57 protein-coding genes (2 of these 57 only partly in view) are annotated in these 56,111 nt (G+C 66.7%); 26 read left to right on the forward strand and 31 right to left on the reverse strand.

The features are described 5' to 3' along the window. Window positions 1-1,008, forward strand: partial view of an acyl-CoA dehydrogenase gene (locus BIU82_RS10820; protein WP_070349477.1) — the end only. The gene continues 1,068 nt to the left of window position 1, outside the view; 1,008 of the gene's 2,076 nt are visible here — the last part of the coding sequence; its start codon lies beyond the left edge, outside the window; the stop codon is at window positions 1,006-1,008. Window positions 1,009-1,123: 115 nt separating this feature from the next. Here the strand turns inward: BIU82_RS10820 and glgA are convergent, their stop codons facing one another. Then, the gene (glgA, locus tag BIU82_RS10825) at window positions 1,124-2,320 is read right to left on the reverse strand and encodes a glycogen synthase (protein ID WP_070349478.1); all 1,197 of its coding nucleotides are present in this window, start codon (window positions 2,318-2,320) and stop codon (window positions 1,124-1,126) included. A gap of 103 nt (window positions 2,321-2,423) precedes the next feature. Between glgA and glgC the strand changes: the two genes are divergently transcribed. Continuing rightward, window positions 2,424-3,806 carry a glucose-1-phosphate adenylyltransferase gene (gene glgC, locus BIU82_RS10830; protein ID WP_070349479.1) on the forward strand — a complete coding sequence of 461 codons (1,383 nt, stop codon included), beginning with the start codon at window positions 2,424-2,426 and terminating at the stop codon, window positions 3,804-3,806. A gap of 84 nt (window positions 3,807-3,890) precedes the next feature. Continuing rightward, window positions 3,891-5,339: an SDR family NAD(P)-dependent oxidoreductase gene (locus BIU82_RS10835; protein WP_070349480.1), complete on the forward strand. Its 1,449-nt coding sequence runs from the start codon at window positions 3,891-3,893 to the stop codon at window positions 5,337-5,339. A gap of 96 nt (window positions 5,340-5,435) precedes the next feature. Here BIU82_RS10835 and BIU82_RS10840 read toward each other — a convergent pair whose 3' ends face one another. The 3 genes from BIU82_RS10840 to BIU82_RS10850 form a co-directional block, all read right to left on the reverse strand. Then, on the reverse strand, window positions 5,436-6,287 hold the full coding sequence (locus BIU82_RS10840) for a transglutaminase family protein (RefSeq protein ID WP_070349481.1): 852 nt from the start codon (window positions 6,285-6,287) through the stop codon (window positions 5,436-5,438). Beyond that, complete coding sequence (locus BIU82_RS10845; protein WP_070349482.1) at window positions 6,284-7,210, reverse strand: alpha-E domain-containing protein; 927 nt, start codon at window positions 7,208-7,210, stop codon at window positions 6,284-6,286. Before BIU82_RS10845 ends, BIU82_RS10840 begins: the two co-directional genes overlap by 4 nt. A gap of 67 nt (window positions 7,211-7,277) precedes the next feature. Further along, window positions 7,278-8,837, reverse strand: coding sequence for a circularly permuted type 2 ATP-grasp protein (locus BIU82_RS10850; RefSeq protein ID WP_070349483.1), 1,560 nt, complete (start codon window positions 8,835-8,837; stop codon window positions 7,278-7,280). Window positions 8,838-9,046: 209 nt separating this feature from the next. Here BIU82_RS10850 and pepN point away from each other — a divergent pair, with 209 nt between their 5' ends. Both pepN and BIU82_RS10860 read left to right on the forward strand, forming a co-directional pair. Then, entirely contained in the window at window positions 9,047-11,659 is a 2,613-nt protein-coding gene (gene pepN / locus BIU82_RS10855) for an aminopeptidase N (RefSeq protein WP_070349484.1), read from the forward strand. 131 nt (window positions 11,660-11,790) lie between these two features. Then, the gene (locus BIU82_RS10860) at window positions 11,791-12,084 is read left to right on the forward strand and encodes a hypothetical protein (RefSeq protein ID WP_070349485.1); all 294 of its coding nucleotides are present in this window, start codon (window positions 11,791-11,793) and stop codon (window positions 12,082-12,084) included. A 14-nt stretch (window positions 12,085-12,098) separates the two neighbouring features. On the opposite strand, the gene BIU82_RS10865 is transcribed toward BIU82_RS10860, so the two are convergent. Both BIU82_RS10865 and BIU82_RS10870 read right to left on the reverse strand, forming a co-directional pair. Beyond that, window positions 12,099-13,190 (reverse strand): biotin/lipoate A/B protein ligase family protein, encoded by a 1,092-nt coding sequence (locus BIU82_RS10865; protein WP_139146581.1) that lies wholly within the window; start codon window positions 13,188-13,190, stop codon window positions 12,099-12,101. A gap of 107 nt (window positions 13,191-13,297) precedes the next feature. Next, the gene (locus BIU82_RS10870; protein ID WP_070349487.1) at window positions 13,298-13,555 is read right to left on the reverse strand and encodes a type B 50S ribosomal protein L31; all 258 of its coding nucleotides are present in this window, start codon (window positions 13,553-13,555) and stop codon (window positions 13,298-13,300) included. A 207-nt stretch (window positions 13,556-13,762) separates the two neighbouring features. Between BIU82_RS10870 and BIU82_RS10875 the strand changes: the two genes are divergently transcribed. Then, window positions 13,763-14,377 carry a hypothetical protein gene (locus BIU82_RS10875; RefSeq protein ID WP_070349488.1) on the forward strand — a complete coding sequence of 205 codons (615 nt, stop codon included), beginning with the start codon at window positions 13,763-13,765 and terminating at the stop codon, window positions 14,375-14,377. A 16-nt stretch (window positions 14,378-14,393) separates the two neighbouring features. On the opposite strand, the gene BIU82_RS10880 is transcribed toward BIU82_RS10875, so the two are convergent. The 3 genes from BIU82_RS10880 to BIU82_RS10890 are packed head-to-tail and all read right to left on the reverse strand — an operon-like array spanning window position 14,394 to window position 16,831. Continuing rightward, window positions 14,394-15,203, reverse strand: coding sequence for an RNA methyltransferase (locus tag BIU82_RS10880; RefSeq protein ID WP_070349489.1), 810 nt, complete (start codon window positions 15,201-15,203; stop codon window positions 14,394-14,396). Between the two features lie 25 nt (window positions 15,204-15,228). After that, a complete protein-coding gene (locus tag BIU82_RS10885; protein ID WP_070349490.1) occupies window positions 15,229-16,014 on the reverse strand; it encodes a sulfite exporter TauE/SafE family protein in 786 nt (261 codons plus the stop codon). Between the two features lie 31 nt (window positions 16,015-16,045). Beyond that, entirely contained in the window at window positions 16,046-16,831 is a 786-nt protein-coding gene (locus BIU82_RS10890) for an ABC transporter ATP-binding protein (protein WP_070349491.1), read from the reverse strand. Window positions 16,832-16,943: 112 nt separating this feature from the next. Between BIU82_RS10890 and serB the strand changes: the two genes are divergently transcribed. Beyond that, a complete protein-coding gene (gene serB, locus BIU82_RS10895) occupies window positions 16,944-17,837 on the forward strand; it encodes a phosphoserine phosphatase SerB (RefSeq protein WP_070349492.1) in 894 nt (297 codons plus the stop codon). A gap of 56 nt (window positions 17,838-17,893) precedes the next feature. Continuing rightward, complete coding sequence (locus BIU82_RS10900) at window positions 17,894-18,388, forward strand: hypothetical protein (RefSeq protein WP_070349493.1); 495 nt, start codon at window positions 17,894-17,896, stop codon at window positions 18,386-18,388. A gap of 107 nt (window positions 18,389-18,495) precedes the next feature. On the opposite strand, the gene BIU82_RS10905 is transcribed toward BIU82_RS10900, so the two are convergent. From BIU82_RS10905 to BIU82_RS10920, 4 genes are all read right to left on the reverse strand, one after another. Then, on the reverse strand, window positions 18,496-19,131 hold the full coding sequence (locus BIU82_RS10905; RefSeq protein WP_070349494.1) for a DUF305 domain-containing protein: 636 nt from the start codon (window positions 19,129-19,131) through the stop codon (window positions 18,496-18,498). An 89-nt stretch (window positions 19,132-19,220) separates the two neighbouring features. Then, window positions 19,221-19,670: a hypothetical protein gene (locus tag BIU82_RS10910; protein WP_070349495.1), complete on the reverse strand. Its 450-nt coding sequence runs from the start codon at window positions 19,668-19,670 to the stop codon at window positions 19,221-19,223. Between the two features lie 129 nt (window positions 19,671-19,799). Continuing rightward, window positions 19,800-20,549, reverse strand: coding sequence for an SDR family oxidoreductase (locus BIU82_RS10915; protein ID WP_070349496.1), 750 nt, complete (start codon window positions 20,547-20,549; stop codon window positions 19,800-19,802). A 144-nt stretch (window positions 20,550-20,693) separates the two neighbouring features. Next, window positions 20,694-21,416: a beta-ketoacyl-ACP reductase gene (locus BIU82_RS10920; RefSeq protein ID WP_070349497.1), complete on the reverse strand. Its 723-nt coding sequence runs from the start codon at window positions 21,414-21,416 to the stop codon at window positions 20,694-20,696. Between the two features lie 200 nt (window positions 21,417-21,616). Here BIU82_RS10920 and BIU82_RS10925 point away from each other — a divergent pair, with 200 nt between their 5' ends. Genes BIU82_RS10925 through BIU82_RS10940 form a run of 4 tightly spaced genes read left to right on the forward strand, consistent with a single transcriptional unit; the run spans window position 21,617 to window position 23,737 of the window. Beyond that, complete coding sequence (locus BIU82_RS10925) at window positions 21,617-22,120, forward strand: DUF3099 domain-containing protein (RefSeq protein WP_253182746.1); 504 nt, start codon at window positions 21,617-21,619, stop codon at window positions 22,118-22,120. Then, window positions 22,117-22,386: a hypothetical protein gene (locus BIU82_RS10930; RefSeq protein ID WP_070349499.1), complete on the forward strand. Its 270-nt coding sequence runs from the start codon at window positions 22,117-22,119 to the stop codon at window positions 22,384-22,386. Before BIU82_RS10925 ends, BIU82_RS10930 begins: the two co-directional genes overlap by 4 nt. Continuing rightward, window positions 22,387-23,256 carry an SURF1 family protein gene (locus BIU82_RS10935; RefSeq protein ID WP_070349500.1) on the forward strand — a complete coding sequence of 290 codons (870 nt, stop codon included), beginning with the start codon at window positions 22,387-22,389 and terminating at the stop codon, window positions 23,254-23,256. Further along, the gene (locus BIU82_RS10940; RefSeq protein ID WP_070349501.1) at window positions 23,240-23,737 is read left to right on the forward strand and encodes a YbaK/EbsC family protein; all 498 of its coding nucleotides are present in this window, start codon (window positions 23,240-23,242) and stop codon (window positions 23,735-23,737) included. Before BIU82_RS10935 ends, BIU82_RS10940 begins: the two co-directional genes overlap by 17 nt. Window positions 23,738-23,776: 39 nt before the next feature. On the opposite strand, the gene BIU82_RS10945 is transcribed toward BIU82_RS10940, so the two are convergent. Continuing rightward, complete coding sequence (locus BIU82_RS10945; protein ID WP_070349502.1) at window positions 23,777-25,375, reverse strand: ABC-F family ATP-binding cassette domain-containing protein; 1,599 nt, start codon at window positions 25,373-25,375, stop codon at window positions 23,777-23,779. A 239-nt stretch (window positions 25,376-25,614) separates the two neighbouring features. On the opposite strand from BIU82_RS10945, the gene BIU82_RS10950 reads away from it, so the two are divergent. Genes BIU82_RS10950 through BIU82_RS10960 form a run of 3 tightly spaced genes read left to right on the forward strand, consistent with a single transcriptional unit; the run spans window position 25,615 to window position 27,601 of the window. Continuing rightward, window positions 25,615-26,226: a biotin transporter BioY gene (locus BIU82_RS10950; RefSeq protein ID WP_070349503.1), complete on the forward strand. Its 612-nt coding sequence runs from the start codon at window positions 25,615-25,617 to the stop codon at window positions 26,224-26,226. Continuing rightward, window positions 26,223-26,954, forward strand: coding sequence for an ABC transporter ATP-binding protein (locus BIU82_RS10955; protein WP_070349504.1), 732 nt, complete (start codon window positions 26,223-26,225; stop codon window positions 26,952-26,954). The genes BIU82_RS10950 and BIU82_RS10955 overlap by 4 nt, the downstream gene beginning before the upstream one ends. After that, window positions 26,951-27,601 carry an energy-coupling factor transporter transmembrane protein EcfT gene (locus BIU82_RS10960; protein WP_070349505.1) on the forward strand — a complete coding sequence of 217 codons (651 nt, stop codon included), beginning with the start codon at window positions 26,951-26,953 and terminating at the stop codon, window positions 27,599-27,601. The genes BIU82_RS10955 and BIU82_RS10960 overlap by 4 nt, the downstream gene beginning before the upstream one ends. Here the strand turns inward: BIU82_RS10960 and BIU82_RS10965 are convergent. Next, entirely contained in the window at window positions 27,598-28,809 is a 1,212-nt protein-coding gene (locus tag BIU82_RS10965) for a thiolase family protein (protein WP_070349506.1), read from the reverse strand. The two genes, BIU82_RS10960 and BIU82_RS10965, sit on opposite strands and share 4 nt — an antisense overlap. Next, the gene (locus tag BIU82_RS10970; RefSeq protein ID WP_070349507.1) at window positions 28,802-30,193 is read right to left on the reverse strand and encodes an AMP-binding protein; all 1,392 of its coding nucleotides are present in this window, start codon (window positions 30,191-30,193) and stop codon (window positions 28,802-28,804) included. The genes BIU82_RS10965 and BIU82_RS10970 overlap by 8 nt, the downstream gene beginning before the upstream one ends. A gap of 61 nt (window positions 30,194-30,254) precedes the next feature. On the opposite strand from BIU82_RS10970, the gene BIU82_RS10975 reads away from it, so the two are divergent. Next, window positions 30,255-31,163 carry a neutral zinc metallopeptidase gene (locus BIU82_RS10975; protein ID WP_070349508.1) on the forward strand — a complete coding sequence of 303 codons (909 nt, stop codon included), beginning with the start codon at window positions 30,255-30,257 and terminating at the stop codon, window positions 31,161-31,163. 99 nt (window positions 31,164-31,262) lie between these two features. On the opposite strand, the gene BIU82_RS10980 is transcribed toward BIU82_RS10975, so the two are convergent. Genes BIU82_RS10980 through BIU82_RS11005 form a run of 6 tightly spaced genes read right to left on the reverse strand, consistent with a single transcriptional unit; the run spans window position 31,263 to window position 36,445 of the window. Beyond that, a complete protein-coding gene (locus BIU82_RS10980; protein WP_070349509.1) occupies window positions 31,263-31,595 on the reverse strand; it encodes a metal-sulfur cluster assembly factor in 333 nt (110 codons plus the stop codon). A 13-nt stretch (window positions 31,596-31,608) separates the two neighbouring features. After that, entirely contained in the window at window positions 31,609-32,394 is a 786-nt protein-coding gene (sufC, locus tag BIU82_RS10985) for a Fe-S cluster assembly ATPase SufC (protein ID WP_070349510.1), read from the reverse strand. 51 nt (window positions 32,395-32,445) lie between these two features. Beyond that, on the reverse strand, window positions 32,446-32,802 hold the full coding sequence (locus BIU82_RS10990) for a non-heme iron oxygenase ferredoxin subunit (protein ID WP_070349511.1): 357 nt from the start codon (window positions 32,800-32,802) through the stop codon (window positions 32,446-32,448). Window positions 32,803-32,826: 24 nt separating this feature from the next. Further along, window positions 32,827-34,128, reverse strand: coding sequence for a Fe-S cluster assembly protein SufD (sufD, locus tag BIU82_RS10995; RefSeq protein WP_070349512.1), 1,302 nt, complete (start codon window positions 34,126-34,128; stop codon window positions 32,827-32,829). A 2-nt stretch (window positions 34,129-34,130) separates the two neighbouring features. Beyond that, on the reverse strand, window positions 34,131-35,594 hold the full coding sequence (sufB, locus tag BIU82_RS11000; RefSeq protein ID WP_070349513.1) for a Fe-S cluster assembly protein SufB: 1,464 nt from the start codon (window positions 35,592-35,594) through the stop codon (window positions 34,131-34,133). Next, entirely contained in the window at window positions 35,594-36,445 is an 852-nt protein-coding gene (locus BIU82_RS11005) for a helix-turn-helix domain-containing protein (protein ID WP_070349640.1), read from the reverse strand. Before BIU82_RS11005 ends, sufB begins: the two co-directional genes overlap by 1 nt. A gap of 128 nt (window positions 36,446-36,573) precedes the next feature. Here BIU82_RS11005 and BIU82_RS11010 point away from each other — a divergent pair, with 128 nt between their 5' ends. From BIU82_RS11010 to BIU82_RS11025, 4 genes are all read left to right on the forward strand, one after another. Beyond that, complete coding sequence (locus BIU82_RS11010; protein WP_070349514.1) at window positions 36,574-37,548, forward strand: ABC transporter ATP-binding protein; 975 nt, start codon at window positions 36,574-36,576, stop codon at window positions 37,546-37,548. After that, window positions 37,545-38,330: an ABC transporter permease gene (locus BIU82_RS11015; protein ID WP_070349515.1), complete on the forward strand. Its 786-nt coding sequence runs from the start codon at window positions 37,545-37,547 to the stop codon at window positions 38,328-38,330. Before BIU82_RS11010 ends, BIU82_RS11015 begins: the two co-directional genes overlap by 4 nt. 7 nt (window positions 38,331-38,337) lie before the next feature. After that, the gene (locus BIU82_RS11020) at window positions 38,338-39,282 is read left to right on the forward strand and encodes a COX15/CtaA family protein (protein WP_070349516.1); all 945 of its coding nucleotides are present in this window, start codon (window positions 38,338-38,340) and stop codon (window positions 39,280-39,282) included. A gap of 82 nt (window positions 39,283-39,364) precedes the next feature. After that, window positions 39,365-40,198, forward strand: a complete 834-nt coding sequence (locus tag BIU82_RS11025) for a tyrosine-protein phosphatase (protein WP_070349517.1) — start codon at window positions 39,365-39,367, stop codon at window positions 40,196-40,198. Between the two features lie 99 nt (window positions 40,199-40,297). Here BIU82_RS11025 and BIU82_RS11030 read toward each other — a convergent pair whose 3' ends face one another. Then, window positions 40,298-41,260: a heme o synthase gene (locus BIU82_RS11030; protein WP_070349518.1), complete on the reverse strand. Its 963-nt coding sequence runs from the start codon at window positions 41,258-41,260 to the stop codon at window positions 40,298-40,300. 457 nt (window positions 41,261-41,717) lie between these two features. Between BIU82_RS11030 and tkt the strand changes: the two genes are divergently transcribed. Genes tkt through pgl form a run of 6 tightly spaced genes read left to right on the forward strand, consistent with a single transcriptional unit; the run spans window position 41,718 to window position 49,924 of the window. Beyond that, on the forward strand, window positions 41,718-43,835 hold the full coding sequence (gene tkt, locus BIU82_RS11035; RefSeq protein ID WP_070349641.1) for a transketolase: 2,118 nt from the start codon (window positions 41,718-41,720) through the stop codon (window positions 43,833-43,835). 21 nt (window positions 43,836-43,856) lie between these two features. Further along, on the forward strand, window positions 43,857-44,972 hold the full coding sequence (tal, locus tag BIU82_RS11040; RefSeq protein ID WP_070349519.1) for a transaldolase: 1,116 nt from the start codon (window positions 43,857-43,859) through the stop codon (window positions 44,970-44,972). 5 nt (window positions 44,973-44,977) lie between these two features. Next, window positions 44,978-46,609 carry a glucose-6-phosphate isomerase gene (locus BIU82_RS11045; RefSeq protein ID WP_070349520.1) on the forward strand — a complete coding sequence of 544 codons (1,632 nt, stop codon included), beginning with the start codon at window positions 44,978-44,980 and terminating at the stop codon, window positions 46,607-46,609. 15 nt (window positions 46,610-46,624) lie between these two features. Beyond that, complete coding sequence (zwf, locus tag BIU82_RS11050; protein ID WP_070349521.1) at window positions 46,625-48,178, forward strand: glucose-6-phosphate dehydrogenase; 1,554 nt, start codon at window positions 46,625-46,627, stop codon at window positions 48,176-48,178. Continuing rightward, the gene (locus BIU82_RS11055) at window positions 48,175-49,098 is read left to right on the forward strand and encodes a glucose-6-phosphate dehydrogenase assembly protein OpcA (RefSeq protein ID WP_070349522.1); all 924 of its coding nucleotides are present in this window, start codon (window positions 48,175-48,177) and stop codon (window positions 49,096-49,098) included. Before zwf ends, BIU82_RS11055 begins: the two co-directional genes overlap by 4 nt. Window positions 49,099-49,105: 7 nt before the next feature. Further along, complete coding sequence (gene pgl / locus BIU82_RS11060; RefSeq protein ID WP_070349523.1) at window positions 49,106-49,924, forward strand: 6-phosphogluconolactonase; 819 nt, start codon at window positions 49,106-49,108, stop codon at window positions 49,922-49,924. Here pgl and BIU82_RS11065 read toward each other — a convergent pair. From BIU82_RS11065 to yvcK, 8 genes are all read right to left on the reverse strand, one after another. Then, on the reverse strand, window positions 49,895-50,275 hold the full coding sequence (locus BIU82_RS11065; protein WP_363968117.1) for an RNA polymerase-binding protein RbpA: 381 nt from the start codon (window positions 50,273-50,275) through the stop codon (window positions 49,895-49,897). The two genes, pgl and BIU82_RS11065, sit on opposite strands and share 30 nt — an antisense overlap. Before the next feature lie 111 nt (window positions 50,276-50,386). Beyond that, complete coding sequence (gene secG / locus BIU82_RS11070) at window positions 50,387-50,644, reverse strand: preprotein translocase subunit SecG (protein ID WP_070349524.1); 258 nt, start codon at window positions 50,642-50,644, stop codon at window positions 50,387-50,389. Between the two features lie 46 nt (window positions 50,645-50,690). Continuing rightward, window positions 50,691-51,506 carry a triose-phosphate isomerase gene (gene tpiA / locus BIU82_RS11075; RefSeq protein ID WP_070349525.1) on the reverse strand — a complete coding sequence of 272 codons (816 nt, stop codon included), beginning with the start codon at window positions 51,504-51,506 and terminating at the stop codon, window positions 50,691-50,693. A gap of 101 nt (window positions 51,507-51,607) precedes the next feature. Next, window positions 51,608-52,834, reverse strand: coding sequence for a phosphoglycerate kinase (locus BIU82_RS11080; RefSeq protein ID WP_070349526.1), 1,227 nt, complete (start codon window positions 52,832-52,834; stop codon window positions 51,608-51,610). 9 nt (window positions 52,835-52,843) lie between these two features. Beyond that, window positions 52,844-53,851 carry a type I glyceraldehyde-3-phosphate dehydrogenase gene (gene gap, locus BIU82_RS11085; RefSeq protein WP_070349527.1) on the reverse strand — a complete coding sequence of 336 codons (1,008 nt, stop codon included), beginning with the start codon at window positions 53,849-53,851 and terminating at the stop codon, window positions 52,844-52,846. Between the two features lie 267 nt (window positions 53,852-54,118). Beyond that, entirely contained in the window at window positions 54,119-54,742 is a 624-nt protein-coding gene (locus BIU82_RS11090) for a superoxide dismutase (RefSeq protein ID WP_070349528.1), read from the reverse strand. A 175-nt stretch (window positions 54,743-54,917) separates the two neighbouring features. Further along, a complete protein-coding gene (whiA, locus tag BIU82_RS11095) occupies window positions 54,918-55,898 on the reverse strand; it encodes a DNA-binding protein WhiA (RefSeq protein ID WP_070349529.1) in 981 nt (326 codons plus the stop codon). A gap of 10 nt (window positions 55,899-55,908) precedes the next feature. Continuing rightward, on the reverse strand, window positions 55,909-56,111 hold the 3' end of the coding sequence (gene yvcK / locus BIU82_RS11100; RefSeq protein ID WP_070349530.1) for a uridine diphosphate-N-acetylglucosamine-binding protein YvcK. It continues 814 nt past the right edge of the window; only the last 203 of its 1,017 coding nucleotides appear in the window; its start codon lies off the right edge, out of view — the gene reads right to left on this strand; it ends in the stop codon at window positions 55,909-55,911.

Consider the following 56,111-nt stretch of genomic DNA (forward strand, 5'->3'; position numbering starts at 1 on the left):
GCCACCACTTACGCGGCCGGGTTCGCCCACGAACAGCTCCTGGAGAAATTCGACGACGTCTTCTCCGGAAAGCGCGACACCGACGCCGACCGCCAGGACCTGGAAACCCTCGCTGCAGCGCTTAAGCCGCTGAGCACCTGGCACGCCCTGGACACCCTGCAGGAATGCCGCGAAGCGTGCGGCGGCGCCGGCTTCCTGATCGAGAACCGTTTCGCTTCGCTGCGCGCAGACCTCGATGTGTACGCCACCTTCGAGGGCGACAACACGATCCTCCTGCAACTGGTGGCCAAGCGGTTGCTCGCCGACTATGCCAAGGAATTCCGCAACGTGGACTTCGGCGTGCTGGCCCGCTTTGTCGCCTCCCAGGCCGCGGACGTCGCGTTGCACCGGACCGGACTGCGCCAGGTGGCGCAGTTCGTGGCGGACACCGGCTCCGTACAGAAGGCAGCCCTCGCCCTGCGCGACGAGGACGGCCAGCGCACCCTCCTGACCGACCGCGTGCAGTCGATGGTTGCCGAAGTCGGCTCGGCCTTGAAGGGCGCCAACAAGCTGCCCCAGCACCAGGCGGCCGCACTGTTCAACCAGCACCAGGACGAACTCATCGACGCCGCCACGGCCCACGCGGAACTTCTGCAGTGGGAGGCTTTCACCGAAGGACTGTCCGCGGTCAAGGATCCGGGCACGCGCCAGGTGCTCACCTGGCTGCGCGACCTCTTCGGCCTGTCCCTCATTGAGAAGCACCTGTCCTGGTACCTGATGAACGGACGGCTCTCGATGCAGCGCGGCCGCACCGTGGGTGCGTACATCAACCGGCTCCTGGTGAAGATCCGGCCGCACGCCCTGGACCTGGTGGACGCTTTCGGTTATGGCCCGGAGCACCTCCGCGCCGCCATCGCCTCCGGCGCCGAACAGGAACGCCAGGACGAAGCCCGGGACTACTTCCAGGCCCTGCGGGCCAGCGGTTCCTCCCCCGTCGACGAGAAGAACCTCCCGGCGCTCAAGCGCTGACGGCGCGAGCGGGCCGGGCCGGCCCCCGGCCATGACGACGGCGGCGCCGCACCTTCCGCAGATATCCTGCGAAGGTGCGGCGCCGCCGTCGTACTTAATTGCCTGGGCTGTCCGCTCAGGACAGGACCGAGCGGTACACCTCAAGGGTTGTCTGGGTGATCGATTCCCAGGAGAAGTGCGCCTCGGCACGGGCGCGGCCGGCAGCCCCCATGGACTTGGCACGCGCCGGATCGGACACAACTTCCACCAGGGCGGCCGCGAAGTCGGCAACGAACTTCTCGGGATCCAATGGAGTGCCGGTGCCGTCCGTGACCTGCTCAAGCTCCACCAGGAGGCCGGTTTCGCCATGGTTGACCACTTCCGGGATACCGCCCGTGGCACTGGCGACAACGGCAGCACCGCAGGCCATGGCTTCGAGGTTCACGATGCCGAGCGGTTCATAGATGGACGGGCAGGCGAAGGCGGTGGCATGGCTGAGGACCTGGATGAGTTCCGCACGCGGCAGCATCCGCTCGATCAGGATGACCCCTTCACGCTTGCTCTGCAGATCCTCGATCAGCGCTGCGGTTTCGGCCGCAAGTTCCGGGGTGTCCGCGGCACCCAGGCAGAGGACCAGCTGGACGTCGTCCGGCAGCTTGGCCGCGGCGCGCAGCAGGTAGGGAACACCCTTCTGCCGGGTGTTGCGGCCGACGAACACCACGCTCGGCTTGGCGGGATCGATGCCGAGCGCCCGCACGTGTTCTTCGCCGGCGTCCGGCTTCCAAAGCTCCACGTCGATGCCGTTGTGGACCACGCGCACCTTGGCGGGATCAACGTCAGGGTAGCTGCGCAGGATGTCCTGGCGCATGCCTTCGGAGACGGCGATGATGGCGGCTGCCGCTTCATACGCGGTCTTTTCCACCCAGGAAGACAAGGCGTAACCGCCGCCGAGCTGTTCCGCCTTCCAGGGACGCAACGGCTCGAGGCTGTGCGCACTCAGGACGTGCGGAATCCCGTGGAGCAGTGAGGCGAGGTGGCCGGCCATATTGGCGTACCAGGTGTGGGAATGGACCAGGTCAGCGCCCGCGACATCCGGCACGATCCGCAGGTCGACACCGAGGGTCTGCACCGCCGCATTGGCCGAGGCGAGGTCATCGGGGGTGGAATATGACGTCACGGCCGCTCCGTGGAAGTCGGCGTCGCGGGGAGCGCCGAAGGCGCGGACCTGCAACTCGACATGCTTGGCGAGGACCCGGCTGAGCTCGGCAACATGCACTCCGGCGCCGCCGTAGATCTCGGGAGGAAATTCTTTAGTCACAATGTCTACGCGCATGGTGCCTAACGTAGTCGTTCCCCGGTATCTGTTCTAGTGTGAAGGAGTCCGGCAGCCCGGGCTCTTCGGGGGGCTTCAAAGACGTACAGGGAGAAATACACCAATGGCGTTGAAAAAAGTATTGGCGATTGTACTGGCCGGCGGCGAGGGGAACCGCCTGATGCCCTTGACGGCGGACCGCGCCAAACCTGCGGTGCCGTTTGCCGGCGGGTATCGGTTGATAGATTTCGCGCTCTCAAACCTGGCAAATTCGGGCTACCTGCAGATCGTTGTGCTGACGCAGTACAAGTCGCACAGCCTTGACCGCCACATTTCCGAGACCTGGCGCATGTCGACGCAGCTCGGCAGGTACGTCGCTTCTGTTCCGGCCCAGCAGCGCGTGGGCAAGAGCTGGTTCCTGGGCAGCGCGAACGCGATCTACCAGTCATTGAACCTGATCCACGACGCCAATCCGGACATCGTGGTGGTCGTGGGCGCGGACCATGTGTACCGCATGGACTTCTCGCAGATGGTGGAACAGCACGTGGCCAGCGGAGCCAAGGCAACCGTTGCCGCCGTGCGGCAGCCGCTGGCGATGGCAAACCAGTTCGGCGTGATCGAAGTGGACGGCAACGATCCCCAGAAGATTTCCGCCTTCGTGGAAAAGCCCGCGGAAACCGCGGGCCTGGCCGCCGATCCCACCCAGTTCCTGGCATCCATGGGGAACTACGTGTTCGATGCCGACGCCCTGGTTGACGCCCTGAAGCTGGACGCCGAGCGTTTGGACACGAAGCACGACATGGGCGGGGACATCATTCCCTACTTCGTCGGCAAGGGCGAAGCCGGCGTCTACGACTTCACGCTGAACGAAATCCCGGGCTCCACCGAGCGCGACCGCACCTACTGGCGCGACGTCGGTACCATCGACTCCTTCTACGATGCCCACATGGACCTGATCTCCCCGGTCCCGGTCTTCAACCTGTACAACTCCGAATGGCCCATCTACACGCGCCAGAGCATTTCGCCGCCCGCCAAGTTCGTCCACGGTGAGAACCAGACGGTGGGTTCGGCACTGGACTCGATCGTGGCCAGCGGCGTGGTGGTCTCCGGCGGCATTGTGGAAGGGTCCGTGCTCGCGAACGACGTCTATGTGGCTTCCGGCAGCCGGGTGCAGGACTCCGTGCTGATGGACAAGGTCCGCGTCGGCGAAGGCGCTGTCATCAAGCGCGCCATCATCGACAAGAACGTCCGGATTCCGGCCGGTGCGGCCATCGGCCTGGACCCCGAACTGGACCGCGCCCGCGGTTACAAGGTCACCCAGTCCGGCATCACCGTCCTGGCCAAGGGCCAGCTGGTTCCTGAACCCGAAGAAGCCGAACTTGCCCTCTCGGCCGAGTACCGTCGGGCCCTTCCGGAAGCCGTCAAGGCAGCCACCGAGGGTCATCCGGAGGCACGCGAGTCCCTGGAGAAGACCGCGGAAGCCCAGGCGTCCGCCGTCGAGGTCTGACGCTCCGGCAGGCAGCCTCCCCGCGCAGGATGCGGGGAGGCTGTTCCTTTTGAGCGCCTTCTGCGTGCCTGTAAAATCGGAGCAATGAGCTCTGAGTTGACCCCTGACGAGATCCAGGCCTGCCTCAAGGTCCTGAACACGATCCACGCCTATGACGAGGAGCACCCGGACTACATCGCCGTGCGCCGCGCCACCGGAAAGATGTTCAAGGCCGTCAAGCGGCACCGGCGGGTCACCAAACGCGATGCGATCGCTGAAGCCGACCGGGCGGTCATGGCCTTGACCGCGACGGCGGCGCCGGACCGGATCGACGACGAGACCCGCGGCAACAAGCTCGCCAGCTCCGCTACCGGCGAGATCGCCGGGCACCTGATCCGCTCGCGGCCCTGCTACATCTGCAAGCAGCACTACACGCAGGTGGATGCGTTCTACCACCAGCTCTGCCCCGAATGCGCCGCGTTCAGCCACAGCAAACGCGACGCCCGCACCGACTTGAGCGGCCGCCGGGCGCTCCTGACTGGCGGGCGGGCAAAAATCGGCATGTACATTGCGCTGCGCCTGCTGCGCGACGGCGCCCACACCACCATCACCACCCGCTTCCCGAAGGACGCGGCCCGCCGCTTCGCTGCCATGGAGGACAGCTCCGAGTGGCTGCATCGGCTGAAGATCGTGGGCATCGACCTCCGCGATCCTTCCCAGGTCATGGCCTTGACCGACTCCTTGAACGAGGCCGGGCCGTTGGACATCATCATCAACAACGCAGCCCAGACGGTACGCCGCTCCGGCAATGCCTACAAGCCCTTGGTCGACGCAGAGGACGAACCGCTGCCCGCCGCGCTTCAGGCCGGAAACGGCGGACCGGAGCTGGTCACCTTCGGCCATGCGCATGACAAGCATCCGCTGGCCATCGCCCACAGCGTCAGCGAGCATCCGGTGCTGGCCGGCGATGCCATCACCTCCTTGGCGCTGTCCACCGGTTCGGCGTCCTTGGAGCGCATCGCCAGCGGTACCGCCATCGACGCCGGCGGCCTGGTCCCGGACCTGGCCACCGTGAACAGCTGGACCCAAGTGGTGGACGAGGTCGATCCGCTGGAGATGCTCGAGGTCCAGCTGTGCAACGTGACGGCGCCATTCTTGCTGGTCAGCCGGCTTCGCGGAGCCATGAAGCGCTCCACGGCCCGCCGGAAGTACATCGTGAACGTCTCCGCCATGGAGGGTCAGTTCTCCCGTGTCTACAAGGGCCCGGGACATCCGCACACCAACATGGCCAAGGCCGCGCTGAACATGATGACCCGCACCAGCGCCCAGGAGATGCTGGACACCGACGGCATCCTGATGACGGCTGTGGACACCGGCTGGATCACCGACGAGCGCCCGCACTACACCAAGGTCCGCCTCATGGAGGAAGGCTTCCACGCACCCTTGGACCTGGTGGACGGCGCGGCGCGCGTCTACGATCCGATCGTCATGGGCGAACAGGGCGTTGACCAGTTCGGCGTCTTCCTCAAGGACTACAAGCCCAGTCCCTGGTAAAGAATCACAGCAAAAGCAGGCCGGCCCCGGGATTTCCCGGTGCCGGCCTGTTGTATTAACTGCGTCTGTATTAACTGCCTCGCGTCAGAACGTGCCTCAGGCGAGGCGCGTGATTTCCACCGTCACTGTCAGCGCGGATCCCCCGCCACCGGAGAGGATCCCCTTCAGCGGCGGCACGTCACGGTAGTCGCGCCCCCGGGCTACGGTCACGTGGTGGTCTCCTGCCGGTTTGTGGTTGGTGGGGTCCCAGCTGCGCCATTCGCCGTCCCACCATTCCAGCCACGCGTGCGACTGGCCGGCCACGGTTTCGCCGATGTCCGCCGTCGAACGCGGGTGGATGTAGCCGGACACGTAGCGCGCGGGGATCCCGCAACTGCGCAGCGAACCGATGGCCAAGTGTGCGAGGTCCTGGCAGACGCCCTGGCGCTGGGTCCAGGCCTGTTCGGCGTTGGTGGTGACGCCGGTGCTGCCCTTCATGTAGGTCATTTCGCCGCGCATCCATTCGAAAATGGACATCGCGGCGTCGTGCGGATTCCGGCCGGCCACCACGCCGGGAACGATGGACAGGACTTCCTCCCCCGGGCCGCTCAGCCGGGACTGCGGAAGCCAGTCGCTGAACTGGTCCCGGACGGCATCGGAGTCCAGGGCCTCCCAGTCGACGATCTGCTCCGGCAACGCGATTTTCTCGGCACGGTGCACCTCCACCGTGCTCGTGGCCACCACTTCGAGCCGCTCGTGCGGCATCTGCATGTCGAACGCGGTGACGCGCGTGCCCCAATAGTCACGGTACGTGCTGACGGCTGCCTGCGACGGCGTGACCTTCAGCGAAGACTCCAGGACCACCTGCTGCGGATCAGTCAGCGGGGTCATCCGGGCTTCGTTGTAGGACAACGTGACTCGCTTGTTGTACTTGTACGCGGTCTTGTGGACGATGCTCAGCCGGGTCATGAAACTTCTCCCACCCAGGCCAGTTCATCCGCCTGATTGAAGTACTTACGGGAAATCGCGTCGGACGCCTGCGTGACAGCCTTCTGCACACGGTCCATGTGCTCAGGAAGCTCCGCCATGAGATCGTCCGTTCGGTGGAACTCGAGGAAGGTCCGGGCCTGGCCGACGATCCGGCGGGCATCGTTGATGAAGCCGACGCGCTGGGCCGAGGGGTCGAGCTTCGCCAGGCACTCGTCGGCATCGCGCAGCGCGTACACGATGGAACGCGGGAACAGCCGGTCAAGGAGCAGGAACTCCGCGGCGTGCTGGTCGCCGAAGGCTGCCCGGCGCGTGCGCAGGAAGGATTCGTAGGCTCCGGCGCAGCGCAGCATGTTCACCCAGGACATGCCTGCGGAGAGCACGTCGCGGGTGGAAAGCATGCGGGCCGTCATGTCGGCGCGTTCGAGGGAGCGGCCCAGCACCAGGAAGAGCCAGCTTTCGTCATGGCTGACCGTGGTGTCCGCCAAGCCGCGGACCATGGCAGTCCGTTCCAGGACCCAGTTGCAGAAGCGGTAGGTGCCCACTACGTCCTTGCGGTGCTGGTTCAGGCCGTAGTAGGTGGTGTTGAGGCATTCCCACAGGGAGGAGGACACGGTTTCGCGGGCCCGCCGCGCGTTCTCGCGTGCGGCGCCAAGGGAGCCTGCGATCGACGATGCATTGGACTTGTCGTAGGCCAGGGCATGCAGGAGTTCCGGTAGCCCGAACTCCTCGCTTTGCGGCCTCGCGCCCATGACGGCGAGGAGTTCACGGGCCACGCTGCGCTGCTCTTCGGGCGGCAGGTGGTTCAGGCGCTCCAGGTGGACGTCCAGGATCCTCGCGGTGCCGTCGGCGCGCTCCACATAACGGCCGATCCAGAAGAGTGACTCGGCAATACGGCTCAGCACGGGCCTGCCTCCTTGGCGTTGAGGGTGGTCATGGATGGCTTGCGGGCGGACACGGCGGACACGGCGCTCACTGCTGTTCCTGTTCCGACTGGCGGTCCCGCCAGTTGCTTTCCACGGGCCACACGGAGACCTGCTCGCGGACGCTGATGCTTTGCCGCGGAAGATCCGGGCCGGGCAGCTGCGGCGAATCGGAGAGCACCCAGGTGTCCTTCGAGCCGCCGCCCTGGCTGGAGTTCACGATCAGCGAGCCCTCCTTCAGCGCCACGCGGGTGAGTCCGCCGGGCAGCACCCAGACGTCGTCGCCGTCGTTCACTGCGAAGGGGCGCAGGTCCACGTGACGGGGCCCGAACTTGTCCCCGGAAAGGGTGGGCACGGTGGACAGCTGCAACACTGGCTGCGCGATCCAGCCGCGTGGATCCGTCAGGATCCGCCGGCGCAGGGCGTCGAGTTCGTCCTTGGACGCGGCGGGGCCGATCACCAGGCCTTTGCCGCCGGAACCGTCCACGGGCTTGACCACCAACTCGTCCAGGCGGTCCAGCACGTGTTCGCGGGCTTCCTTCTCCTCGAGCCGGAACGTGTCCACGTTGGCGATGACGGGCTCTTCATGCAGGTAATAGCGGATGAGGTCCGGCACGTAGCTGTAGACGAGCTTGTCGTCGGCGACGCCGTTACCCACCGCGTTGGCGATGGTCACGCCGCCTGCGCGGGCCGCGTTTACCAGGCCCGGGCAGCCGAGCATGGAATCGGAACGGAACTGCAGCGGGTCCAGGAAGTCGTCGTCGATGCGCTTGTAGATGACGTCCACGCGCTGCTCGCCGGCGGTGGTGCGCATGTACACGCGGTTGCCGCGGCAGATGAGGTCGCGTCCCTCCACAAGTTCCACGCCCATGAGGCCGGCCAGGAGGGTGTGTTCGAAGTAGGCGCTGTTGAAGACGCCGGGAGTGAGGACGACGACGGTGGGATCGTCGACGCCGGACGGCGCGGTTTTGCGCAGGGCTGAGAGCAGGCGGCGCGGATATTCCTCGACGGGACGGATGTGCTGCTGGCCGAAGGCTTCTGGAAGGCCTTTCGCCATGGCCCGGCGGTTCTCCAGGACGTAGCTGACGCCCGACGGTACCCGGACGTTGTCCTCCAGCACCCGGAAGGTGCCGGCGGCGTCACGGACGACGTCGATGCCGGACACATGCACGCGCACCCCACCAGCCGGTTCGAAGCCATGCACGGCGCGGTGGAAATGCGCGCTGGTGGTGACGAGCTGGCGCGGAATGACGCCGTCGGACACCACCGACATGCGGCCGTAGACATCGTCGAGGAAGGCTTCGAGGGCACGGACGCGCTGGGCGACGCCGCGTTCCAGGGTTTCCCATTCATCTGCGGGAATGACCCGGGGAACGATGTCCAGCGGGAAGGGACGTTCCTCGCCTGCGTAGTCGAAGGTGACACCGCGGTCCAGGAAGGTCCGCGCCATGGATTCGGCCCGAGCGCTGACATCGGCGAGTGAAAGTTCCCGCAGGGCGTCCTCCACCTGGCCGTACGATTTCCTCGCGATCAGGCCCGGCGCGAACATTTCGTCGTAGGCGCCGGAGCGGGCCACGGCCTCGGAATAATCCTGGAATAGCTCTGACATGGGACTCAGGTAATCACCTATTCATTTCGGGCGCATTTCGCGCCGATTATGTGACGCGCTTCACGTCATTGCCTTTACGGAACCGGCGCCGGACGCGTCCGTCTTTACCGGTATTTCCCGGCTCCGTAGCTGCCAATATATACCTGCCGGGACGCCCCGGCGGGTGGCTCGCCCGGTGCCGCTCCGGGGTCGTCCCTGCATGGTTAGATATGTGGGTGTCGAATCTCACCCGCGATGAAGCAGCTGCCCGATCCGCCCTCGTAACCACCCACCGTTATGACGTGTCCCTGGACATCCGGCAGGCGGCGGATCCGGCCGTCGACGGATACACGAGCCGGACCTTCATCGCATTCTCCGCAAGCCCGGGTTCGGAAACATTCCTGGACTTCATCCACGGCGGAGTGCACAGCGTCTTCCTGAACGGCAAGGAACTGGACCTGGCCACCGCCGTCGACGGCCACCGGATCAGGCTTGGCGGGCTCGCGGCGGACAACGAAGTAATCGTGACCGGCACGGCGCTGTACAGCCGTTCCGGTGAGGGCATGCACCGCTTCTTCGATCCAGCCGACGGCAAGTGCTACCTCTATACCCAGTACGAGCCCGCCGATGCCCGCCGGGTCTTCGCCGATTTCGAGCAGCCCGACCTGAAAGCGGAGTTCACTTTCCACGTCACCGCGCCCTCGGACTGGCAGGTGGCCTCCAACGGCGCCGAAACCGGCCGCGCTCCCCTGGCCACCGACCCCGCCGCCAGCACCTGGGACTTCGCCCCCACCAAGCGCATGTCCACGTACATCACCTCCGTGCTGGCCGGCCCCTACTTCCGCGCCGAAGACCACTGGAGCACAGTGCTCGACGACGGCACCCGGCTTGAGGTGCCGCTGGGCCTTTACTGCCGCGCATCGCTGGCGCCCTCCTTTGATACGGAAGAGTTGTTCGCGCTGACGAAGGCGGGACTCGATTTCTTCAACGGGCTGTTCGACTACCCCTACCCGTGGGGAAAATACGACCAGGCATTTGTCCCCGAATACAACCTCGGGGCCATGGAAAACCCCGGCCTGGTGACGTTCACCGAAAAGTACGTTTTCACTTCACGGGCCACGGACGCGCAATACGAGGCCCGCGCCAACACCCTGATGCACGAGATGGCGCACATGTGGTTCGGCGACCTCGTGACCATGCGCTGGTGGGATGACCTGTGGCTCAAGGAATCCTTTGCCGACTTCATGGGCACCCTGGGTGTGGACCGCGCCACGGACTGGACCTCGGCGTGGGTGAACTTCGCCAACAAGCGCAAGGCCTGGGCCTACCTGCAGGACCAGCTGCCCACCACGCACCCGATCGTGGCCGATATCCCGGACCTCGAAGCCGCCAAGCAGAACTTCGACGGCATCACCTATGCCAAGGGCGCCTCGGTGCTCAAGCAGTTGGTCGCGTACGTGGGCTTCGACGCCTTCATTGACGGATCACGCCGCTACTTCCGCGACCATGCCTTCGGCAACACCTCGCTGCATGACCTGCTTACCGCGCTGGAAGCGGCCTCGGGCCGGGAACTGGCCGGATGGAGCCGGCAGTGGCTGCAGACCTCCGGCATCTCCACCCTCACGGCGGAGATCGCCGAGGGGCCGGACGGCTCCATGGATTCTGTGCTGCTGCACCAGGAATCGGTGGACCCCGTGACCGGCCGGCAGGAGCACCGGCCGCACCGGATCAAGCTGGGACTTTACGATTTCGACGGCGGCGCGGGCGGCACCCTGCTCCGGACGGACAGCATTGAGCTCGACGTCGACGGCCCGCTGACCGTCGCCGCTTCCCTCGCCGGGAGGCCGCGCCCGGCCCTGCTGCTGGTCAACGACGAGGACCTCAGCTACGCCAAAGTGCGCCTCGACCCGGTGTCCGAGGCGACGGTCCGGGAAGCACTGGACCGGATCACCGATCCGATGGCCCGGGCACTGTGCTGGACAGCGCTCTGGGATTCGGCCCGCGACGCCGTGACGCCCGCGGCGTTGTACGTGGCCGCCGTCGAACGCTTCGCCCCCGCAGAAACCGGCGTCGGCGTGCTGCTGAACGTCCTTGGCAACGCCGCGACGGCGGTGCAGCGTTACGTCCCCGCGGTTCTCCGGGAGCCTGTGCGGCAAGGGTTCCTGGCTGCGGCAGCGGTACAGCTGCGTTCCAGTGTGCCCGGCTCGGACCAGCAGCTTGCCTGGGCGCGGACCCTCGCGGGCCTCTCACGGCACGACAGCAGCCAGCTCGCACTGATCCGCGGGCTGCTCTCCGGCGCCGAAGCGATCGAGGGCCTCACCCTGGATGCAGACTTGCGCTGGAGCCTGTGGCAGGCCCTGGCCGCCAACGGGGACGCCAGCCAGGCCGAACTCGACACGGAACTGGCACGGGACAACACCGCCTCCGGACGCGAAGGCCACGCCCTGGCATCGGCGGCGCGGCCGGACCCCGAGGTGAAGGCAGCAGCGTGGAAGGCCGCCGTCGAGTCGAATGAACTTTCCAACGAAATCCTCTCAGCCACCATTGCCGGATTCATGACCGCTCCGGCCGGGATGCTGGATCCATACATTGAGCCGTACTTTGAGTGCCTGGAAGAGGTGTGGGGCGAACGCAGCATCGAGATTGCCGGCAGGATCGTGCGGGGCCTGTTCCCGGGCGCCCAGGACCTCCCGGCGGGGACGGAAGCCGCAGACCATCCGGTGCTGCTCCGCACGGACACCTGGCTCGCGGAGAACCCGGACGCTCCGCGGGCACTGCGGCGCATCATCCTCGAGCAGCGCGACCACCTGCTGCGTTCGCTGCGCGCCCAGGCCCGCGGCTGAGTACCTGCGCCACGCGTAGTCCAGAGCCGGCCGGCCGCAGATTAATCGAGTACTGACCACGGTGTTCCGGGCACAAGGGCCTGAGTAGGATCGCGTTCACCAGCCATCCAGTAAGGAAGCGAGGAACAGCGATGCCCAGGAAAACCCTTCTGGCGTCGGCCATCTGTGCCGCGGCACTGATGGGCTTCACTGCAGCACCCGCGTCGGCCCAGGGACAGGTGGAACGCGGACCCGAACACGCGAATTCCATCTGTTCATTCTCAGGCCTGAACGATAGCCCCGACGATCCGGTGGAGGGCGGCCGCGTGCAGTCCTACGGCCAGATCGTCAAGGCAGGCTTCAAGGCCGAAGTACCCAGCCCCGGCATGCTTTGCAACGGACACCTCTTCCCCTACCCCGAGGCCTTCGGCGGGGGCGGACACTAGGCGTTCCGAATAAATCAGGGAATCCTGTAGAGCCATTCATCGGTGCCGAACTTGCTGCGCACCCGGTCCCGGGCCGCGGCAAGTTCGGCGTCGGTGATGCGTGATTCCACCGCGCCGTAGCGTTCGATGAAGACCTCCTGCATGGCCTTGATAATTGCTTCCCGGGGCAAGCCGCTCTGCCTGCGCAGCGGGTCCACGCGCTTCTTCGCGCTGCGAGTCCCCTTGTCTGAGAGCTTTTCCTTGCCGATGCGCAGCACCTCGACCATCTTGTCGGCATCGATGTCATAGCTCATGGTCACGTGGTGCAGCATGCCGCCGTTGGCCAGTCGTTTTTGAGCGGCGCCGCCGATCTTTCCCTGCTCGGTGGCGATGTCGTTGAGCGGAACATAGAAGGCCGTGATGCCCAGTTTTTCCAGCGCGGCCATCACCCAGGCATCCAGGAAGGCGTAGGAATCGGCGAAGCTGATCCCGTCCACCAGGGTCTGCGGCAGGTAGAGCGAGTAGGTGATGCAGTTGCCCGCCTCCATGAACATCGCTCCCCCGCCGCTGATGCGCCGCACCACCGTAATGCCGTGGCGGGCCACGCCGCCGGGGTCCACTTCATTGCGCACGGACTGGAAACTGCCGATCACCACGGAAGGTTCTTCCCAGTCCCAGAAGCGCAGGGTGGGGTTGCGCCGCCCTGCGCCGACCTCCTCGGTGAGCACCTCGTCCAGTGCGACGTTCAGCTGCGTGGGAAGGACCGACGGCGGAATCACCTCCCACTGATGGTCAAGCCAGCCGCTGGCCTTCGCCAGTGCCCGGCGGACCGCGACGGCGACAGCGTCGGCGGAGAAGCCGAACAGGACGGCGTCGGCCGGCAGGGCGGCCGTGACGGCAGCCGCCAGTTCTCCCGGCGTCGAGTCCTCCGGCAGGCCGGTGAGGGCCCGGTTGATGTCCTGCAGCGCTTCATCCGGCTCGAGGAAGAAGTCGCCGCTCACCGAGACGTCGGTGAGAACGCCGTCCGCCATCCGGCAGTCAACCACCACAAGTTTTCCGCCAGGTACCTTGAATTCGCCGTGGAGGCGGCCGGCGTCGGGATCCTGCGTGGAAGAAAGGGAACTCATGCCCACCATCCTGCCGGAAAACCGCCGCACTGCTTAATGCGCGAACAACAAAGCCCGCGTCCCCTTGCCGGGACGCGGGCTTTGCCGGATGACTTTGCTGAAGTCGTTTACTTCTTGGCGCCGAAGCCCTTGAAGCGTGCGTTGAAGCGCTCGACACGGCCTGCGGAGTCCATGATGCGCTGCTTGCCCGTGTAGAACGGGTGGGACTCGGAGGAGATTTCGACGTCGATGACCGGGTAGGTGTTGCCGTCTTCCCATTCGATGGTCTTGGAAGAGGAAACGGTGGAGCGGGTCAGGAACTTGACGCCGGAAGCGAGGTCGTTGAAAACAACAGCTTCGTACTTCGGGTGGATATCAGACTTCATAATTGGACCTTTGTTCGCGCAGCTGGATTTTGCCAGCTGCCAGGTATGAATGGAGGCGGTCCGTGTACCGGCGGACGGTGAACGTTCCGCGGCTTCCGGGCCAACAAACAATCCTAGCGGAATCGGCCGCTGCTGGCGAACCGGCGGTTCGGCCGCGCGGGCGCGGATTTCCTGCGGCCCGGCGGGCTTCCGTGGTTGGCTTGCTGCATGGCCGAACCACACCTGGATCTGGATAGCCTGCCGCCGGAAGTACGCGCCGTCTTTGAAGCGGCCATCGCGGGTCACGGCATTGCCCTCTCGCGGGAAGGACGCGCGCTCGGCTCGCTGCGGTTCCTCCCCGCAGTCCTCGAGGGAACCGTCGTCGAACCACCTTCGCCGCGCGCGGACGCGCCGCCGGCCCCGGACGGCGTCACCGTCGTCGCGACCGCCATGACGCTCTCCGAGACGGCCCGCCGGCGCCTGTCCGACGAATTCGGCGACGACTACATCGTGGTCGACTTCAGCAAGGCACCGCCAAGCGCCGACGTGTTGCTGGTCCATCCGGTCAGCCCCCAGCTGCTTGGCATGCTCCGCCACCAGTTCCCCCACGCAAAGGTGGTCATCACGGAGATCGAAGACGAGGAACTGGGCGTCAACTACTCCGGGCCTGTCGGCAGGCTCCTCGACTCCGGCGCGTCCGCATACCTGCCGCCGAGGCCCATCCCGGAACTCGCCGCCAATGTGCACGCCTACCTGACCCGGAGCGCGAATGCGGCGCTCGAGTCGGCAACGCGGCGCGGCGACGGTCTCCCGCCGGCACAGCAGGGGAAGATCGGCCGCTGAGTGGCCGCTCCCGAAGCTAGTCCCGAGGCCGCAGTTCCCAGAACGCGACGGCGGACGCCGCGGCCACGTTCAGCGAGTCCACTCCCGCGCGCATGGGGATCTTGACGGCAAGGTCGACGGCGGCCAGCGTCTCCGGGCTCATTCCGGCACCTTCCGTGCCGAGCACCAGGGCGAGCTTCTCCGGGCCGCGGGCCGCGAGCTCGTCCAGGTCCACGGCATCGTCCGTCAGTTCCATCGCGGCGACGGTGAAGCCCTGCGCCTTAAGCCGTCCGAGGTCGCCGGGACAGCTTTCCAGCCGGGCCCACGGGACCTGGAAGACAGTGCCCATGCTGACCCGGACGCTGCGCCGGTAGAGCGGGTCACCGCAACGCGGAGTGATCAGCACGGCATCCAAGCCCAGGGCCGCAGCGGAACGGAAGATGGCGCCGACGTTCGTGTGGTCCACGATGTCTTCCAGCACCGCCACGCGGCGGGCATCGGCCAGCAGCGTTTCGAGGGGCACGGGGGCCGGGCGGTGCATGGCGGCCATCGCTCCCCGGTGCAGGTGGAAGCCGGTGATTTCTTCCAGCAGCTTTGCCTGCCCGATATAGACCGGAACGCCCGGGAATTGCCGGAAGACGTCATCGAGGTCTTCGAGCCATTTCTCCGCGAGGAAGAATGACCGCGGCTGGTGGCCCGCGGCCAGGGCCCGGCGCAGCACGCGGGAAGACTCGGCGATGTACATGCCTTCTTCCGGTTCCCGTAGTTTGCGCAGGTGCACATCGGTGAGCTGGGTGTAGTCGGACACCCGCGGATCGTCCGCGGATTCGAGGTAGTGGAAGGTCACCGGCCGGGGTCTTTCGGGTGTACGGCTATTTCAGCAGGTTGGCGATCATGAATCCGAGGGCGACCAGGCCGAGGGCAAAGATCACGCCGCGCAGGACCACCGGAGACAGCTTCCGCCCCACCTTGGACCCAAGCAGGCCGCCGATGGTGGAGCTGACGGCAATCAGGGCCACGACAACCCAGTTGATCCGGTCGAAGGCGAACAGCATGTAGGACACAGCGGCCACCATGTTCACGCCCAGCACCAGGAAGTTCTTCATGGCATTGGCGTTCTGGATGGTGCCCGTCATGAACACACCAAGGATGCCCACCAGGAGGATGCCCTGGGCTGCAACGAAGTATCCGCCGTACACGCCGGCCAGGTACACGAGCACCACCAGCAGGATGCCGTGGTTCTTGTCCTTGAGGGCGTGCTCCGGGTTCTCCCCGCGGTTGCGCACCCACGCCTGAAGGCGCGGCTGGAAGATGACCATGAGCAAAGCGAGCACCAGCAGCACTGGAGCGGCGAAGTGGAAGACCTTCTCCGGCAGGTGCAGGAGGAGCCATGCGCCGGTGATGCCGCCCAGAAGGGACGCCGGAAGGAGCTGGAGCAGCTGCCTGCCACGGCCGGCCACTTCGCGGCGGTAGCCCCAGGCACCGGCGGCAGCACCGGCCACGAGGCCCATGGCGTTGCTCATGGACGCCACGACCGGCGTGATGCCGAGGGCGATGAGGACCGGGAAGGTCACCAGGGTGCCGGAGCCGACTACGGCATTGATGGTGCCGGCCCACAGGCCGGCGATGAACGTGATGACGCCGCTGAGCAATTCCACTATGCAGGTTCCAGTATCTTGAGGCGCCGGGTCAGCGGCGGGCGGTGGCCGTGTAGCGCCCCGCGTTCTCGGTGACGTCCAGGTCCACGCCGAAGGTGGTGCTGAGGTGTTCGGCCGTGAGGACCTCGTCGATCGGCCCGGCGGCGACCACGCCGCCGTCGCGCAGCAGCATGGCGTGGGTGAAGCCCGGAGGTACTTCTTCGAGATGGTGGGTCACCAGCACCATGACGGGGGCTTCCTCGTCATTGGCAAGCTCGGCGAGGCGGTGCACCAGCTCTTCGCGGCCGCCAAGGTCGAGTCCGGCGCCGGGCTCGTCAAGGAGCAGGAGTTCGGGGTCCGTCATCAGGGCACGGGCGATCTGCACGCGCTTGCGTTCGCCTTCGGACAGCGAGGCGAAGGTGCGGTTCAGGAGGGGTCCCATGCCCCAGTCATTCAGCAGGGCGAAGGCGCGGCGCTCGTCGTCGCGTTCGTAGCCTTCGCGCCAGCGGCCGGTGACGCCGTACGCGGCGGTGACCACGACGTTAAGGACCTTTTCGTGTTCCGGGATCTGGTTGGCCAGGGCGGCCGACGACAGGCCGATGCGGGGACGCAGTTCGAAGACATCCACGCGGCCGAGGGTTTCATCGAGGATGCCGGCGGTGCCGCTGCTGGGGTGCAGGCGCGCCGCGGCGATCTGGAGGAGTGTGGTCTTGCCTGCCCCGTTGGGGCCGAGGACTACCCAGCGTTCGCCGTCGTTGACCTGCCAGTCCACCTTGTCCAGCAAAGTCTTGGAACCCCGGACGACGCTGACAGAAGTCAGTTCAAGAACATCACTCATAGGAATAGACACTAGGACAAATTCAGGGCCGATTGATAACCGGCGGGCAGTCATACGCCGGGGCGTCATATGGAATTCAGGGGGCACTCCCGCGCTGGCTAAGATTGCAGCCATGAGTTCGAACGTGACCGCCGTCAGCTACGGCGTGAAATTGTCCCCCATGGAGCTGGAAAACCTCCGGAATGTGCTGTCTTCCGCGGGTGCTTCCCTGACCTCCGAGGCCCGCTCCGGGGACGAGCGCTTCAGCGTCTACACGGTGGGCCTCGCGGTGGACAATGGACTCTCCGAAGACCTCACCCCGTTGCGCCGGATACTGGCCGATGCCGCCGGCGCCGGCATGGACACCGCGATCGTTCCGGACAGCCTGCGCCAGGCAGCCCGCAAGCTGCTCATCATGGACGTCGACTCCACGCTCATCCAGCAGGAAGTCATCGAACTCCTCGCGGCGCACGCCGGCAAGCGGGAAGAGGTCGCAGCCGTCACGGAAGCCGCCATGCGCGGCGAACTGGACTTCGCCCAGAGCCTGCACGCCCGGGTGGCAGTGCTCGCCGGGCTGCCGGCCGACGTCGTCGATTCCGTCCGCGCGGAAGTCCGCCTGAGCGAGGGTGCGGCCGAGCTCGTGGCGGCGTTCAAGGCGGCCGGCCACGCCGTGGCCGTGGTGTCCGGCGGCTTCAACCAGATCCTGCGCCCGATTGCCGAAGAGCTGGGACTTGACCACTGGATCGCCAACGAACTGGAAATCGTGGACGGCGCCCTGACCGGCAAGGTGCTCGGCGAAGTCATCGACCGGGCGGCCAAGGAGAAGTACCTGCGCCAGTGGGCCGCCGCCGAGGGCATCGGGCTGGAACACACCATCGCAGTGGGCGACGGCGCCAACGACCTCGACATGCTCGGCGCCGCCGGCATCGGGGTTGCCTTCAACGCCAAGCCGGCGGTGCGCGCCGTTGCTGACGCCGCCATCAACATGCCCTACCTGGACGCGGTGCGGCACATCGCCGGCGTCTGATCCGCTCGTCCAACACCCCGGACGATGAACGAACCGCCAGGAAGTGAGATGACCGCATGACCACCGCAGCGAATGACTGGGCCCGGCTCTGTGGGCTCCTCGACGACGATGCCGAGTTCGCCAACGACGTGCGGCTTGCGGCCAGCGATCCCGAGGAGTACTTCCGCCGCCACGAAGGGCGGCTTTCCGAGCGCGGCATCGAGTCCGCCGATGAGATCGACCCGTGGCTGGCGGTGGTCGATGGGCTCGACGATGCCGGTGCACTGGCGTATCTGGATTGGAAGGACACCGGGGTGGAGCTCGCCCAGGCCCTTGCCGCGGTACCCCGGGTGGTCCGGTCGGGCATCAATCTTGAGGCTGTCGAAGACACCGATGACCTGGAGGACGCAGTCGCGCACACCGATCGGCTGCTCGCGGCCGGCGGGCTGCGCGTGGTCTACCTGGATGAGGATTCCGACGCGTACCCGCTGGTGGTGGTCCCCTCCACGCACGCGGAGGAGATCATCGGGATCTCTGCGCGGCTCGGGCACGAGGCGCGCACCTTCGGCTGACGCCCAAAGACGACCGAGGCGAAGATCCGCGGGCGGCATCCGAAAAGGCCGTGGCCCTTTGCGGGGCCACGGCCTTTTCCTTTGGACGGGCTTCGCCGGGATGTCGCTTAGCCGAGGCCGGAGAGCAGCGCCTTCATCTCCTTGACCTCCGCTTCCTGGGCGGTGATGATCTCCTTTGCCAGGGCGACTGCCCCGGCGTCCTTGCCCTTGGCTTGTTCTTCCTTGGCCATGGCAAGGGCGCCTTCATGGTGTTCGGTCATCTGCTGGAGGAACAGCTTGGCGGCCGCCTTGCCTTGGGCGGCGTCAAGGGCCGCGAGGTCCTCTTCGCCCAGCATGCCTTCCATCGTGTGGCCGCCGTGTCCCCCGGGCATCTCCACCGGCTCGCCCCAGCCCTTGAGCCAGCTTGTCATGGTGGCGATTTCGGGGCCCTGGGCGGCCTTGATTCGCTCGGCCAGGGCTGTGACGGATTGCGGGAGGTCCTTCTTGGCGAGCATGGTTTCGCTCATGTCCACAGCTTGCTGGTGGTGGACGATCATGTTCCGGGCAAAAGCGGTGTCAGCGGCGTTGTGGCCGGCGCCCGACGACGGAGCCTGGCTCTGGTGCCCGCTGTGGCCGGACTGCGCAGGGGTGCCGTTGCCGGCGGAGCAGCCGGCGAGTACGAGGCCTGCGGCCAGGACCAGGCCGACGGCGGCGATGCGGCGCTCGGTCCGCTGCTTGCTGGAGGTGTTCGTGAAAATGGTCATGGAAAAGTTCCTTGCTTGTGGGTGAAACGTTCAGTGCGTGCTGCCGGGCGCCGGATGCGCACGCGGCGCGGCGGATTCGGCGGTACAGCTCAGCAGCGGCTGATGCACAGCTCGTACAAGGAAGGACGCGGCGGGTGGGCCACAACGCCGCCGCCAGCGATCAGCCGCACGGCAGGCAAGTCCGCCGGTACGAGCAACTGCGGGCCGGGAAGGGCCGTGAGGGTCTGGGTGTTGGGCAACGGAACGCAGGGCGAATGCACCTCAGTGGCTTCGGCGCAGGGTGCGGCACAACCGCACGATTCGCCCGGCGTGCTTGAATCGACGGCCGCAGCGGCACCCGAATCGACGCCTCCATGGGAAGCGTGCGCTTCCCCGGCGTGATCAGCGTGGGCAGCCACTTCCATCGAGGCGGTCACAAGCGGGCTTCCGCCCGGGCTGTGTCCGGCGTGGTGGCCGTTCAGCACATGCATCCCCAGAAGCCCAAGAAGGACCCCGGCCACGGCAAGGATCAAGCCTAGCTTGGCAGTTGCTGCCCGCATGTTTCCCCTCTCCGGTCCGTGGCACTGGTCCAAACAGAGCCAACAATACCCCCGAGGGGTATCCCAGGCAATGCACAAACCCCCGGCCCGCAACTGCGGACCGGGGGCTTGGATGCGGCGTTGAACGGACTAGGCGCTCTTGCCGAAGTAGTCGGCGCCGCCGACGTATTCGGTGTGGCCGTTTTCGACGTCGGCCGTCACCATCTTGGCGACCTCGGCGGCGAACTCCTCCACGGAGTACAGCTTGCCGGCCTCGGCGCGGCGGGCCTCGATGGCGCCCGGGTTCGAGCGGTCAAGGAGGGTGGCGGTGACCGTTCCTTCGATCATGTCGCCGGAGACCACGACCAAGGTGATGCCCTTTTCCTCGAGGCTCGGGAGCAGCTCGCGCAGGGCCACTTCGCCGGCACGCTTGCTGCGGGCCACGGGCTCGTATTCGGGCATCGTCGGAACAGTGTCGATGAAGTGTGCCTGGTGGCTGGTCACGAAGACCACGCGGGAACCCTCCGGCATCAGCGGCACTGCTGCGTTCAGCATGTTCAGCTGCGCGTCGCGGTTGAGCTTGAGCGCGTAGCCCTCCTCCATGCCGGACTCCATGCCGCCGGAAGCGTTGAGGACCAGGACATCCAGCGAACCGAATTCCTCCATGGCGGCGCTGGCCAGGGCGTGCACGCCCTCCACGGTGGTCAGGTCCGCACCGACGGCGACTGCACGGCCGCCGGCTTCCTGGATGCCGGAAACGACCTTGTTGGCCCGCGGTGCCTTCTGGCGGTAGTTGACCACGACGGCGGCGCCTTCACCGGCGAGGATCTTGGCAACTTCGGCGCCGATGCCCCGCGAGGATCCGGTGACGATTGCGGTCTTGTTGTCGAGCAGTCCCATTCGAGCTCCTTTTGTTCATGACGTCCAAACAGTGTGGGTCCGGAATCCATCATGCCAGCGCCTGCACGGTTTCCCGTTGTGGGCATCCCACAAAACAGGTACGTACCGGCGCGGCGTATTCCGGAATCGGCGGCAATGGTGCCGCTAGTGACCCATGCCGAGGCCGCCGTCGACCGGGATCACGGCGCCGGAAATGTATGCGGCTTCGTCGCTGGCGATCCAGCGCACCACGTTGGCGACCTCGGTGGCTTCGGCGAAACGTCCTGCCGGAATGCTGGCCAGGTAGTTCTTCTGGGTTTCCTCCGGCAGCTCGGCGGTCATGTCGGTGTTGATGAAGCCCGGGGCCACCACGTTGGCCGTGATGCCGCGGCTGCCGAGTTCGCGCGTCAGGGAGCGGGCAATGCCCACCAGTCCGGCCTTGGACGCAGAGTAGTTGATCTGGCCGGGTGCGCCGTACAGGCCGGACACCGAGGAAATCAGCACAACCCGGCCCTTGCGCAGGCGGATCATGCCCTTGGAGGCGCGCTTGATCACGCGGAAGGCGCCGGTGAGGTTGGTGTCGAGCACGGAGGTGAAATCGTCTTCGCTCATGCGGAGCAGCAGGGTGTCCTTGGTGATGCCCGCGTTGGCCACCAGCACCTCCACCGGGCCGTGCGCCGCTTCGACTTCCTTGAAGGCAGCATCAAGCGAGGCTTCGTCAGTGACGTCGGCACGGACACCGAGGATGCCTTCGGGAAGCGGCGATTCGCTGCGGTAGGTCACCGCCACTTTGTCACCGTTGGCGAGGAAGGACTCGGCGATGGCCAGGCCGATTCCGCGGTTGCCACCGGTGATGAGTACGCTCCGGCCATTTGCTGTTTCAGACATGCTCTGCGCTCCGTGATCCCGCGGCAGGAAGCTGCCGCACTTGAAGAAGGATGTTTCCCGGATCGATCTTATCCGCGGCCCGGCGCGGCCGTGGAAAGGCATACCGTCCAGTCCCCCACCGTGACGAAGCCCGCATGGTTTGGGCGCCAAGTGCCATGGTGAGAGAATTGGAAGGAGCATTGGAGTGTGGTGAAAAAGCTGTGACAAAAGACGACCGTTCCCCGCACCGGGGAACCGGAAACCCGGTACCGGAATCCTCGTACCCGGAAGTCCACAGCATCACGGACGCCGCCGCCGCGCATTCGGAAGACATGCGCGAACGGATGATCAAGTACGCGGTTGCCATGGGCATCCGTATGGTCTGCATTGTCCTGATCTTCGTGGTGGATGGCTGGTTCAAGCTTGTGGCCGTGGCCGGCGCCGTGTTCCTGCCGTGGATCGCCGTGGTGATCGCCAACGGCAGCGACAAAGCCGAAGTGCACAGCGACGCCCTGCTGGATTACGTCCCCGCTGCGGAGCTTGACGCTCCCGAGCGGGGCCGGGAAACACCTGCAGCTGAGGAAACGGAGGACGGGCAGCCGATGACCATCCTGGAAGGCGAAATCGTCGAAGACGGCGGTGCGCCGGACGAAAACGGCGGGCACAGCCCGGGCGCCCGCCCCGCAGGCAAGCCCGACGACGGCGGCGGACAGGCGGCGTCGTGAACCTCTTTTCCCTCGCGTCCGGTGCGGGTGCTCCCGAAGGCGCGCCCGCCATCTGCTCCCGCAAGGCCTGCCGCGCCGGCGCGGACTGGCAACTGCTGTGGAACAACCCGCGCATCCACACTCCGGAGCGCCGCAAGGTGTGGCTGTCCTGCACCGAACACCGCGGCTGGCTGGAGGACTACCTGCAGACCCGGGGCCTGTGGAAGGAAACGCTTCCTTTCACTGCCGGGACTGCCATCGGAGAGCAGCAGGGCGGGAACAGCTGAATGTACCGTTTTCTGTTTTCCAGCAAGTGGCTGGGCTATTTCGTCCTGGCACTCATTTTCGCCACGGCGTGCGTGTTCCTGGGCCGCTGGCAGATGGACCGCCGCGCCGAAACCCTCGCTGAAATCAACCGCGTGGTCAGCAACTATTCGGCCGCACCCATCCCCTTCAGCGACGCCAGGTCACAGTTCGAATCGCTGGATCCGGCCAAGGAATGGACGCAGGTGGAACTCCGCGGAGAGTACGATCCCGCGGGCCAGCGCGTCGTGCGCAACCGACCACTCAACGGCCAGCCCGGCTACGAAGTGGTGGTGCCGTTCCGTCTCTCCAGCGGCGAAGCGGTGGTGGTCGACCGTGGCTGGCTGCCCATCGGCAACAAGACTCCGGGCCGCCCGGACAGCATCCCTGCCCCGCCCGCCGGTGAGGTGACCGTCGTCGTGCGGCTCAAACCGGGCGAAGCGAAACTGGACCGAGGAGCCGTCGAAGGGCAACTGGCGTCCATCGACCTGCCGGCATTCGCGAAGGAACTCCCCTACCCCATCTTCACCGGTGCGTACGGCCAGCTCGCCTCGGAAACACCGCCCGCCGCGGCGATGCCTGTTGCCTTCCCCAAGCCGTCCACGGAAGAGGGCACGCACCTGTCCTATTCGCTGCAGTGGTTCGCCTTCGGGGTGCTCATGTTCGTGGGCTTCGGCTACGCCGCCCGCCAGCAGGCCCGCAACGCACGGATCGACGCCGAGGATGACGACGACGATTTCGGCGCCGCCGCCCGGGTCAAAGCTGCACGGGTGAAAGCTGCACGCAAGCGGCCGTCCAAGCGCCGCACATCGGAAGAAGAGGAAGACGCGATTCTCGATGCCCAAGGCTTCTGAATCCCACCCGTCCGTTGTTCCCGGGCCGGTCGACACCGTCCGCTCCGCGCTCCTGGCCGCCGGCCTGCCGGACACCGTACAGGTTTTCGGCGCGGGCGTGCCCACCGCGGCGGCGGCTGCGGAACAGTTGGGTTGCGACGTCGCGGCGATTGCCAACAGCCTCGTCTTTGAGCACGACGGCGGCCCGCTCCTGATCCTCGCAAGCGGCGCAGCGCGCGTGGACACCGCGCTCGTGGCAGCCCAGCTGGGCAGCGGCAAAGTGCGCCGTGCCAGCCCGGAGTTTGTCTTCGAGCACACCGGTCAGGAAGTGGGCGGCGTGGCTCCGGTAGGCCATCCGCGGCCGATCCGGACCATCCTGGATGAATCGCTCGAGGCGCACCCCGTACTGTGGGCAGGCGGCGGAGACCATTCCTCGATGTTCTCCATCAGCTACCGGGACCTCGCCCGGATTACGGACGCCCGCCCGCTGCGCGTCCGCTAAGGGTTTCCGCGCTGTCAGGGGCCAGGCGCCGCCCTCGTGTCAGGCGAGGGTGATCAGGTCCAGGTAATCCTCGTTCCAGAGGTCTTCGACGCCGTCAGGCAGCAGCACCACGCGCTCCGGGTTGAGCGCCTCCACGGCACCCTCATCGTGGCTGACCAGCACCACGGCGCCGGTGTAGTTGCGGAGGGCGCCCAGGATTTCGGCACGGCTGGCCGGGTCCAGGTTGTTGGTCGGTTCGTCCAGGAGCAGCACGTTCGCGCTGGAAGCCACGATGGTGGCCAGCGCCAGGCGGGTCTTCTCGCCACCGGAAAGAACGCCGGCCGGCTTGTCGACGTCGTCTCCGGAGAACAGGAACGAGCCGAGGATGCCACGCACCTCGGCGTCCTTCATGTCCGGGGCGGCCGAGCGCATGTTTTCCAGCACCGTACGCTCATGGTCGAGCGTTTCGTGCTCCTGGGCGTAGTAACCCACCTTCAGGCCGTGGCCCGGCACGATGCTTCCGGTATCAGGCTTGTCCACGCCCGCCAGCATGCGCAGCAGGGTGGTCTTGCCGGCACCGTTGAGGCCCAGGATGACCACCTTGGAACCACGGTCGATCGCGAGGTCCACGTCGGTGAAGATTTCCAGCGAGCCGTAGGACTTGCTGAGTCCTTCTGCTGTGAGCGGGGTCTTGCCGCAGGGCGCGGGCTCCGGGAAGCGCAGCGCTGCCACGCGGTCCTGCTCGCGGACTGCTTCCAGGCCGCTGAGGAGGCGCTCAGCGCGCTTGGCCATGTTCTGTGCGGCCACGGCCTTGGTGGCCTTGGCGCGCATCTTGTTGGCCTGGTCGAGCAGGACCTGCGCCTTCTTTTCGGCGTTGGCGCGTTCGCGCTTGCGGGCGCGCTCGTCCGTTTCGCGCTGCTGCAGGTACCGCTTCCAGCCCATGTTGTAGTAGTCGATCTGCGCCCGGTTGGCATCCAGGTGGTAGACCTTGTTGACCGTGGCTTCGAGCAGTTCCACGTCGTGGCTGATGACGATCAGCCCGCCCTGGTGGCTCTTCAGGAAGTCCCGGAGCCAGGAGATGGAGTCGGCGTCGAGGTGGTTGGTGGGTTCGTCCAGGAGCAGGGTCTCGGCGTCCGAATAGAGGATGCGCGCGAGCTCCACGCGGCGGCGCTGGCCACCGGAGAGGGTCTTGAGCGGCTGGTTGAGGATGCGCTCGGGCAGGGCCAGGTTGGAGGAAATCGCCGCGGCCTCGGCCTCGGCAGCGTAGCCGCCGCCGGCCAGGAACTCCGCTTCGAGGCGGTCATAGCGGGCCATCGCCTTGCGCTGGACGGCAGCGTCCTCGCTGGACATCTCGGCCTGGGCCTTCTTCAGCTTCCCGACGACGACGTCCAGGCCGCGCGCGGACAGGATGCGGTCGCGTGCCAGCTGCTCCATGTCCGGGGTGCGCGGATCCTGCGGCAGGTAGCCGATCTCGCCGCTGCGGGTCACTTTTCCGGCGGCGGGCAGGCCTTCACCGGCGAGGACGCGGGTGAGGGTTGTCTTGCCGGCACCGTTGCGGCCCACCAGCCCGATCTTGTCCCCCTTGTCCACCCTGAAGTTGACCTGGTCCATCAGCAGGCGGGCGCCGGCGCGGAGTTCGAGTTCCTGGACGGTGATCAATTCTTCGGATGCCTTTCAACGGGGACGCCACGGCACAGCAAAGCCGGCGCAACGGAGAAGGCCGCGAATGCGGCCTGTCCAAGTCTACCGGCCCGTTTGTGGACAGCCTGACAAAGCCGGCCGAGCAGCCTTGTCCGAAGCCTCCAAAAACCGGCACGCCCCGGCCACGTACGCTCGGAAACCAGGGGGAACGCATCCGAACACCTACTTTTCCGCACCCTCCCACGGACAGGAACGCAATGAGCCAGAGCACCACCACCCGCCCGCAGGCGCGCACGCCATGGAACGCCACCGACCTCGGCCTGATCGCCGTTTTCGCCGCGCTCGTCGCGGCCGCGGCTTTCGTCCCGGGCGTTCCGATGGGCGCCCTCGGCGTGCCGATCACCATCCAGACCCTCGCCATCATGCTCACCGGCATGGTGCTGGGCGCCGGACGCGGTTTCGCCGCCGTCGGTCTCTACGTCCTGCTGGGCCTGGCCGGGCTGCCGATCTTCAGCGGCGGGCGCAGCGGGCTCGGCATCCTCGCGGGCCCCTCCGCCGGCTACATCATCGCCTTCCCGCTGGCCGCCGCGGCCACCGGCTGGCTGGCCGCCGTCGTCATCCGCAAGACCGTCAAATACCGTGCGCTGTTCTTCTTCGCCGCCGCCACCGTGAGCAGCATCGTCCTGGTCCACTCTCTCGGCGTCCTCGGCATGGTGGTGAATGGAAAGCTCGATTTCGGCAAGGCCTTCCTGGCGGACCTCGTTTACTACCCCGGCGATGTCATCAAGAATGTCCTGGCCGCGGTCATCGCCGTCGCCCTGCACAAGGCCTTCCCGGATCTGCTGGTCCGCCGCGTGCGCAAGCCATGATCGAGCTCAAGGACGTGGCGGTCCGCGTCACCGTGGACGGCCAGGATGGGCCAAAGACGCTGCTCGACGGCGTGGCGCTGCAGCTCCGGGAGCAGCGGATCGGCGTGATCGGCGCCAACGGTTCCGGCAAGTCGACGCTGCTGCGGCTGCTGAACGGGCTCGTGCTCCCGAGCAGCGGCTCGGTGCTGGTAGACGGCTCGAGCACCACCGAACGGATCCGCGCTGTCCGTTCAAAGGTGGGCTTCGTCTTCACGGACCCCCTCTCCCAGCTGGTGATGCCCACCGGGCGGGAGGACGTGGAGCTGTCCCTGCGCCGCAGCGTGAAGAACGCGAGCGAACGGGCGGCCCGGGCGGAGGCGGTGCTGGCGCGTTTCGGCCTGCTGCACCTGGCGGACCAGAGCATCTATGAACTCTCCGGCGGCGAACGGCAGCTGCTGGCCTTGGCCGCGGTGCTGGCGGTGGAGCCGTCCGTGCTGCTCCTCGATGAACCGTCCACCCTGCTGGACCTCCGCAACAGGGAACTGTTGCGCCGCACCCTGGCGGGCCTCGAACAGCAGATCGTCATGTCCACGCACGACCTCGAGCTTGCGCTGGATATGGACCGCGTCCTGGTGGTGGACGACGCACGGATCGTGTTCGACGGCGCCCCCGCGGCCGCCGTCGAACACTACCGGGCGCTGTGCGCGGCGTCGTTTGAGGAAGCGCAACAGTCCAGGGAAGTACAGTGAGGGGCCACGGCTTCCTGCTGGCGAACCACGTGCCGGGAAACTCCCTGGTGCACCGGACTCCCCTCTGGGCTAAGTTCCTGCTGGTGGCGGCCTGCGGTGCGGCGTCCTTCCTGATGGTCGACTGGCGGGTATCCGCCGCGGTCTTCGCCGCTATGTGCGGGCTGTTCCTGCTCAGCGGCGCGGGGCTCCGGCGGCTACTCCGGGCGCTGTGGCTGATGGCGCCGGTGCTGCTGTTGATCGGGCTGTTCCAGTGGTGGCAGCTCGGGGCGCCGACCGCCGCGCGGATCGTGCTCAACGTGCTGGTCTGCGTGGTGGCCGCGTCTGTGCTGACCGCGACAACGCCGGTCCAGGAATTGCTCGACGGCGTCGCGGGGCTCGCGCGCCCGTTCCGCCGCTTCGGCGCCGATCCCGAGCGTTTCGCCCTGACCATCGCCATCATGCTGCGGAGCATCCCGTTCATCGCAGGCACCTTTGCCGATGTGCGCGACGCCGCACGTGCCCGGGGGCTGGAACGGAATCCGCGCGCACTCGTGCTTCCGGTGTTCATCTCCACGGTGGCCTACGCCCGGCAGACCGGCGATGCCCTGGCCGCACGCGGGCTGGGCGAGGCAGACGCGAACGAAGCGAGCGAGGCCGGGGAACGCTAGAACCGCAGGTAGCGGAAAAGTGCGGCCGTGCCCATGCCGCCGGCAATGCTGATCAACGCCAAAGCGAGCAGATCCCTGTCTTGGTCCGCCGGAAGTGTGCCGGTCATGGCCCGGGCCTGCGCCAGGAGCCGGGTGACGAGAACAGCCCCGGAGGCACCATAGCCGTGCCCCAGGGCGAGGGCACCGCCGTCGAGGTTTGCCCGTTCCGGATCGATACCCAAAGCATCAAGGCAGGCGAGGGCCTGGGCGGCGAAGGCCTCGTTGAACTCCACGAGCCCCACCTCGGCCGGCCGCAGTCCGTGACGATCCAACAGACGGGAGCCTGCTGCCGCCGCTCCGATGCCCAACAGCTCCGGGTCCACGCCGGCGGTATCGCTCCCGAGCACCCGCAGCGCATCCGGGACACCCAGTTCCCGGGCGCGCCGCAGCGAAGTGATCACGACGGCGGACGCAGCGTCGGCGTCGAAGCAGGAGTTCCCGGCGGTGACAGTTCCCCCGGGAACAAACGCGGCCGGGAAGCGCCCCAGGACGGCGGCGTTGAGCGAGCGGCGGGGACCGTCGTCGTACTCCACCACAACGTCCCCCGCCGCGAGGGGCACGGTTTCGCCGGAGAAGCGGCTGGCGTCACGGGCGGCAACGGCCCGTTCATGGCTGCGCAGGGCGAAGGCGTCCTGCCGATCGCGGCTGATCCCGTACCGCCGGGCCACATTCTCGGCGGCCACCCCCATGTCCGGGTCACCGAACTGCGGCGGGACGAAACGCGCCCTGGAAAAGAACTCGGGTTCCGCATCCGGTGCCGCGCCGGGGTAGGCACGCAGCGGGGCGGTGCTGATGCTCTCCACCCCGCCGGCCAGGTAGATCCCGTCGCCGCCGGCAGCGAGCAGGCGGGACGCCAGCACGATCGCGTCAAGGCCCGAACCGCACTGCCGGTCCACCACCATGCCCGGCACGCTCACCGGCAGCCCGGCCAGCAGGGCCGCGTGACGGGCCAGGTTGCCGCCGCCGCCCACGGCGTTGCCGATCACCACATCGCTGACTGCAGCACTATCGATGCCCGTGGCGTCCAGCAGGGACCGCAGCACAGGCGCCAACAGTTCTTCCGCACGCAGGGCCTTCAACTGACCGCCGGCGCGGCAGACCGGGGTGCGCAACGCCGCGATGATGACCGGCTGCAGGGAAGGATCCACGGTGGCCCCGGTGTCAGGCAAGGATCCGGACCCGTGGATCGTTGGCCTCGATCCATTCAAGGAAGACTTTGCGGCTGACCTTGCCGCGGTCCGTCACGGGCAGCTCGGACAGCTGGTAGTACTGCAGCGGGCGCTTGTCCCGGGCCAGCAGGCCGTCCAGGCCGGTCCGAAGCTGGGTGGCGGTCACGGCACCGCAGGCCGGCAGGATGCCGGCCACCACACGCTGGCCACGGAGCTCATCGGGCATGCCGGCGGCCACCGCGGCTGATACACCGGGAACGGAGGCCAGCGCCAGTTCAACCTCATGCGGGTAGACATTCCGCCCGGCCGAAAGGATCATGTCCGAGCGCCGGCCGAGGATGTGCAGCACACCGTCTTCCAGGTAGCCCTGGTCCCCCACGGTGTACCAGCCGTCCAGGCAGCGGAGGGCGTGCCCGTCGTCGCCCCACAGGTATCCGTTCGAGACCATGCCGCTGCGGACGCAGATGTTGCCGTGCCGGCCGTCGGCCAGTTCAGCGCCGGAATCGTCCCGGATGGAGAGTCCGACGCCGGGAAACGGCCGGCCGATTCCGGTGCCGCCGGCGTCGAGCGGCTCCCCTGCCGCCAGGCAGGTGCCGGATACAAAGCTGAGTTCGGAGGCGCCGTAGTACTCGAAGATCGCGGCGTGCGGTGCCCAGCGCCGCGCCGCTTCCAGGGTCCGGGCGTCCAACTTCGAACCGGCGCAGATGATGCTGCGGATGGCCGAGGCGTCCACGCCGCCTGCGAGCCCGCGTTCGCTCAGCAGGCGCAGCACGGTGGGGGTCAGCACCAGCCGGGTGACGCCGTCGTGGGCGATCGCCGCGTGGGCGTCACCGACGTCGAACGTCTCCAGGGTGTGGAAGGCGGAACCGGCGTACAGGCATTCGGAGAGCGTGTACAGGTTAAGGCTCGCAGCCAAGGGGCCCGGTGCCAGCGTGACGTCATCCTGCCGGAGCCCGAAGAACTCCACAGAGGCCTCGAAGGACTCTTGCCAGGACCGCCGTGTACGGGTGAAGGCCTTCGGCACAGAGGTGGTGCCGGAGGTGAGGCCCACCAGGAAGTCGGACTCCGGCGGACCGTCCACGAGCTCATCGCCACCAGGCTCACCGGCCGGCCCGATCCGCTCCGCCACCTCGCCGATCAACGCGTCCGGCCACAGCGGGTCAAGCACGGCGCAGCGGCGTACGCCGGCGACGGCGGCCACATAGGACACCACGAAGTGCAGCGAGTTGGGCTCCGCCAGCACCGAGGTGCCCGGCGTTTCGGCGAGCCGCAGCGTCGCGTCGTCGCGCAGCTGCGCCCAGCTGAGCCGCTTGCCGCCCACGACGACTGCGGTGTCGTCCGGCCGTTCGGCAGCCTGGAGCTGGAGCTTGTTCAGGAAAGGCACCAGAGCATTTTAGCTTCCGGTGGCCAGCCTTCGGCGGCCTGTGACGTTTATGGTTGGCACTATGAGTTTCAATGACGGAGTGGAGCTGGACCCCAGCCAGGTGCAGGACCGCCGCGGCGGCGGGTTGGGACGCGGAACGAAGATCGGTGGCGGGATCGGCGGCGGCATCGTTGCCCTCCTGCTTGTGCTGCTCGGGGTGAACCCGCAGCTCGTGGAGGACCTCACGGGAGGCGGCCAGCCGCCGGCCGTCGGTCCGGGAACCACCCAGTCGTCCGGCGGGACGAACGAGTGCCGCACCGGCGTGGACGCGGACAAGCGGCTCGACTGCCGCATCCTCGGTACGGTCAACAGCCTCAACAGCTTCTGGCCGGGCTACCTGGCCGACTACAACGTGAAGTACTCCCGCCCACAGACGGTCATCTTTGACCAAGCCACGAACACCGGCTGCGGCGCCGCCACCAGCGAGGTCGGCCCGCTCTATTGTCCGGCCGACCGCACTGCCTACTTCGATCCCGGCTTCTTCCAGGAACTCGTGGACCGTTTCGGCTCCTCCGGCGGACCGCTGGCCCAGGAGTACGTGGTGGCGCACGAGTTCGGGCACCACATCCAGAACATGCTGGGCGACCTCGGCCGTGCCCAGGAGGACCCGCAGGGTCCGCAGTCCGGCGCCGTCCGCGTGGAGCTGCAGGCTGACTGCTACGCGGGCCTGTGGGCACGGTACGCCAGCACGGCCAAGGACCCCGACACCGGCCAGCCGTTCCTGGAACCGCTCACCAAGCAGGACCTGGCGGACGCGCTGTCCGCAGCCTCCGCCGTCGGCGACGACCGCATCCAGGAAGCCGCCACCGGGCGGGTCTCCCCCGAAGCCTGGACCCACGGCTCCAGCGCCCAGCGCCAGAAATGGTTCTCCCAGGGGTACAGCACCGGAGACATCACCAAGTGCGATACCTTCGCGGTCGCCCGGCCGTAAAGGCAGCTCCTTAAAGCCCAGCTTCTTAAAGCCCGACGGCGGCGGGTCGCCTTCCAAGGAAGGTGACCCGCCGCCGTCGTCGCTTAAGGCGGTGGAGGCTCAGATGTTGAAGCCGAGGGCCCGCATCTGGTCCTTGCCGTCGTCGGTGATCCGCTCGGGACCCCATGGCGGCATCCATACCCAGTTCAGGCGCCAGTCGTCCACCACGCCGTCCAGCGCCTTGCCGACCTGTTCCTCCAGGACATCGGTCAGCGGGCAGGCCGCGGTGGTCAGCGTCATGTCGATCAGCAGGGCGCCGTCTTCTTCGGAGTACTTCAGACCGTAGAGCAGCCCAAGGTCCACCACGTTGACACCGAGTTCGGGGTCGATGACGTCCTTGAGTGCCTCTTCGACATCTTCCAGGCTCGTACGGGCTGCGTTGATTTCGGTCATAAGGCGATCCTAACTAGGCCTGGGCAGCGGGAGCAACGGCTGCGCCGGCGCCGCTCAGGTAGCGGTCGTAGCCCTCTTCCTCAAGGCGGTCGGCGAGCTCCGGGCCGCCCTCTTCCACAACCTTGCCGTCAACGAAGACGTGCACGAAGTCCGGCTTGATGTAGCGCAGGATGCGGGTGTAGTGCGTGATGAGCAGGGTGCCCATGTTGCCGTTCGAGTGGGCGCGGTTGACGCCTTCGGACACAACCTTGAGGGCGTCGACGTCCAGGCCGGAGTCGGTTTCGTCGAGGACGGCGAACTTCGGCTTGAAGAGTTCCAGCTGCAGGATCTCCACGCGCTTCTTCTCGCCACCGGAGAAGCCTTCGTTGACGTTGCGCTGCGCGAAGTCGGCGTCGATGCGCAGTTCCTGCATGGCGGCCTTGACGTCCTTGGTCCAGGTGCGCAGGGCCGGGGCTTCGCCGTCGATCGCGGTCTTGGCGGTCCGCAGGAAGTTGGTCATGGTGACGCCGGGAACTTCCACGGGGTACTGCATGGCCAGGAAGACGCCGGCGCGGGCGCGCTCGTCGACGCTCATCTCGAGGACGTCTTCGCCGTCGAGGGTGATGCTGCCGCTGGTCACGGTGTAGCGCGGGTGGCCGGCGATGGTGGAGGCCAGGGTGGACTTGCCCGAACCGTTGGGGCCCATGATCGCGTGGGTCTCGCCGGTCTTGATGGTCAGGCTGACGCCCTTCAGGATCTCCTTGGTGCCCTGCTCAGTCTCGATGCTGACGTGCAGGTCCTTGATCTCAAGAGTAGACATGCTCTTCTTTCTTTCGTTCTCTAAGTCTTGGTTACGGGGCGCGGCCACAACTCAGTAGTTGTGGACCGGCGCTCCGTTCACAACGTTGCTTACGTCCACGTACACGTCGTCGCCGTCGAGGGTGACGGCGAAGACGGGGACGGGCTCGTAGGCGGGAAGCTGGAGCGGCTGGCCGCTGCGCAGGTCGAACTGGGAGCCGTGGCCCCAGCATTCGATGGCGCAACCTTCCACCTCGCCTTCGGAAAGGGAGATGTCGGCGTGCGAGCAGGTGTCCCCGATGGCGTGGATTTCGCCCATCGAATCCCTCACCACGGCAACCGGGTAGTCACCGATGAGGATGCGCAGCGCCTGCTTGACCTTGATGTCGTTGGCGTTGCACACCAGTTCGCCCTGTGGCTTGTCGCTCATGTTCAGCTTCCCGTCCGGCCGGTCTTAGTTGTCGCCCGCAGCGAGTTCGCGCTCGACGGCGTCCGTCAGGCGCTCTTCGAGGGCAGGGACCTTGATCTTCTGGATGATTTCGTTGAGGAAGCCACGGACCACCAGGCGGCGTGCGACGTCCTCCGGGATGCCGCGTGCCATCAGGTAGAACAAGTGCTCGTCGTCGAAACGGCCAGTGGCGCTGGCGTGGCCGGCACCTTCGATGAGGCCGGTTTCGATCTCGAGGTTCGGCACGGAGTCCGCACGGCAGCCGTCGGTCAGGACCAGGTTCTGGTTCTTCTCGTAGCTGTCGGTGCCTTCGGCCTGCTTCTGGATCAGGACGTCGCCCACCCAGACGGTGTGCGCGTCCTTGCCCTGAAGGGCGCCCTTGTACAGCACGTTGGACACGCAGTTGGGCTGCGCGTGGTCAACGTAGGTACGGTGCTCGAGGTGCTGGCCGGCGTCGGCGAAGTACAGGCCGAACAGTTCGACTTCGCCGCCGGGCGCAGCGAAACGGGCGGTCGGGGTGACGCGGACCAGGTTTCCGCCCAGGCTCACGGCGATGTGCTTGAACTTGGCATCGCGGCCAACCTTGGCCTGCTGCGAGGAGGCGTGGACCGAGTCGTCGTTCCATTCCTGCAGGGACACGACTGTCAGCTCGGCGCCGTCCTCGACGACGATTTCGACGTTCTCGGACACCACGGCAGTGCCTTCGTGGCCCAGGACCACGACAGACTTGGAGAACTTCTCAGCAACGATCACCACGTGCTGAGCCGAAGCCTCGGTGCCGTTGCCGGCGAGGACGACGGACACTTCGCTGTCCAGGCTGGTCTCAGCCGGAACCGTGATGACGGTGGCTTCCGTGAAGTTGGCCCAGGCGTTGGCGGACACGCGGTCCTCCGGGATGCCGGCGGAGCCGATGCGCTTGTCGTCGCGGCCGACCGTTTCGACCTTGACGGCGTCCGGGGCGGTGACGGTCACGGCCGGAGCCGCGCCGGTGAGTGCATCGCTGTGCAGGCCGCGCAGGCGGCGCAGCGGGGTAAAGCGCCAGTCTTCTTCAAGACCGGTGAGGGCCTTGAAGTCTTCCAGCGTGTAGGAGGTCAGGCGCCCGGCGCGGGAGCTGTCCGGAACGCCGACGCCGCCACCGTGGGAATGGCCCTTGGCGGAGTCACCGGCGAGGGGACCGGACGACGGCGCCGCGACGGTGCCGTCCGCGTTGATCGGCGAGAGGTTCTCGCCTTCCTCGGTGAAACCGTCGATGAACGGCTGGGCAGAGGGCGCGCCGATGCGTGCCTTTTCAGTAGTGGTCTCAGTCATCGTTAACCGACGGATCCTTCCATCTGCAGTTCAATCAGGCGGTTCAGCTCGAGGGCGTATTCCATGGGCAGTTCCCGGGCGATCGGCTCGATGAAGCCGCGCACGATCATGGCCATGGCCTCGTCCTCGGGCAGGCCGCGGGACATCAGATAGAAGAGCTGCTCTTCACTGACGCGGGAAACGGTCGCCTCGTGGCCCAGTACGACGTCGTCCTCGCGGATGTCGATGTACGGGTAGGTGTCCGAACGGGAGATGGTGTCCACCAGCAGGGCGTCACAGCGCACGGTGTTTGCCGAGTGCTTGGCGCCTTCGCGGACCTGGACCAGGCCGCGGTAGGCTGCGCGTCCGCCGCCACGGGCCACGGACTTGGAGATGATGGAGCTCTTGGTGTTCGGCGCGATGTGCACCATCTTGGAGCCGGTGTCCTGGTGCTGGCCTTCGCCGGCGAACGCGATGGACAGGGTTTCGCCCTTGGCGTGCTCGCCGACCAGGTAGACGGCCGGGTACTTCATGGTCACCTTGGAGCCGATGTTGCCATCGATCCATTCCATGGTGGCGCCCTCTTCGCAGATGGCGCGCTTGGTGACCAGGTTATACACGTTGTTGGACCAGTTCTGGATGGTCGTGTAGCGGACGCGGGCGCCCTTCTTCACGACGATCTCGACGACGGCCGAGTGCAGCGAGTCCGAGGTGTAGATCGGCGCGGTGCAGCCTTCGATGTAGTGGACGTAGGAGTCCTCGTCGGCGATGATCAGCGTGCGCTCGAACTGGCCCATGTTTTCCGTGTTGATGCGGAAGTAGGCCTGCAGCGGGATCTCCACGTGGACGCCCTTGGGGACGTACACGAAGGAACCGCCGGACCACACGGCCGTGTTCAGGGAGGCGAACTTGTTGTCGCCCACCGGGATGACGGTGCCGAAGTACTCCTGGAAGATCTCCGGGTGTTCCTTCAGGGCGGTGTCGGTGTCCAGGAAGATGACGCCCTGGGCTTCCAGGTCCTCGCGGATCTGGTGGTACACGACCTCGGATTCGTACTGGGCGGCGACGCCGGCCACCAGGCGGTTGCGCTCGGCTTCCGGGATGCCCAGCTTTTCGTAGGTGGTACGGATGTCTTCGGGCAGGTCCTCCCAGGAAGCAGCCTGCTTCTCGGTGGAGCGCACGAAGTACTTGATGTTGTCGAAGTCGATGCCGGAGAGGTCTGCGCCCCAGGTCGGCATGGGCTTGCGGTCGAAGTACTTCAGGCCCTTAAGGCGCAGGTCGAGCATCCATTCCGGCTCGCTCTTCTTTTCCGAAATGTCCCGAACTACCTCTTCATCGAGACCACGGCGTGCGTTGGCACCGACGTCGTTCTTGTCGGCCCATCCGTACTCGTAGTTGCCGATGCCGTGGAGCTCGGGATTCTTCTCCAGAATCTCCGAGATCACAGTGCCGTCAGCTACCGCTTTCTCCGTTATTTGGTCCGTCATTACGGCCTTCCTTGCTGATTGTTTGATTCTTCACGGGACGCAGCCGGGCCGTCCGGGGAAACTGTGTTCTCCTTCATGGCCGGCCTGCCGGTCGGTATGTGGGTGGTGCAGACGTGGCCGCCCCGGGCAAGGGTGGAAAGCCTGCGCACGTCGACACCGAGAAGGCGGGAAAAGACTTCCGTCTCGGCGTCACAGAATTCAGGGAAGTCGGCGGCAAGGTGCTGGATGGGGCAATGGCCCTGGCACAGCTGCACGCTCGAAAGCGACGCCGGAAGCGGCGCCTTGCTCTCGATCGAGGCCGCCGAGGACACGTAGCCGTCGCGGCTGAGCGCCTTGGACAGCGCCATGGCGCGGGCGGTGATGTCGCTGCCGGCTGCTTCGATGCCGGGGGCGTAGCGCTGTTCCATGTCGGCGAAACGTTCGACCGCGAAATCCCGGACGGCATCGTTGCCCGCCAGTTCCTGGAGGCGGCGGAGCGCGGTGCCGGCGATGTTCAGGTAGTCGTCACCGATCTTCGACTGGCCCTGGGAGCTGAGCACGTAGCGGCGGGCAGGACGGCCCGCCCCGGCGCCTGCCTTCGCCACGCGCTTCACTTCTATGACGCCTGCGCGTTCCAGGTGGTCAAGATGGCGGCGCACTGCGGCCGGCGTGAAGCCCAGGAGCTCGCCGAGTTCCGCGGCACTGACGGGCCCGTGTTCGAGCACGGCGTTGAGCACGCGGTCGCGCGTGCGGTCCTCGGTATCGGAAACCGACACCTCCGGAGCCACGGAAACGGGCACAGCGGAAGCAGCGGCCGGCGCCGCACCGGCGGCGCTGTGCCGCTTGGCGGACACAGAAACAGGGCTGCTCACGGAATACACAACACAATCATGTCGTAATCTAATCCCTGCATCCAGTAAGGCAAGGCTGACCTGATAACTGCCCCGCCGGCGACCCGCAGGCGGGCGCCGGGTGCTACTACTTCCCGTAGAATACTCTGGTGCGTTCCCCCGAATCTCCCGTCCTCTCCATCGAAGGACTCATCAAGGATGTCGGCCCGCTGGCCGCCCTTGACGGCAAGATGCTGCGGGTGGTCAACGGCGTCACGCTGCACGCCGGGCGCGGTCAGGTCACTGCCCTGCTCGGCGCGAACGGCGCAGGAAAAACCACCACCCTCGAATGCGCCCAGGGCCTGCAGAAGCGTTCTGGCGGCAGCATCCGCCTCCTCGGCGAAGATCCGGACCTGGCCGGAGCCACCTTGCGCTCCCGCGTCGGCGTGATGTTGCAGGACGGCGGCCTCCCGCCGTCGGCCCGTCCGCTCCCCCTGTTGCGGCACATCGCCGGCATGTACGCCGATCCGCTGCCACTGGAACCCCTGGTGGAACGGCTGGGCATCGATACCTTCAGCCGCAGCAGCGTCCGCCGGCTTTCCGGTGGACAGAAGCAGCGCTTGGCCCTCGCTGCGGCACTGATCGGAAACCCGGAAGTGCTCTTCCTCGACGAGCCGAGCGCCGGCCTCGATCCGCAATCGCGGCAGATCGTCTTCGAACTCATCGCCGAACTGCGGGATTCGGGGATGGGCATCATCCTTACCACCCATCTCATGGACGATGCCCAGCGCCTGGCCGACTATGTGTACATCATCGACGCCGGCCATAACGTCGCCGAGGGAACGGTTGCCGAGCTGCTGCAGCATGGGGAGTCGGGCAAGAACGGCGTTACTGAGCGCACACTGTCCTTCGAGGCCCCGGCCGGGCTGGACCTGCGCGGCATTCTTGGCCCCCTCAGCGAAGGGCTCCTGATGTCCGAAGGCCGCGCGGGAAGCTATACCGTCACCGGCGCGCTGGGCCCGGCGCATCTTGCACGCCTGACGGCATGGTGGGCCGAAAAGGGCATCATGCCCGCATCGCTCAGGCTGGAGGCCCGCAGCCTCGAAGACGTTTTCCTGGACATTTCGGGGAGGGACATCCGATGAGCACCAGTTCCGCCGGCCGCCTGCTGCCGGCACCCGCGCCATCCGGCCCGGCCCCGCTGCTCAGGCGCATCCTGTTGCAGGGTAAGTACGAAACGCTGGCGATGGTCCGCAACGGGGAGCAGCTCATCCTTGCGGTCATCCTGCCCTTGCTCGCGCTCCTGGGCCTGACCGTGACACCGCTGCTGGACGGCCTGGGCGCACCCCGGGTCGACATCGCCGTGCCGGGGATCCTGGCCCTGTGCGCCATGTCCACGGCGTTCACCGGGCAGGGGATCGCCACCGGCTTCGACCGCCGCTACGGCGTACTGCGCTTCCTGTCCACCACCCCTTTGGGCCGCACCGGACTCATCGCCGGAAAGATCCTGGCCGTCCTGGCCGTCCTGGTCCTGCAGCTCGTAGTGGTCGGCACCGTTGCGGCCGCCCTTGGCTGGCAGCCCCGGCCCGAAGGCTGGCTACCGGGACTGACGATGCTCGTACTTGGCGCCGCGGCTTTTACCGCACTTGGCCTGCTGGTGGCCGGAACCGTCCGGCCCGAGGCGACCCTCGCCATCACCAACCTGCTGTGGATCCTGCTCGGCGCCCTGGGTGGCATCGTGGTCCCGGCTGAACGGCTGCCCGACGCCGTCGGCACCGTTGCCCACTTCCTGCCTTCCGGCGCACTGGGGGCCGCAATGCGCGAGGCCTTCCTGCACGGCACCTTCGCGGTGCCCTCCTTGATCATCCTGCTGCTCTGGACCGTGGTGCCTGGCGCCGCGGCCATCCGCTGGTTCAAATGGAATTGAGAGAACTGTGAACACCGTTTCCCGCCTCCCCGAATTCATCCAGCGGCTCGCCGCCAGGCTGCCGCACCAGGTGGACAACACCATCCGGCGGCTGGCCATGCTTTCACTGATCGGCCAGACCGTGCTGGTGGTGACCGGTGGCGCCGTGCGCCTCACCTCTTCCGGCCTGGGCTGCCCCACCTGGCCGCGCTGCACCCAGGACTCCCTGGTCAACACCCCGGAGATGGGCATCCACGGCTTCATCGAGTTCGGCAACCGCCTGCTCACCTTCGCCCTGGCCGCCGTCGCGGCCCTGATGCTGGTGTACCTGTCGAACCTCCGGAAGGAACGCCGTGACCTCTTCCTGCTCGCCCTCGGCCTGCTCGCCAGCATTCCCGCGCAGGCGGTCATCGGCGGCATCACGGTGCTCACGCGGCTTAATCCTTGGGTGGTCGGCCTGCACTTCCTGGTCTCCATGGCCCTCGTGGTCCTCGCGACCCTGCTGGTCAACCGCGCGTACGGACGCGCCGGCGGCTTCATGAACCGCAGCCTCCCGGCACTTCCCGCGGTGGCCCGTCCGGTGATGAACGCCGTCGGGCTGTTCTCCGCCGCAGCCGTCATGCTCGGCGTCGCGGTCACCGGCGCCGGCCCGCACGCCGGCGACGCCGACGCCCCGCGGAACAACCTCGACTGGGACCTGGTCAGCCACATCCACGCCGTGCCCGCCTACCTGGTGACCGCAGGCACTGCCTTCGCGGTCTACCTGGTACTCCGCAAGGGCATCGCGGGCCCGTTCCGCACCGCCGTCTTCCTGCTGCTGGGCGTTACCTTGCTGCAGGCCGTCATCGGGTTCACCCAGTACTACAACGGGATCCCCGCGCTGCTGGTCGGGGCGCATATGCTCGGCGCCGCGCTGCTTATGGCTGCCGCCACGAACGCCGCAGACCTCGCCCGGCACAGCCCGCAGGCCTGACCCCGGGAGTTAACCCGGCCGTCAACGGCAGGACATGCCGCTGTTGCCTGCAGGCACCGCGGCATCTCCACAGTTGACGGTTGTGTATACCAAACTCTTTTCCGCCCTCCTGGCTGCCCTGATCGGCCTGTCCTTTACTGCCGTTTCCGCAGCTCCGGCCACCGCGCGGACTACCAGCCAGGCTCCGTCCTCCAGCACCACCCTCGACGGCGCCTCGAACTTCCGGGATGTCTCGGCCATGGTTTCCAGGCTCCGCTCCGGAGTGCTTTACCGTTCAAACAAGCTGAGCAAGCTCAGCGACGCGGACCTCATCCGCTTGCAGGCGCTCAACCTCAAGACCGACGTCGATCTCCGCACCGCCAGCGAACGCACCAGCGAACCGGACCGGATTCCCGCCGGCGTCTGGTATGAAACCGCGGATGTCTCCGGAAACCTCGCTTCCGAGGGCCTCACCACCTTCGAATCCGAAAGCGCCGCGGAGCAGTTCATGATCCAGACCTACCGGGACTTCATCCGCAAGGACTCCGCGAACCTCGCCTACCGTAAGCTGTTCCTCCTCGCCGCCGGCGCCTCTGCCGACAGCTCCCTCCTCTTCCACTGCACCGCGGGCAAAGACCGTACCGGCTGGGGAACGGCCATTCTGCTGCTCGCCGCGGGCGTGTCCTTCGACGACGTCGTGCGCGACTACCTGGCCAGCAATGACTACCTCGCCGAGGAGAACGCCCGTACGCTCGCCGCCGTTCCCGCCGGCCAGCAGGAAACGGTCAAGCCGATCCTCGATGTCCGCCTCAAGTACCTGCAGGCCGCCTGGGATGAAATGACGGCGCGCTACGGCAGCTTCGACGCCTACCTGCACCAGGGCCTCGGCCTGAGCGAGGAAAACATCAAGCAGCTGCGGCAGACGCTCCGCGGCTGACTCCCCCGCAAGCTTCCCCCGACAACCCCAACCTCCCCCAACACAGACAAAGCCCCGGCGCCGCATTCGGTGCCGGGGCTTTGTGTCATGGTCCGGGGATCAGCCGCCCATGATCGGACCGCCGACGAACGGGTCGACGGCCAGCGCGATGAAGAGCAGGGTCAGGTAGCTGATGGAGCCATGGAAGACCTTCATGGCTCCCTTGTTGGAAACCTCTTCCTTCTGGGCCCGCTCGTAGAGGGCGTGGGATTCATAGAGGAACCAGGCGCCGGCCAGGAGCGCGGCGATGGTGTACACCCAGCCGGCTCCGCCCAGCGGAACCATGAGCAGCGAGCAGGCCACCATGGCCCAGGCGTAGAGGACCACCTGCACGGAGACCACCTTGGCTCCGGCGATCGCACCGAGCATTGGCACATTGGCCTTGCGGTAGTCCTCGCCGTAGCGCATGGAAAGCGGCCAGTAATGCGGCGGGGTCCAGAGGAAGATCACCATGAACAGCACGACGGCGGGCCATTCCACCGTGTTCGTCACCGCGGACCAGGCGATCAGCACCGGGAAACAGCCGGCGGCGCCGCCCCACACGATGTTCTGGGCGGTGCGGCGCTTGAGGATCATCGTGTAGATCACGACGTAGAACACGATCGCCGCCAGGCCCAGCCAGGCCGAGAGCGGGTTGGCGCCGAACCAGAGGATGGCGATCGCCGCGGCGCCGAGGATCCAGCCGAAGATGAGCGCCTCACGCGGCGTGACCTCGCCGGTGACCAGCGGGCGGTTCTCGGTGCGGTGCATCAGCTTGTCGATATCGCGGTCGATGTAGCAGTTGAAGACACCGGCGCTGCCTGCCGCGAAGGCCCCGCCCACGAGGGTAGCCAGGATCAAGCCGATGGACGGGAATCCTCGCTGGGCGAAAATCATGGTGGGAAGGGTGCTCACCAGCAGGAGCTCGATGACCCGAGGCTTTGTCAGTGCCAGATACGCCTTGAACTTCCGGGAAAATCCACTCCCCTGCATGGCGGCAGAGGCATCGAGGTTGGTATCGCTTGTGCTCACGGTGGCAGTCACTCTGTTCTTTAGCTCTGGTGTTCCCGCGGCGAAGCAACCGCGCCGTTCCCCGCTGGTTCGAATCATCCGGATCAACGGGCCGGGGTTGCGCATGCCGCTGGCGGCCTCCGAATATCATACCGTGGCCGCGATGCACAGAAGGCACCTGCGAAACACGCATGTTTCGGAATCTTCACGGCCCCTCGGGCGCCTCGGTGATTCATAAATCGGAATTTTGCGGGCAAATTTCGTGAATCCCACCAAAAGGCCCTTCCCGTCGGGCTAAGCTGTCAGCAGATCAGCTCGTGCAGCCTCCTGAGAAAACGCATTCTCAGAAATCCGGGTCTGGATGATAGATCAACGTTTCAATGGTGAACGGCTGGTGGACACCTCGCAGCGGGCACCGTTTCCCGCCCCGCGCCTGCTGTTCACCTCCGCCGCCGTCAGCACAGAGAGGGGCTCGGTTTACGTGCCACATTTGGAAGAGCAAGAACTGACTTGGACCAGCCTGGACCAGCGTGCAGTGGACACCGTGCGCGTCCTGGCCGCCGATGCTGTGGAGAAGGTCGGCAACGGCCACCCGGGCACGGCGATGAGCCTGGCACCGGCCGCATACCTGCTGTTCCAGAAGCTGATGCGCCACGACCCGAAGAACCCTGACTGGATCGGCCGCGACCGTTTCATCCTCTCCCCGGGCCACACCTCCCTGACCCTGTACATCCAGCTCTTCCTTTCCGGCTACGGCCTGGAGCTGAAGGACCTCGAAGCCCTCCGTACCTGGGGCTCGCTGACTCCGGGCCACCCGGAGTACAAGCACACCGCCGGCGTCGAGATCACCACCGGCCCGCTGGGCCAGGGCCTCGCTTCCTCGGTCGGCTTCGCCTACTCGCAGCGCCGCCAGCGCGGCCTGTTCGACGCCGATGCTCCCGCCGGCGAATCCCCCTTCGACCACACCATCTGGGTCATCGCCTCCGACGGCGACCTCCAGGAAGGCGTCACCTCCGAGGCGTCCTCCCTGGCCGGCCACCAGGAGCTCGGCAACCTCGTGGTGATCTACGACGAGAACCACATCTCCATCGAAGACGACACCGACATCGCCTTCACCGAAGATGTCCTGAAGCGCTACGAGTCCTACGGCTGGCACACCCAGCGCGTCGACTGGACCAAGACCGGCGAATACGTCGAGGACGTCCAGGAGCTCTACTCCGCGCTGCTGGCCGCCCAGGCCGAGACCTCCAAGCCTTCCATCATTTCGCTGCGCACCATCATCGGCTACCCGGCTCCGAAGAAGCAGAACACCGGCAAGATCCACGGTTCCGCCCTGGGTGCCGAAGAAGTCGCAGCACTGAAGGAAGTCCTGGGCTTCGACCCCGCCAAGTCCTTCCAGGTCGACGACGAGGTGCTGGCCCACGCCCGCCAGCTTGTCGAGCGCGGCGCTGCTGCCCGTGCCGAATGGCAGACCTCCTTCGAAGCCTGGCAGTCCGCCAACCCCGAGCAGGCCGCCCTGCTTGAGCGCATCGAAGCCAAGAAGCTGCCGGCCGAGCTCGACGCCGCCCTTCCGGTCTTCGAAGCCGGCAAGGACGTCTCCACCCGCGCAGCCTCGGGCAAGGTCCTGAACGCCATCGGCCCTGTCCTGCCGGAACTCTGGGGCGGTTCGGCCGACCTCGCCGAGTCCAACAACACCACCATCGAAGGCTCGCCGTCGTTCATCCCGGCATCGCGTTCCACCGATGCCTGGACCGGCAACCCCTACGGCCGCGTGCTGCACTTCGGCATCCGCGAGCACGCCGCCGCCTCGATCGTGAACGGCATCTCGCTGCACGGCCGTACCCGCGCCTTCTCCGGCACCTTCCTGATCTTCTCCGACTACCAGCGCCCGGCAATCCGTCTCGGCGCGCTGATGGGCGTGCCGTCCCTGTACGTGTGGACCCACGACTCCATCGGCCTCGGCGAAGACGGCCCCACCCACCAGCCGGTGGAGCAGCTCGCCTCGCTGCGCGCCATCCCGGGCCTGGACGTTGTCCGCCCCGGTGACGCCAACGAAGTTGCCGCAGCATGGAAGGCCATGCTCGAAAACCACGAGAACCCGGCCGGCATCGTGCTGACCCGCCAGAACATCCCCACCTGGGAACGCGGCACCGGCGACGCCGACGGCGACACCTTCGCCTCCACCGCAGGTGTGGCCAAAGGCGCCTACGTCCTGGCCGAAGCCTCCAAGGACGGTGCCACCGTTCCGGCCCAGGTCATCCTCATCGCCACCGGCTCCGAGGTTCAGCTGGCCGTCCAGGCCCGCGAAAACCTGCAGGCAGAAGGCATCGCCACCCGCGTTGTCTCCGTGCCTTGCGTTGAGTGGTTCAAGAAGCAGGACGCCGCGTACCGCGAATCCGTCCTCCCGGCTGCCGTGAAGGCCCGTGTCTCCGTTGAAGCCGGCCTGGCCCTGGGCTGGTCCGAGTTCGTCGGCGACGCCGGCCGCTCGATCAGCCTCGAGCACTACGGGGCCTCCGCAGACTACAAGCGCCTCTTCACCGAGTTCGGCATCACCGCCGAGGCCGTTACCGCGGCCGCCAAAGACTCCCTCGCCGGCCTTTCGGCCTGAAATCCCAAGGAGAAAACAGCAATGACTACTCCCACCCAGCAGCTTTCCGACGTCGGTGTTTCGATCTGGCTCGACGACCTCTCCCGTGAGCGCCTCGCCAGCGGCAGCCTCGCCAAGCTGATCGAAGAGAAGAACGTCGTCGGTGTCACCACGAACCCGTCGATCTTCCACGCCGCGATCACCTCCGGCAGCGATTACGACGCGAAGATCGCCGAGGAAGCCGCCAAGGGCGCTTCCGTCGAAGAGACCATCTTCGAGATCACCACCACCGATGTCGCCGACGCGTGCGATCTCTTCGCACCGGTTGCCGCCGCCACGAACGGTGTTGACGGCCGCGTGTCCATCGAGGTCGATCCCCGCCTTGCCTGGGACACCGAGGCCACCATCGCCGAGGCCAAGCACCTCTACGCGAAGGTCAACAAGGACAACGTCCACATCAAGATCCCGGCAACCCTCGAAGGCCTGGCCGCCATCACCGCCGTGCTCGGCGAAGGCATCAGCGTCAACGTGACCCTGATCTTCTCCCTCGAGCGCTACCGTGCCGTGATCAACGCCTTCCAGTCCGGCCTGGAGCTGGCCAAGGAGAACGGCCACGATCTCTCCAAGATCCACTCCGTGGCTTCCTTCTTCGTTTCCCGCGTGGATACCGAGATCGACAAGCGCCTGGACGCGATCGGCACCGAGGAAGCCAAGGCCCTCAAGGGCAAGGCCGGCGTCGCCAACGCCCGCCTGGCGTTCCAGGTCTACGAAGAGCTCTTCTCCACCGAGCGCTGGGCCGTGCTGGCCGAAGCCGGCGCCCTGCCGCAGCGCCCGCTCTGGGCCTCCACCGGCGTCAAGGACCCGTCCCTCCCGGACACCCTGTACGTGACCGAACTGGCCGCCGCCGGCGTCGTGAACACCATGCCGGAAAAGACCCTCGACGCCACCTTCGACCACGGCGTGGTCACCGGTGACACCATTTCCGGAACGTACGAGGAAGCCAACGGCATCCTCAACGCCCTCGAAGGACTCGGCGTCTCCTACAACGACGTCGTCGCCCTCCTGGAAACCGAAGGCCTGGACAAGTTCGTCGCCAGCTGGAAGGAACTCCTCGGAGACGTCGAAGGCGCCCTCGCATCCGCACGGAAGGCTTCCTGACCCTCATGAGCTCACTCAGCTACGACGCAAGCGGTGCCGCGCAGCAGGCCATCGAGCAGCACGTCCCGGCACTTGTCGAAGACCGGATCGCCAGCAGGATCTTCGCGAAGGACCACACCCTCTGGGGTGCCGACGCCGAGTCCGAATCGGCCATCCGCCTTGGATGGGTGGAAGCGGCCACCGTTTCCCAGCCCCTGGTCGAAGGGATCCTGGAACTCCGGGACGCCCTGAAGGCCGAAGGTGTCACCCGGATCGTCCTGTGCGGCATGGGCGGCTCCTCGCTCGCCCCTGAGGTCATTGCCGGAACCGCCGGCGTCGAGCTGACCGTGCTGGACAGCACCGACCCCGAACAGGTCGGTGCTGTCCTCGCGGAGCGACTCGCCGAGACCGCCATCGTGGTGTCGTCCAAGTCCGGCTCCACCGTGGAGACCGATTCGCAGCGGCGCGTCTTTGAGAAGGCGTTCAACGACGCCGGCATCGATGCCAAGAGCCGCATCATCATCGTCACGGACCCGGGATCGCCGCTGGACAAGGCATCCCGCGAAACCGGCTACCGTGCCGTCTTCAACGCCGACCCCAACGTCGGCGGCCGTTTCTCCGCCCTCACCGCCTTCGGACTGGTCCCCTCCGGCCTGGCCGGCGTCGACATCCAGGCCCTCCTGGACGAAGCCGAAGAAGCCGCGGAAATCCTCCGCGAGGACTCCGAAGACAACATCGGCCTCCGCCTGGGCGCAGCGCTCGGCGGCACCTCGCCGCTGCGCAACAAGATCGTCATCGCGGAAGACGGCTCCGGCATCGTCGGCTTCGCCGACTGGGCCGAGCAGCTGATCGCCGAATCCACCGGCAAGCTGGGCACCGGCGTGCTGCCCGTCGTCGCGGGCCCCTCGGCTCCCGAGGTCAGCGGCGGCGCGGACGACGTCCTGGTGATCCGCCTGGTCGGCGGCGACTCCGACGTCGACCTCGGCGCGAACGAAGCAGCCATCTCCGGCGGCCTGGCCACCCAGATGTTCGTCTGGGAGTTCGCCACCGCCGTCGCAGGCCGCCTACTGGGGATCAACCCCTTTGACCAGCCCGACGTCGAAGCCGCCAAGGTGGCCGCGCGCGGCCTGCTGGATGCCCGCCCCGAGCCGACTCCGGCAAACTTCACCGACGGCGCCATCGAGGTCCGCGGCGGAGACTGGCTGGGCGGTGCCGCCACCGTGGAAGACGCAGTGAAGGCCCTGCTGGCCCAGCTGGGCGCCGACGGCTACCTGAGCGTCCAGGCGTACTTCGACCGGATCGCCTACGCCCCGTTCGCGGATGTCCGTGACCAGCTCGCAGCCGTGAGCGGCCGTCCCGTGACGTTCGGCTGGGGTCCGCGCTTCCTGCACTCCACCGGCCAGTTCCACAAGGGCGGACCGGCCATCGGCTCCTTCCTGCAAGTCACGGCTGCAGGTACCGGCGACGTCGAAATTCCCGAGCGTCCCTTCACCTTCGGCCAGCTCATCGCAGCCCAGGCCGCCGGTGACGCCCAGGTCCTCGAGAACCACGGCCGTCCCGTCCTCCGCCTGCACCTGACGGAGCGGAGCGCGGGTGTCGCCCAGCTCCAGGAAATCGTCGCCGCGCTGGCCTCCCCGGCCTCCGCGCTCGAAAGCTAAGGCACAAATCCCAACATGCCAGAATCTGAAAACGGCAGGAAGACTGCCGTCCGCAATCCCCTGCGGGATCCGCGCGACCGGCGCCTGAACCGCATTGCGGGGCCGTCGTCGCTGGTGTTCTTCGGAGTCACCGGCGACCTCGCCCGGAAGAAGCTCATGCCCGCGGTCTACGACCTCGCGAACCGGGGGCTGCTGCCGCCGAGCTTCGCTCTGGTCGGCTTCGGCCGCCGCGACTGGACCAACGAGGAGTTCGCCGAGGAGGTACGGAAGAACGTCCAGGCGCACTCCCGTACCCCGTTCGACGAAGCCGTCTGGGACCAGCTGTCCGCGGGCATCCGTTTCGTCCAGGGCGAGTTCGACGACGACGAGGCCTTCAAGCGCCTCGACGCCACCCTCACCGAGCTGGACGAGAACCGGGGCACCCGGGGCAACCACGGCTTCTACCTCTCGATCCCGCCCAAGGCGTTCGAGCAGGTCTGCCGCCAGCTGTCCCGCCACGGCCTGGCCCAGGCCGCGGACGGACAGTGGCGCCGCGTGGTCATCGAGAAACCGTTCGGGCACGACCTCGAGTCCGCCCGGAAGCTGAACGACATCGTCGAATCAGTCTTCCCGCAGGACGCCGTCTTCCGCATCGACCACTACCTCGGTAAAGAGACGGTCCAGAACATCCTTGCGCTGCGTTTCGCGAACCAGCTCTTCGAGCCGCTGTGGAACGCCAATTACGTGGACCACGTGCAGATCACCATGGCCGAGGACATCGGCACCGGTGGCCGCGCGGGCTACTACGACGGCGTCGGCGCGGCCCGGGACGTCATCCAGAACCACCTGCTGCAGCTCCTGGCCCTCACGGCCATGGAAGAACCCATCTCCTTCAACGCGGACGACCTCCGCGCTGAAAAGGAAAAGGTGCTGGCCGCCGTCAAGCTTCCCGAGGACCTGTCCACGCACTCCGCGCGCGGCCAGTTCACCGGCGGCTGGCAGGGCGGCGAGCTGGTGCAGGGCTACCTGGAGGAAGACGGCATCCCCGCCGATTCCAAGACGGAAACCTACGCAGCCATCCGCCTCGACATCAACACCCGGCGTTGGAGCGGCGTGCCGTTCTACCTGCGCGCCGGCAAGCGCCTGGGCCGCCGCGTGACTGAGATCGCGGTGGTCTTCAAGCGGGCTCCCAACCTGCTGTTCCGGGACCACGGCGAGGACGACTTCGGCCAGAACGCGGTCGTCATCCGCGTCCAGCCGGACGAAGGCGCCACCATCCGCTTCGGTTCCAAGGTTCCGGGCACACAGATGGAAGTCCGCGACGTCACCATGGACTTCGGCTACGGACACTCCTTCACGGAGTCCAGCCCCGAGGCCTATGAGCGGCTGATCCTAGACGTGCTGCTGGGCGAACCGCCGCTGTTCCCCCGGCACCAGGAAGTCGAAGAGTCCTGGAAGATCCTGGACCCCTTCGAAGAATACTGGGCGAGCCTGGACGAGCAGCCCGAACCCTACGCTCCGGGCAGCTGGGGTCCGGCTTCGGCCGATGAACTGCTGGCCCGCGACGGACGAAGCTGGAGAAGGCCATGATCGTAGATCTTCCCGATACCACCACCTCGAAGATCTCGAAGAAGATCACCTCGCTGCGTGAACAGGGCGGCGTGATTGCCCTCGGCCGTGTGCTGACCCTGGTGGTCGTCACCAAGTCCGGCTTGGAAGAGGAAGCGATCGAGGCGGCCAACGAGGCAAGCCGCGAGCACCCCTGCCGGATCATCGTGCTGGCCGACGCCGGCGCCGAGGCCCCGGACAAGCTGGACGCCCAGATCCGCGTGGGCGGCGACGCCGGTGCCTCCGAGGTGATCGTGCTGCGCGGTTACGGTTCGCTTGCCAAGGAGAGTGAATCGCTGGTTGCCGGCCTGCTGCTGCCCGACGCTCCGATCGTGGCCTGGTGGCCGCACGGCGCCCCGGACAACGCGTGCGAGACGTCGATCGGCCGGATTTCGCACCGGCGCATCACGGACTCGGCCAATGAGCCGGATCCCGCTGCGGCACTTGACCGGATCCGCCGCACCTACCGTGCCGGCGACACCGACCTTGCCTGGACGCGCCTGACCAACTGGCGCCTGCAGCTTGCGGCGGCACTGGACCAAGTGGACGGCTCCCCCGTCACCGCGATCACGGTCGAGGGTGCTTCGGACTCGCCCAGCACCCTGCTGCTGGCGGCCTGGCTGACCCTCTTCCTCGACGCTCCCGTGGAGATCGTGGAAGACCCTGCCGGCACGGGCATCCGCCGGGTGCTGCTTCGCCGTGAAAGCGGCGACGTGCAGCTGCACCGTCCAGGCCTGACGGTTGCCGAGCTGACCCAGCCCGGCCAGCCGTCCCAGCGCATTTCGCTTCCGCGTCGCAGCCTCCGGGACTGCCTGGCGGAAGAACTGCGCCGGCTCGATCCGGACGATGTCTTCGGCGAAGTGATTACTATGGGACTGCCCCGCACCGACAGCAAGGAGTAGCGTTCCCGTGACCGCTGAGCCCAGAGTTAGCATCCATCCCGACTCCACCGTCCTCATGGCCGCGATCGCGGCCCGGCTCATTACCAAGCTGGTGGACGTCCAGGACAAGCACGGAGAAGCTACGGTCGTCCTGACCGGCGGAACCGTCGGAATCGGTACCCTCAAGGCTGTCGCGGCCTCGCCTGCGGCGCCTGCCGTGGACTGGTCGCGGGTCAACCTGTGGTGGGGCGACGAGCGTTTCGTGGCCAAGGACAGCCCGGACCGCAACGCCCTGCAGGCCCGCGAGGCATTGCTCTCGGGCCTGCCCTTGGACCCTGCACGCGTCCACGAGCCGGGTTCCTCCGACGAGTTCGCGACCGCAGAAGAGGCCGCCGCAGACTACGCTGCACGCCTCAAGGCGGCGGCGGAAGCCGAACATGCGGCCGACACTTCCGACAACCGTCCGGAGGAGGCCGGCGAGTTGCCGCGCTTCGACGTCCTGCTCCTCGGCGTCGGCCCGGATGCACACGTCGCTTCGCTCTTCCCGGAGCAGGCGGGGATCCGCGTCCAGGACCGCACCGTGGTGGGCGTGGAGAACTCCCCCAAGCCGCCGCCGTCGCGCATTTCGCTGACGCTGCCGGCCATCAACTCCGCACAGGAGATCTGGATGGTCGTGGCGGGCGAGGACAAGGCCGGGGCTGTCGGCCTGGCCTTGGCCGGCGCCAACCCGGTGCAGGTGCCCGCGGCCGGCCCGCACGGCCGGTCCCGCACCCTGTGGCTGATCGACGAGAATGCGGCGTCCCGCGTTCCGCAGCAACTAGTCCGCAAGGACCCCGCGGGAGCGTAGCCTCTTCAGCGCTCCAGCCAGGACACGTTCGGCGTCCTGGCTGGAGCGCCTTTCTTTAACGTAATCAAGGTGGCTCTTGAAGACTTCCTCGTCCTGCCGTTCGCAGGGCGCCACGCCCGGTTCGCGGGCGGCAACGAGGCCGCACTTGGGGCAGTCCCAGCTCGGCGGGATCTGGTCCTCCGGGAGCTTAAGGAAAACAAGCCGCGTTTCGTGTCCGTTGGCGCACCAATACGGGACACGAATACGCGGCAAGTTCTCGCCGGCATTGCTGCCGGACTGGTTTTTGGGCCCGGAACCGGCGGTGACGCCGGCCCTGGTGCCTCGGAATCCTTGACTGCCGTGGACCATCATCAAGCTCCTTGGGGATCGGCTGCATCGCGTGAAGCCACGCTGCCAAGTCTAATCCCGCGAGCCCGATGGCGGCAGTACCGGTTTCCGTAGGCAGGTTCCGTCAGGAACGGGTCAGGAATCCCCGCCCGAGGTGAAGCGCATGATCAGGCCGAGCCCGATGATGACGACGCCCCAGGTGCAGCCCAGGATGATGGTGAAGCGGTTGAGGTTGCGTTCCGCCACGCCCGAGGAGCTGAGCCCCGAGCTCATGCCGCCGCCGAACATATCGGACAAACCACCGCCGCGTCCCTTGTGGAGCAGGATGAGCAGGGTCAGCAGAAGGCTGGTGATGCCCAGCAGGATCTGCAGGATTACTTGAAGAACGTCCACGACGGCCTTTCAGGAGTACGGAAAGCGGGAGCTGATCAGGCCGGAACTAGGCCGCCGTGATGTGGCTCTCGAACCTGACAATGTTAGCAAACTCGGCCGGGTCGAGGCTGGCGCCACCCACAAGCAATCCGTCGACGTCGGCGCCGGCCATGATGGCCGCAGCGTTGTTGGCCTTGACCGAGCCGCCGTAGAGCAGGCGGGTCCCGGCGGCCACGGAGTCATCGAACAGCGAGGACAGCTCCGCACGGATGGCGGCGCACATTTCCTGCGCGTCCTCCGGGCCGGCGACTTCGCCCGTGCCGATGGCCCAGACGGGTTCGTACGCGACGACGAGTTCCTTCGCCTGCTCGGCAGTGAGGCCTTCGACGTCGGCACGCAGCTGGGCGAGGGTGTGTTCCACGTGGGTGCCGGCCTGGCGAATCTCGAGGCCTTCACCGACACAGAGCACCGGGGTGACCTCGTGGCGGAACGCCGCCTTGACCTTGGCGTTGAGGACCTCGTCCGACTCGTTGTGGATGGTGCGGCGTTCGCTGTGGCCGACCAGGACGTAGGAGCAGCCGAGCTTGTTCAGGAACTGGCCGGAGATGTCGCCGGTGTAGGCGCCGGAGTCGAACTGGGACAGGTCCTGGCCGCCGTAGACGACCTTGAGCTCGTCACCTTGGACGAGGGTCTGGACACCGCGGAGGTCGGTGAACGGCGGGAACACGGCAACCTCGACGCGGCTGTAGTCGTGCTTGGCGTCAGACAGTGTCCAGGCCAGCTTCTGCAGCAGGGTGATGCCCTGGACGTGGTCCATGTTCATCTTCCAGTTGCCGGCGATGAACGGCGTGCGGACAAAGTTTCCATTCGCGGTGGTAGTCACGTGTGCTCCAAAGAAGTGTGTGAAAAGGGAGGCCGGCAGGGTGCCGCTCCGGACGGAGTGGCACCCTGCCGGCCGGGTGCCTGCTGGCGGGGTGTTGCTGCCTAGCGGTCCAGGACGCTCAGGCCCGGGAGTTCCTTGCCTTCAAGGTATTCCAGGCTGGCGCCGCCGCCGGTGGAGATGTGGCCGAACTGGTCGTCCGCGAAGCCGAGCGTACGCACGGCCGCGGCGGAGTCGCCGCCGCCCACCACGGTGAAGGCTTCAGTTTCCGTCAGGGCCTGTGCCACGGCGCGGGTGCCGGCGGCGAAGGCTTCGAACTCGAAGACACCCATGGGGCCGTTCCAGAACACGGTGCGGGCGGCCTTGATCTGCTCTGCGAACAGGGCAGCCGATTCCGGTCCGATGTCCAGGCCGATGCCGGCGGTGCCGAAGGAGCTGCCCTCGATCGCGTCCGCGCGGACGGTCTCGTGCTCGGCGTCCGCGGCGAAGCGGCTGGCGACCACGACGTCCACCGGGATCACGAAGGTGGTGCCGGCTTCGGAAGCGCGCTTCAGGTAGTCCTGGACCACGGGGATCTGGTCTTCCTCGAGGAGGCTGCTTGCCACCTTGTGCCCGGCCGCAGCCAGGAAGGTGAAAAGCATGCCGCCGCCCACCAGGATGGTGTCGGCCTTGCCGAGGAGGTTGTCGATCACGGCGAGCTTGTCCGAAACCTTGGAGCCGCCGAGGACCACGACGTAGGGGCGCTGGGTGTCGGTGGTGAGCTTCCGCAGCACTTCGACCTCGGTGTGGACCAGATCGCCCTGGTAGGACGGCAGCCGGGTGGCGACGTCGTAGACGCTGGCGTGCTTGCGGTGCACCGCGCCGAAGGCGTCGTCCACGAACGCGCCGTTGTCACCGGTGAGGGCAACCAGTTCGTCGGCGAAAGCGCCGCGTTCGGCGTCGTCCTTGGCGGTTTCCCGGGCGTCGAAGCGGACGTTCTCCAGGACGAGCACTTCGCCGTCCTGGAGCGCGGCTGCGGCGTCCTTGGCGGCGGTACCGACGGTGTCCGCGGCCAGGGCGACCGGGAAGTCGGCCAGTTCGGCAAGCCGCGCAACGGCGGGCTTCAGGGAGTACTTGTCCTCGGGTGCGCCCTTGGGGCGTCCGAGATGGGCGGTTACGAGCACACGGGCACCGGCGTCCGAGAGCTTCTTGAGGACCGGGAGGGAGGCCTTGACGCGGCCGTCGTCGGTCACTGTAGAGCCGTCGAGCGGCACGTTCAGGTCACTTCTGACGAGAACGTACCGCCCGCGGACACCTTCAGCGATGAGTTCGTTGAGGGTGTGAGATGTCATGTGTCTACCCTAGCCCAGCTTGGATGCGACGAGCTCCGTGAGGTCGACCAGGCGGTTGGAGTAGCCCCACTCGTTGTCGTACCAGGACACAACCTTGACCTGGTTGCCGATGACCTTGGTGAGGCCGGAGTCGAAGATCGAGGAGGTGGGGTCGCCGACGATGTCCGAGGAGACGATCGGGGCGTCGGTGTAGCTGAGGATGCCCTTGAGGCTGGACTCGGCTGCTGCCTTGACGGCGGCGTTGACCTCTTCGACCGTGACTTCGCGGGACACGGTGACGGTGAGGTCGGTGGCGGAACCGGTGGGGACGGGAACGCGGATGGCGTAGCCGTCCAGCTTGCCCTTCAGTTCCGGCAGGACCAGGCCGATGGCCTTGGCGGCACCGGTGGAGGTGGGAACCATGTTGATGGCGGCGGCACGGGCGCGGCGGAGGTCGCCGTGCGGGCCGTCCTGCAGGTTCTGGTCTGCGGTGTAGGCGTGGACAGTGGTCATCAGGCCGCGTTCGATGCCGAAGGAGTCGTTGATGACCTTGGCCAGCGGGCCGAGGCAGTTGGTGGTGCAGGAAGCGTTGGAGATGATGTTGTGCGCGGCGGGGTCGTACAGGCCGTCGTTCACGCCCATCACGATGGTGATGTCTTCGTCCGTGGCGGGAGCGGAGATGAGCACCTTCTTGGCGCCGGCGTCGATGTGCTTCTGCGCAGCGGCGGCCTTGGTAAAGAAACCGGTGGACTCGATGACGATGTCCACACCGAGTTCGCCCCAGGGCAGGTTTGCGGGATCGCGCTCGGCGAGGACCTTGATGGCCTTGCCGTCGACAACGAGCTGGCCGTCGACGACCTCGACGGACTGGGTGAGGCGACCACCGACGGAGTCGTACTTCAGCAGGTGTGCCAGCGCCTCGGGGCTGGTGAGGTCATTGACCGCGACGATCTCGAGATCGGCGCCCTGGGCCAGCGCTGCGCGGAAGTAGTTGCGTCCGATACGGCCGAAACCGTTGATACCAATACGGGTGGTCACTTTTTGTCTCCTTGGTGCTCTCTCAAGCACAGCTAGTGAGTCGGATCTTGATTCCAACTAACAAATCCCGCACGTCTTTGGGCAGAAGTGATTATCAGATCGGAGGGCGACCAGCCACGTTGCTGAAGGCTGACGCCTTCCGTGACCTATCTTACGTTCAAGAAAGCCCGCCCCTGCAACTGCACGGGGCGGGCTTTCCGCTATTTGGGCGAAATTCACGCGAATGTGAAGTTTGTTACATCCGTGTGTACTCCGGATCACCGGCCCTTAGAGGGTGATGAGTCCCGTGGCGTTGGCGCGGGCTGCTTCGAAGCGCTTGGCCACGTCTGCCCAGTTCACGATGTTCCAGAACGCCTTGACGTAGTCGGCCTTCACGTTGACGTAGTCCAGGTAGAAGGCGTGCTCCCACATGTCGAGCATGAGCAGCGGGGTGGTGCCGACGGCAACGTTGCCCTGCTGGTCGTAGAGCTGCTCGATGAGCAGGTTGCCGGCGATCGGCTCGTAGGCCAGGAAGGCCCAGCCGGAACCCTGCAGGCCGAGGGCAGCCGCGGTGAACTGCGCGCGGAAGGCATCGAACGAGCCGAAGGCGTCATCGATGGCTGCTGCGAGTTCGCCCTCGGGCTTGTCGCCGCCGTCCGGGGAGATGTTGTTCCAGAACACCGAGTGGTTGATGTGGCCGCCGGTGTGGAACGCGAGGTCCTTCGAGAGGCGGTTGATGTTGGCGAAGTCGCCCTTCTCGCGGGCTTCGGCCAGCTGGGCCAGGGCGTTGTTGGCGCCGGCTACGTAGGCAGCGTGGTGCTTGCTGTGGTGCAGCTCCATGATCTTCGCCGAAATGTGCGGCTCAAGTGCTGCGTAGTCGTAGCCAAGCTCGGGCAGTACGTACTCTGTCACGAAACCCTCCAATGTCGTGGACCGTTGGTCCGTTTGCTAACTCTGGTTCTGTTCATCCGGCCGGAAGACCGTCCGGAAATCCTTGGGGAGTACTGCGTTCCCGGCGGACCATCCGGCATAACCGAAGGGACCTCCGGGGTATTTCCCCCCGCCGTGTCGATTCTAGGCACGGAGGCTATTCGTCCATCATTTCCGGAGTCACATTTGCCTCGGTGCCCGGGATATCGAGTTCCGCGGCCCGCTTGTCCGCCATGGCGAGCAATCGGCGGATCCGGCCGGCGATGGCGTCCTTGGTCATGGGCGGATCGGCGAGGCGGCCAAGCTCGTCCAGGCTCGCCTGCTTGTGCGCAACGCGCAGTTCGCCTGCGTACTTGAGGTGGTCCGGCACGTCGTCGCCGAGGATCTCCAGCGCACGGTCCACCCGCGCACCGGCGGCGACCGCTGCCTGCGCGGAGCGGCGGAGGTTGGCGTCGTCGAAATTGGCCAGGCGGTTGGCGGTGGCCCGGACTTCCTTGCGCATGCGGCGCTCTTCCCAGACCATCAAGGCATCGTGCGCGCCCATGCGGGTCAGTAGCTCGGCGATCGTGTCGCCGTCGCGGATCACCACACGGTCCACGCCGCGCACCTCGCGGGCCTTGGCCTGGATGCCGAGCCGGCGGGCGGCGCCGACCAGGGCAAGGGCCGATTCCGGCCCGGGGCAGGTGACCTCCAGCGAGGAGGAACGGCCCGGTTCGGTGAGCGAACCGTGGGCGAGGAACGCACCCCGCCAGACGGCCTCGGCGTCGGCCGCTGAGCCGTTGACGACGGCGGACGGCAGACCACGCACGGGCCGGCCCCTGCCGTCGAGCAAGCCGGTCTGCCGGGCGAGGGCCTCGCCGTCGCGCACCACCCGCACGACATAGCGGCTGCCGCGCCGCAGTCCCCCGCCGGAGACGACGATGATCTCGCTCTGGTGCCCGTAGACCTCGGCGATGGCGGCGCGCAGGCGCCGTGCAGTTGAGGCGAGGTCGACTTCGGCCTCGATGACGATGCGGCCCGAAATGATGTGGAGTCCGCCCGCGAAGCGCAGCATGGCCGAGACTTCGGCCTTGCGCACGGAGGACTTCTTGATATCCAGCCGGGAAAGTTCTTCCTTGACCGATGCGGTCAGTGCCATGGCGATGTTCCTAACTGTTCCCGAAAATATCGTGGTACGCAGCCGCCAGCAGAAGCGGATCATGGACCGGGCGGCGCCGCGACGCACCCACTCTACCGAAGACCACCTCAGCGCCGATCCGCCCGGCGGCCTTCTCGAAGGCCGGAACGTCGGAAACGCAGGCAGGATCCGCCAGGACCACGTCCACACCGAAATCCGGCGCGTACTTGCGCA

It is taken from the genome of Arthrobacter sp. SW1 (assembly GCF_001766675.1).
GTDB lineage: Bacteria > Actinomycetota > Actinomycetes > Actinomycetales > Micrococcaceae > Arthrobacter.

Bases quoted from the DNA above. Each gene is read 5' to 3' on its own strand.
- glgA (WP_070349478.1), bottom strand. From the start codon at position 2,320: ATGCGCGTAGACATTGTGACTAAAGAATTTCCTCCCGAGATCTACGGC.
- glgC (WP_070349479.1), top strand. From the start codon at position 2,424: ATGGCGTTGAAAAAAGTATTGGCGATTGTACTGGCCGGCGGCGAGGGG.
- BIU82_RS10835 (WP_070349480.1), top strand. From the start codon at position 3,891: ATGAGCTCTGAGTTGACCCCTGACGAGATCCAGGCCTGCCTCAAGGTC.
- BIU82_RS10840 (WP_070349481.1), bottom strand. From the start codon at position 6,287: ATGACCCGGCTGAGCATCGTCCACAAGACCGCGTACAAGTACAACAAG.
- BIU82_RS10850 (WP_070349483.1), bottom strand. From the start codon at position 8,837: ATGTCAGAGCTATTCCAGGATTATTCCGAGGCCGTGGCCCGCTCCGGC.
- pepN (WP_070349484.1), top strand. From the start codon at position 9,047: ATGTGGGTGTCGAATCTCACCCGCGATGAAGCAGCTGCCCGATCCGCC.
- BIU82_RS10860 (WP_070349485.1), top strand. From the start codon at position 11,791: ATGCCCAGGAAAACCCTTCTGGCGTCGGCCATCTGTGCCGCGGCACTG.
- BIU82_RS10865 (WP_139146581.1), bottom strand. From the start codon at position 13,190: ATGAGTTCCCTTTCTTCCACGCAGGATCCCGACGCCGGCCGCCTCCAC.
- BIU82_RS10870 (WP_070349487.1), bottom strand. From the start codon at position 13,555: ATGAAGTCTGATATCCACCCGAAGTACGAAGCTGTTGTTTTCAACGAC.
- BIU82_RS10875 (WP_070349488.1), top strand. From the start codon at position 13,763: ATGGCCGAACCACACCTGGATCTGGATAGCCTGCCGCCGGAAGTACGC.
- BIU82_RS10890 (WP_070349491.1), bottom strand. From the start codon at position 16,831: ATGAGTGATGTTCTTGAACTGACTTCTGTCAGCGTCGTCCGGGGTTCC.
- serB (WP_070349492.1), top strand. From the start codon at position 16,944: ATGAGTTCGAACGTGACCGCCGTCAGCTACGGCGTGAAATTGTCCCCC.
- BIU82_RS10900 (WP_070349493.1), top strand. From the start codon at position 17,894: ATGACCACCGCAGCGAATGACTGGGCCCGGCTCTGTGGGCTCCTCGAC.
- BIU82_RS10905 (WP_070349494.1), bottom strand. From the start codon at position 19,131: ATGACCATTTTCACGAACACCTCCAGCAAGCAGCGGACCGAGCGCCGC.
- BIU82_RS10910 (WP_070349495.1), bottom strand. From the start codon at position 19,670: ATGCGGGCAGCAACTGCCAAGCTAGGCTTGATCCTTGCCGTGGCCGGG.
- BIU82_RS10915 (WP_070349496.1), bottom strand. From the start codon at position 20,549: ATGGGACTGCTCGACAACAAGACCGCAATCGTCACCGGATCCTCGCGG.
- BIU82_RS10920 (WP_070349497.1), bottom strand. From the start codon at position 21,416: ATGTCTGAAACAGCAAATGGCCGGAGCGTACTCATCACCGGTGGCAAC.
- BIU82_RS10935 (WP_070349500.1), top strand. From the start codon at position 22,387: ATGTACCGTTTTCTGTTTTCCAGCAAGTGGCTGGGCTATTTCGTCCTG.
- BIU82_RS10940 (WP_070349501.1), top strand. From the start codon at position 23,240: ATGCCCAAGGCTTCTGAATCCCACCCGTCCGTTGTTCCCGGGCCGGTC.
- BIU82_RS10950 (WP_070349503.1), top strand. From the start codon at position 25,615: ATGAGCCAGAGCACCACCACCCGCCCGCAGGCGCGCACGCCATGGAAC.
- BIU82_RS10955 (WP_070349504.1), top strand. From the start codon at position 26,223: ATGATCGAGCTCAAGGACGTGGCGGTCCGCGTCACCGTGGACGGCCAG.
- BIU82_RS10975 (WP_070349508.1), top strand. From the start codon at position 30,255: ATGAGTTTCAATGACGGAGTGGAGCTGGACCCCAGCCAGGTGCAGGAC.
- BIU82_RS10980 (WP_070349509.1), bottom strand. From the start codon at position 31,595: ATGACCGAAATCAACGCAGCCCGTACGAGCCTGGAAGATGTCGAAGAG.
- sufC (WP_070349510.1), bottom strand. From the start codon at position 32,394: ATGTCTACTCTTGAGATCAAGGACCTGCACGTCAGCATCGAGACTGAG.
- BIU82_RS10990 (WP_070349511.1), bottom strand. From the start codon at position 32,802: ATGAGCGACAAGCCACAGGGCGAACTGGTGTGCAACGCCAACGACATC.
- sufD (WP_070349512.1), bottom strand. From the start codon at position 34,128: ATGACTGAGACCACTACTGAAAAGGCACGCATCGGCGCGCCCTCTGCC.
- sufB (WP_070349513.1), bottom strand. From the start codon at position 35,594: ATGACGGACCAAATAACGGAGAAAGCGGTAGCTGACGGCACTGTGATC.
- BIU82_RS11015 (WP_070349515.1), top strand. From the start codon at position 37,545: ATGAGCACCAGTTCCGCCGGCCGCCTGCTGCCGGCACCCGCGCCATCC.
- tal (WP_070349519.1), top strand. From the start codon at position 43,857: ATGACTACTCCCACCCAGCAGCTTTCCGACGTCGGTGTTTCGATCTGG.
- BIU82_RS11045 (WP_070349520.1), top strand. From the start codon at position 44,978: ATGAGCTCACTCAGCTACGACGCAAGCGGTGCCGCGCAGCAGGCCATC.
- zwf (WP_070349521.1), top strand. From the start codon at position 46,625: ATGCCAGAATCTGAAAACGGCAGGAAGACTGCCGTCCGCAATCCCCTG.
- BIU82_RS11055 (WP_070349522.1), top strand. From the start codon at position 48,175: ATGATCGTAGATCTTCCCGATACCACCACCTCGAAGATCTCGAAGAAG.
- BIU82_RS11065 (WP_363968117.1), bottom strand. From the start codon at position 50,275: ATGATGGTCCACGGCAGTCAAGGATTCCGAGGCACCAGGGCCGGCGTC.
- BIU82_RS11080 (WP_070349526.1), bottom strand. From the start codon at position 52,834: ATGACATCTCACACCCTCAACGAACTCATCGCTGAAGGTGTCCGCGGG.
- whiA (WP_070349529.1), bottom strand. From the start codon at position 55,898: ATGGCACTGACCGCATCGGTCAAGGAAGAACTTTCCCGGCTGGATATC.